The sequence below is a fragment of the Streptomyces sp. CG 926 genome, from assembly GCF_003148825.1.
Lineage (GTDB): Bacteria > Actinomycetota > Actinomycetes > Streptomycetales > Streptomycetaceae > Streptomyces.
In genome coordinates, this window is sequence record NZ_QGGZ01000011.1 from 1 (window position 1) to 56,022 (window position 56,022).

Annotated in this window: 53 protein-coding genes and 1 riboswitch (1 of these 54 only partly in view); of the genes, 31 read left to right on the plus strand and 22 right to left on the minus strand. The window is 72.1% G+C overall.

What is annotated here, in order from left to right; genetic code table 11:
* Window positions 1-273 precede the first annotated feature (273 nt).
* Window positions 274-555: an Lrp/AsnC family transcriptional regulator gene (locus BCL76_RS27060; RefSeq protein WP_030013053.1), complete on the minus strand. Its 282-nt coding sequence runs from the start codon at window positions 553-555 to the stop codon at window positions 274-276.
* A complete protein-coding gene (locus BCL76_RS27065) occupies window positions 552-1,274 on the minus strand; it encodes a rhomboid family intramembrane serine protease (protein WP_375137969.1) in 723 nt (240 codons plus the stop codon). The genes BCL76_RS27060 and BCL76_RS27065 overlap by 4 nt, the downstream gene beginning before the upstream one ends.
* A gap of 136 nt (window positions 1,275-1,410) precedes the next feature.
* On the opposite strand from BCL76_RS27065, the gene BCL76_RS27070 reads away from it, so the two are divergent.
* The 7 genes from BCL76_RS27070 to BCL76_RS27100 all read left to right on the plus strand — a co-directional run bounded on the left by BCL76_RS27070 (window position 1,411) and on the right by BCL76_RS27100 (window position 9,796).
* Complete coding sequence (locus tag BCL76_RS27070) at window positions 1,411-1,650, plus strand: hypothetical protein (protein WP_008738811.1); 240 nt, start codon at window positions 1,411-1,413, stop codon at window positions 1,648-1,650.
* A gap of 40 nt (window positions 1,651-1,690) precedes the next feature.
* Window positions 1,691-3,055: an NYN domain-containing protein gene (locus tag BCL76_RS27075; protein ID WP_109782026.1), complete on the plus strand. Its 1,365-nt coding sequence runs from the start codon at window positions 1,691-1,693 to the stop codon at window positions 3,053-3,055.
* 253 nt (window positions 3,056-3,308) lie between these two features.
* Window positions 3,309-4,337: a C40 family peptidase gene (locus tag BCL76_RS27080; protein WP_109782027.1), complete on the plus strand. Its 1,029-nt coding sequence runs from the start codon at window positions 3,309-3,311 to the stop codon at window positions 4,335-4,337.
* 245 nt (window positions 4,338-4,582) lie between these two features.
* The gene (locus BCL76_RS27085) at window positions 4,583-5,638 is read left to right on the plus strand and encodes a C40 family peptidase (RefSeq protein WP_109782028.1); all 1,056 of its coding nucleotides are present in this window, start codon (window positions 4,583-4,585) and stop codon (window positions 5,636-5,638) included.
* Between the two features lie 25 nt (window positions 5,639-5,663).
* Window positions 5,664-6,779, plus strand: coding sequence for a hypothetical protein (locus BCL76_RS27090; RefSeq protein WP_109782029.1), 1,116 nt, complete (start codon window positions 5,664-5,666; stop codon window positions 6,777-6,779).
* A gap of 23 nt (window positions 6,780-6,802) precedes the next feature.
* On the plus strand, window positions 6,803-7,945 hold the full coding sequence (locus BCL76_RS27095) for a glycosyltransferase family 4 protein (RefSeq protein WP_109782030.1): 1,143 nt from the start codon (window positions 6,803-6,805) through the stop codon (window positions 7,943-7,945).
* A gap of 234 nt (window positions 7,946-8,179) precedes the next feature.
* Window positions 8,180-9,796 (plus strand): GMC oxidoreductase, encoded by a 1,617-nt coding sequence (locus BCL76_RS27100; protein ID WP_109782031.1) that lies wholly within the window; start codon window positions 8,180-8,182, stop codon window positions 9,794-9,796.
* 51 nt (window positions 9,797-9,847) lie between these two features.
* Here the strand turns inward: BCL76_RS27100 and BCL76_RS27105 are convergent, their stop codons facing one another.
* Window positions 9,848-11,644 carry an AMP-dependent synthetase/ligase gene (locus tag BCL76_RS27105; RefSeq protein WP_109782032.1) on the minus strand — a complete coding sequence of 599 codons (1,797 nt, stop codon included), beginning with the start codon at window positions 11,642-11,644 and terminating at the stop codon, window positions 9,848-9,850.
* A 370-nt stretch (window positions 11,645-12,014) separates the two neighbouring features.
* On the opposite strand from BCL76_RS27105, the gene BCL76_RS27110 reads away from it, so the two are divergent.
* The 6 genes from BCL76_RS27110 to BCL76_RS27135 all read left to right on the plus strand — a co-directional run bounded on the left by BCL76_RS27110 (window position 12,015) and on the right by BCL76_RS27135 (window position 17,063).
* Entirely contained in the window at window positions 12,015-12,764 is a 750-nt protein-coding gene (locus BCL76_RS27110; protein WP_109782033.1) for a metallophosphoesterase family protein, read from the plus strand.
* Window positions 12,765-12,938: 174 nt separating this feature from the next.
* Entirely contained in the window at window positions 12,939-13,379 is a 441-nt protein-coding gene (locus tag BCL76_RS27115; protein WP_030773594.1) for an SRPBCC family protein, read from the plus strand.
* A gap of 152 nt (window positions 13,380-13,531) precedes the next feature.
* Window positions 13,532-14,689, plus strand: coding sequence for an ArsA family ATPase (locus tag BCL76_RS27120; RefSeq protein WP_109782034.1), 1,158 nt, complete (start codon window positions 13,532-13,534; stop codon window positions 14,687-14,689).
* A gap of 78 nt (window positions 14,690-14,767) precedes the next feature.
* Entirely contained in the window at window positions 14,768-15,232 is a 465-nt protein-coding gene (locus BCL76_RS27125) for a DUF5304 domain-containing protein (RefSeq protein ID WP_109782035.1), read from the plus strand.
* A gap of 61 nt (window positions 15,233-15,293) precedes the next feature.
* Window positions 15,294-16,235, plus strand: a complete 942-nt coding sequence (locus BCL76_RS27130) for an ROK family glucokinase (protein WP_030773585.1) — start codon at window positions 15,294-15,296, stop codon at window positions 16,233-16,235.
* A 78-nt stretch (window positions 16,236-16,313) separates the two neighbouring features.
* A complete protein-coding gene (locus BCL76_RS27135; RefSeq protein WP_109782036.1) occupies window positions 16,314-17,063 on the plus strand; it encodes an endonuclease/exonuclease/phosphatase family protein in 750 nt (249 codons plus the stop codon).
* Between the two features lie 193 nt (window positions 17,064-17,256).
* Here BCL76_RS27135 and BCL76_RS27140 read toward each other — a convergent pair whose 3' ends face one another.
* Both BCL76_RS27140 and BCL76_RS27145 read right to left on the minus strand, forming a co-directional pair.
* On the minus strand, window positions 17,257-17,850 hold the full coding sequence (locus tag BCL76_RS27140) for a hypothetical protein (protein WP_109782037.1): 594 nt from the start codon (window positions 17,848-17,850) through the stop codon (window positions 17,257-17,259).
* The gene (locus tag BCL76_RS27145) at window positions 17,843-18,622 is read right to left on the minus strand and encodes an alpha/beta hydrolase (RefSeq protein WP_030731208.1); all 780 of its coding nucleotides are present in this window, start codon (window positions 18,620-18,622) and stop codon (window positions 17,843-17,845) included. The genes BCL76_RS27140 and BCL76_RS27145 overlap by 8 nt, the downstream gene beginning before the upstream one ends.
* Window positions 18,623-18,792: 170 nt before the next feature.
* Here BCL76_RS27145 and BCL76_RS27150 point away from each other — a divergent pair, with 170 nt between their 5' ends.
* From BCL76_RS27150 to BCL76_RS27175, 6 genes are all read left to right on the plus strand, one after another.
* A complete protein-coding gene (locus tag BCL76_RS27150; protein ID WP_181382771.1) occupies window positions 18,793-19,542 on the plus strand; it encodes a lysophospholipid acyltransferase family protein in 750 nt (249 codons plus the stop codon).
* 38 nt (window positions 19,543-19,580) lie between these two features.
* Window positions 19,581-20,798, plus strand: a complete 1,218-nt coding sequence (macS, locus tag BCL76_RS27155; protein ID WP_181382754.1) for a MacS family sensor histidine kinase — start codon at window positions 19,581-19,583, stop codon at window positions 20,796-20,798.
* Window positions 20,795-21,502, plus strand: a complete 708-nt coding sequence (locus tag BCL76_RS27160; RefSeq protein WP_109782040.1) for a response regulator — start codon at window positions 20,795-20,797, stop codon at window positions 21,500-21,502. Before macS ends, BCL76_RS27160 begins: the two co-directional genes overlap by 4 nt.
* A 166-nt stretch (window positions 21,503-21,668) precedes the next feature.
* Complete coding sequence (locus BCL76_RS27165; RefSeq protein ID WP_109782041.1) at window positions 21,669-22,697, plus strand: 6-phosphofructokinase; 1,029 nt, start codon at window positions 21,669-21,671, stop codon at window positions 22,695-22,697.
* Window positions 22,698-22,763: 66 nt separating this feature from the next.
* Window positions 22,764-23,768, plus strand: a complete 1,005-nt coding sequence (locus tag BCL76_RS27170) for a 2-hydroxyacid dehydrogenase (RefSeq protein WP_109782042.1) — start codon at window positions 22,764-22,766, stop codon at window positions 23,766-23,768.
* 70 nt (window positions 23,769-23,838) lie between these two features.
* Window positions 23,839-24,132 (plus strand): hypothetical protein, encoded by a 294-nt coding sequence (locus tag BCL76_RS27175; RefSeq protein ID WP_146228434.1) that lies wholly within the window; start codon window positions 23,839-23,841, stop codon window positions 24,130-24,132.
* 71 nt (window positions 24,133-24,203) lie between these two features.
* Here the strand turns inward: BCL76_RS27175 and BCL76_RS27180 are convergent, their stop codons facing one another.
* On the minus strand, window positions 24,204-26,102 hold the full coding sequence (locus BCL76_RS27180) for an anthranilate synthase family protein (protein WP_109782044.1): 1,899 nt from the start codon (window positions 26,100-26,102) through the stop codon (window positions 24,204-24,206).
* 340 nt (window positions 26,103-26,442) lie between these two features.
* On the opposite strand from BCL76_RS27180, the gene BCL76_RS27185 reads away from it, so the two are divergent.
* Both BCL76_RS27185 and BCL76_RS27190 read left to right on the plus strand, forming a co-directional pair.
* A complete protein-coding gene (locus BCL76_RS27185) occupies window positions 26,443-27,798 on the plus strand; it encodes a class II 3-deoxy-7-phosphoheptulonate synthase (protein WP_030731231.1) in 1,356 nt (451 codons plus the stop codon).
* A 174-nt stretch (window positions 27,799-27,972) separates the two neighbouring features.
* On the plus strand, window positions 27,973-28,230 hold the full coding sequence (locus BCL76_RS27190; RefSeq protein WP_037864914.1) for a (2Fe-2S)-binding protein: 258 nt from the start codon (window positions 27,973-27,975) through the stop codon (window positions 28,228-28,230).
* Window positions 28,231-28,237: 7 nt separating this feature from the next.
* Here the strand turns inward: BCL76_RS27190 and bfr are convergent, their stop codons facing one another.
* Window positions 28,238-28,714, minus strand: a complete 477-nt coding sequence (bfr, locus tag BCL76_RS27195) for a bacterioferritin (RefSeq protein ID WP_030010525.1) — start codon at window positions 28,712-28,714, stop codon at window positions 28,238-28,240.
* 173 nt (window positions 28,715-28,887) lie between these two features.
* Between bfr and BCL76_RS27200 the strand changes: the two genes are divergently transcribed.
* Entirely contained in the window at window positions 28,888-29,520 is a 633-nt protein-coding gene (locus tag BCL76_RS27200; protein WP_030010526.1) for a sulfite oxidase-like oxidoreductase, read from the plus strand.
* Window positions 29,521-29,556: 36 nt separating this feature from the next.
* Here BCL76_RS27200 and BCL76_RS27205 read toward each other — a convergent pair whose 3' ends face one another.
* From BCL76_RS27205 to thiO, 6 genes are all read right to left on the minus strand, one after another.
* Entirely contained in the window at window positions 29,557-30,171 is a 615-nt protein-coding gene (locus tag BCL76_RS27205) for a DUF4396 domain-containing protein (protein WP_109782045.1), read from the minus strand.
* A gap of 91 nt (window positions 30,172-30,262) precedes the next feature.
* The gene (locus BCL76_RS27210; protein WP_109782046.1) at window positions 30,263-31,120 is read right to left on the minus strand and encodes a deoxyribonuclease IV; all 858 of its coding nucleotides are present in this window, start codon (window positions 31,118-31,120) and stop codon (window positions 30,263-30,265) included.
* A gap of 9 nt (window positions 31,121-31,129) precedes the next feature.
* Complete coding sequence (gene pknB / locus BCL76_RS27215) at window positions 31,130-33,049, minus strand: Stk1 family PASTA domain-containing Ser/Thr kinase (RefSeq protein WP_109782047.1); 1,920 nt, start codon at window positions 33,047-33,049, stop codon at window positions 31,130-31,132.
* Window positions 33,050-34,731: 1,682 nt separating this feature from the next.
* Window positions 34,732-35,526 (minus strand): thiazole synthase, encoded by a 795-nt coding sequence (locus BCL76_RS27225; RefSeq protein WP_109782048.1) that lies wholly within the window; start codon window positions 35,524-35,526, stop codon window positions 34,732-34,734.
* Between the two features lie 5 nt (window positions 35,527-35,531).
* Window positions 35,532-35,732, minus strand: a complete 201-nt coding sequence (gene thiS, locus BCL76_RS27230; protein ID WP_109782049.1) for a sulfur carrier protein ThiS — start codon at window positions 35,730-35,732, stop codon at window positions 35,532-35,534.
* Window positions 35,729-36,910, minus strand: coding sequence for a glycine oxidase ThiO (thiO, locus tag BCL76_RS27235; protein ID WP_109782291.1), 1,182 nt, complete (start codon window positions 36,908-36,910; stop codon window positions 35,729-35,731). Before thiO ends, thiS begins: the two co-directional genes overlap by 4 nt.
* A riboswitch (TPP riboswitch) is annotated at window positions 36,908-37,019 on the minus strand. (Overlaps the previous gene by 3 nt.)
* Before the next feature lie 81 nt (window positions 37,020-37,100).
* Here thiO and BCL76_RS27240 point away from each other — a divergent pair.
* The 5 genes from BCL76_RS27240 to BCL76_RS27260 all read left to right on the plus strand — a co-directional run bounded on the left by BCL76_RS27240 (window position 37,101) and on the right by BCL76_RS27260 (window position 41,557).
* A complete protein-coding gene (locus BCL76_RS27240) occupies window positions 37,101-38,321 on the plus strand; it encodes an NAD(P)/FAD-dependent oxidoreductase (RefSeq protein WP_109782050.1) in 1,221 nt (406 codons plus the stop codon).
* Between the two features lie 150 nt (window positions 38,322-38,471).
* The gene (locus tag BCL76_RS27245) at window positions 38,472-38,837 is read left to right on the plus strand and encodes an Rv2175c family DNA-binding protein (RefSeq protein ID WP_030724382.1); all 366 of its coding nucleotides are present in this window, start codon (window positions 38,472-38,474) and stop codon (window positions 38,835-38,837) included.
* A gap of 84 nt (window positions 38,838-38,921) precedes the next feature.
* Window positions 38,922-39,557, plus strand: coding sequence for a thiamine phosphate synthase (gene thiE, locus BCL76_RS27250; RefSeq protein WP_109782051.1), 636 nt, complete (start codon window positions 38,922-38,924; stop codon window positions 39,555-39,557).
* A gap of 142 nt (window positions 39,558-39,699) precedes the next feature.
* Window positions 39,700-40,614 (plus strand): methylenetetrahydrofolate reductase [NAD(P)H], encoded by a 915-nt coding sequence (gene metF, locus BCL76_RS27255; protein WP_109782052.1) that lies wholly within the window; start codon window positions 39,700-39,702, stop codon window positions 40,612-40,614.
* A 49-nt stretch (window positions 40,615-40,663) separates the two neighbouring features.
* Window positions 40,664-41,557, plus strand: coding sequence for a hypothetical protein (locus BCL76_RS27260; protein ID WP_181382755.1), 894 nt, complete (start codon window positions 40,664-40,666; stop codon window positions 41,555-41,557).
* Between the two features lie 23 nt (window positions 41,558-41,580).
* Here the strand turns inward: BCL76_RS27260 and BCL76_RS27265 are convergent, their stop codons facing one another.
* The 5 genes from BCL76_RS27265 to BCL76_RS27285 form a co-directional block, all read right to left on the minus strand.
* A complete protein-coding gene (locus BCL76_RS27265; protein ID WP_181382756.1) occupies window positions 41,581-42,999 on the minus strand; it encodes a phytoene desaturase family protein in 1,419 nt (472 codons plus the stop codon).
* 37 nt (window positions 43,000-43,036) lie between these two features.
* Window positions 43,037-43,663: a DUF4126 domain-containing protein gene (locus BCL76_RS27270; protein WP_109782055.1), complete on the minus strand. Its 627-nt coding sequence runs from the start codon at window positions 43,661-43,663 to the stop codon at window positions 43,037-43,039.
* An 82-nt stretch (window positions 43,664-43,745) separates the two neighbouring features.
* Window positions 43,746-44,147: a DUF3040 domain-containing protein gene (locus BCL76_RS27275; RefSeq protein WP_109782056.1), complete on the minus strand. Its 402-nt coding sequence runs from the start codon at window positions 44,145-44,147 to the stop codon at window positions 43,746-43,748.
* A 293-nt stretch (window positions 44,148-44,440) separates the two neighbouring features.
* Window positions 44,441-45,199 carry a methyltransferase gene (locus tag BCL76_RS27280; protein WP_109782057.1) on the minus strand — a complete coding sequence of 253 codons (759 nt, stop codon included), beginning with the start codon at window positions 45,197-45,199 and terminating at the stop codon, window positions 44,441-44,443.
* 73 nt (window positions 45,200-45,272) lie between these two features.
* Window positions 45,273-45,767: an SAV_6107 family HEPN domain-containing protein gene (locus BCL76_RS27285; protein ID WP_109782058.1), complete on the minus strand. Its 495-nt coding sequence runs from the start codon at window positions 45,765-45,767 to the stop codon at window positions 45,273-45,275.
* A gap of 170 nt (window positions 45,768-45,937) precedes the next feature.
* On the opposite strand from BCL76_RS27285, the gene BCL76_RS27290 reads away from it, so the two are divergent.
* The 3 genes from BCL76_RS27290 to BCL76_RS27300 are packed head-to-tail and all read left to right on the plus strand — an operon-like array spanning window position 45,938 to window position 49,564.
* The gene (locus BCL76_RS27290; protein WP_109782059.1) at window positions 45,938-46,834 is read left to right on the plus strand and encodes an ATP-binding cassette domain-containing protein; all 897 of its coding nucleotides are present in this window, start codon (window positions 45,938-45,940) and stop codon (window positions 46,832-46,834) included.
* Entirely contained in the window at window positions 46,806-48,902 is a 2,097-nt protein-coding gene (locus BCL76_RS27295; protein ID WP_109782060.1) for a YhgE/Pip family protein, read from the plus strand. The genes BCL76_RS27290 and BCL76_RS27295 overlap by 29 nt, the downstream gene beginning before the upstream one ends.
* 29 nt (window positions 48,903-48,931) lie before the next feature.
* Entirely contained in the window at window positions 48,932-49,564 is a 633-nt protein-coding gene (locus tag BCL76_RS27300; RefSeq protein ID WP_030016832.1) for a TetR/AcrR family transcriptional regulator, read from the plus strand.
* A gap of 414 nt (window positions 49,565-49,978) precedes the next feature.
* On the opposite strand, the gene BCL76_RS27305 is transcribed toward BCL76_RS27300, so the two are convergent.
* The 4 genes from BCL76_RS27305 to BCL76_RS27320 form a co-directional block, all read right to left on the minus strand.
* Window positions 49,979-52,399 carry a transglutaminase family protein gene (locus BCL76_RS27305; protein WP_109782061.1) on the minus strand — a complete coding sequence of 807 codons (2,421 nt, stop codon included), beginning with the start codon at window positions 52,397-52,399 and terminating at the stop codon, window positions 49,979-49,981.
* Window positions 52,396-53,772 (minus strand): DUF58 domain-containing protein, encoded by a 1,377-nt coding sequence (locus BCL76_RS27310; protein ID WP_109782062.1) that lies wholly within the window; start codon window positions 53,770-53,772, stop codon window positions 52,396-52,398. The genes BCL76_RS27305 and BCL76_RS27310 overlap by 4 nt, the downstream gene beginning before the upstream one ends.
* Window positions 53,772-54,782, minus strand: a complete 1,011-nt coding sequence (locus BCL76_RS27315) for an AAA family ATPase (RefSeq protein ID WP_030772904.1) — start codon at window positions 54,780-54,782, stop codon at window positions 53,772-53,774. Before BCL76_RS27315 ends, BCL76_RS27310 begins: the two co-directional genes overlap by 1 nt.
* Window positions 54,783-54,918: 136 nt before the next feature.
* Complete coding sequence (locus tag BCL76_RS27320; protein WP_109782063.1) at window positions 54,919-55,533, minus strand: beta-class carbonic anhydrase; 615 nt, start codon at window positions 55,531-55,533, stop codon at window positions 54,919-54,921.
* Window positions 55,534-55,896: 363 nt separating this feature from the next.
* On the opposite strand from BCL76_RS27320, the gene rsmH reads away from it, so the two are divergent.
* Window positions 55,897-56,022, plus strand: the beginning of a protein-coding gene (gene rsmH, locus BCL76_RS27325) for a 16S rRNA (cytosine(1402)-N(4))-methyltransferase RsmH (RefSeq protein WP_030772910.1). Its footprint extends 804 nt past the window's final position; only the first 126 of its 930 coding nucleotides appear in the window; its start codon is at window positions 55,897-55,899; the stop codon falls past the right edge of the window.

A 56,022-nucleotide genomic window follows, 5' to 3' on the forward strand; every position in this document is an offset into this window, starting at 1 on the left:
CCGCAGGACGAGCGCACAACCCCGCCCCACAGCCGAGACAAACCAGTAAGGCGCGAGCCGAGGAGACACCCCACCCCGGCCCCCCGCCCCGACCCCCCACCGACACCGAGTCACGGACCCGCCAAATCCAGCCCCGCCGGCGATTGAGGCGCAGGGCCCGGCGCAGCCCGAGCCGCACCGCACAGGCACAGGCCCGCCATATTCAGCCCCGCCGGCGTTTGAGGCGCGGGGTCCGGGGCGGAGCCCCGGGGGACGGGTCGGCCAGAGCTAGCGCTACGCGTCCAGGCCGATCGCGAAGGCCGCTTCCAGGTCGTGCTGCGAGTACGTGCGGAAGGCCACGTGCGTGTCCGTCGCCTCGACGCCCGGGATCTTGCTGATGCGGCCGGGGATGATGTCCGCCAGGTTCTCGTGGCGGGCCACCCGGACCAGCGCGATCAGGTCGTACGTCCCCGTGACGGAGTAGACCTCGCTGACGTTCTCGAGGGCGGCGATGGACTCGGCGATCTCGGGGATCCGGTCCACGCTGGTCTTGATGAGCACGATCGCGGTGATCACGGCTGGCTGTCTCCCTCGGTGGCCGTCGCTGGTCCGCTCACTCTAGTCGTACCCCGATAACGGGCCCACGCGTAGAGGAAGCCGAGCGAGAAGCCCACCAGATGGGCCAGGTAGGCGACTCCCGGCCCGCTGCCGGCCCGCTGCGCCGCCACCCATTGGAGGGCGAACCAGAACAGCAGCACGATCCACGCCGGGAACCGCAGCGGCAGGAAGAAGAGGAACGGGAACAGGCTCGTCACCCTCGCCCGCGGGAGCAGGAAGAGGAACGCGCCCAGCACGGCCGAGATGGCTCCGGAGGCCCCGACCAGGGTTTGCGGGGAGCCCGCGTTGGCCGCCGCGTACGCCGCCATCGCCAGGTAGCCCGTACAGAGGTAGAAGCCGAGGAACGCCGGGCGCCCCATCCGCTCCTCCGCCATCGCACCGAAGACGTGCAGGAACAGCATGTTCCCGAGCAGGTGCAGCCAGCTGCCGTGGACGAACAACGCCGTCAGCGGGGTCAGCCAGGCCCGGGGGGTGCCCGTGAACAGCTCGTCGGGGACGACGCCCCAGCGCCGGAAGTAGGCCGTCCCGGCGGACAGCAGCTCATCGCCCGTCCCGTAGGCCGGGTTGAGCCCCGAGGCCGGGCCGAGTACGAACACCACGGCGCAGCCCGCGATCAGCGCGTGGGTGACCACCGGTCCCCGGGCGGCCTCGCGAACGGCCCGCCACTTTACGATCATGTGACAGAGCATGACGTAAGGGGACCCACCTGAAGCGGTGGCAGGCCGTAGGGTTACGAGCTGCGGTCCGCAGGACGACGCATACGGCGGCGCGGGCGGCTTTAATTGAATCAGCTACGAAGGAGAGAGCGGCCTGATGACGGTTCCCCTGCCGACCGACACCACCCGGTGGCGCTGCACCCTGTGCGGCAACCTCACGCGCTTCGACGTGACCCGTTCGTCGAAGGTCGTCGAGTACGTCCACCTGGACCTCGCCGGGGAGCCCAAGGTCGAGGAACGCGAGGTGGTCAATGAGACCATCGAGTCGGTCCGCTGCCGCTGGTGCAACGCGGTGGACCAGATCGAACTCGTGGACAGGCCGGGCGCGGACTCCTGACGGAGGCGCACCCACAGGAAGATCACGGTAGGGGTGACGGATTGTGGAGCCAGCAAGCGGCGCTGAGCCGGCCGACGCGGCCGGCGACGCCGCCGAGGCGCTCGACCACCCGCTGCCGGAAGGCGTGCGGCGCCGGGTCGTCGCGCTCGTCTCGGACGCCTTCGGCGGACTGACGGTCGCGGACCTCCCGGCGCAGCTGCGTCAGTACGCCCGTTTCACCCCGACCCGGCGCGCCAAGTTCGCGGGCAACGCCATGGCTGCGGCGGTCGAGACCGACCCCGTGTTCCGCGGCAGGGTCGCGGAGAAGCTGCGCGAGGGGCAGGCCGACCTGGCCGCCGCGCTGGAGGCCGGAGCGCCCCCGGCCGCCGCGGATCCCCTCGACGTGGCGGCCGCCGCTTTCGTCCTGCGGCCCGCGGGTTGGGTCAAGCTGGTCGCCGCCGCGGGCGAGGAGGCGCAACGCGCCGACGCCGAGCGGGTCGGCGAGGAGACCCGGCGCGAGCTGGAGCGGCTGCGCGAGGAGCTGGCCCACGTACGGGAACTGCAGCGCACGGGCGGCGAGCAGGTCCGGGTCGAACTGGACGCGGCCCGCAAGGAAGCGGAATCGCTTCAGCGCAAGCTGCGCAGCGCCCTCAGCGACGTCAAGCGGGGCGACGCGGCCCTGCGCAAGGTGAATGCGGAGATCGACGGGATCCGCGGCGACGCGGCCGCCCGGGTGGCCGCCGCCGAGAGCGAGTCCCGGCGGCTCAAGTCCCGTCTCGCGGAGGTGGAGACGGCGCTGGAGACCTCGCGCCGGGCCACCCGTGAGGGGCGCAGCATCGAGGACATGCGGCTGCGGCTGCTGCTGGACACGGTGCTGGACGCGGCGCAGGGGCTGCGCCGCGAGCTGGCGCTGCCGCCGGTGAACACCCGCCCGGCCGACACCGTGGACGCGGTGGAGCCGGGTCGGATGACGCCGAAGGACATCGCGGCCCGGGCCCTGTCGGAGACCGATCCGGCGCTGCTGGACCAGTTGTTGGCGCTGCCCCAGGCCCATCTGGTGGTCGACGGGTACAACGTGACCAAGACGGGCTATCCGACGATGCCGCTGGAGAAGCAGCGGCTGCGGCTGCTGGGCGGGCTGTCGATGCTGGCCGCGCAGACGGGCGCGGAGATGACCTGTGTCTTCGACGGGGCGGAGCTGGCGGCCCCGGTGCTGCTCGCGCCGCCGCGCGGGGTGCGGGTGCTGTTCTCCAAGGCCGGGGTGACGGCGGACGAGCTGATCCGCCAGTTGGTGCGCGCGGAGCCGCCCGGCCGGCCGGTGGTCGTGGTCTCCACGGACCGGGAGGTCGCCGACGGGGTGGCCAAGGCGGGCGCGCGGCCCGTGACGTCCGCTTTGTTGCTGAAGCGGCTTTCGCGCGTTTCGTAACTCCTCGCCCTGATGCCCGAATTGGTGGGACTCGCGGAGGACACACCGTCAAGTGCCCTGCACAGAGCGTGCGCTGTAGGTAAAGAACCTGGTGGGGGACCGAATTTTTTCCCGGCAGGATTTGAACTGATCACAGATGGGTCACTAGGGTCTGGTCAAACCTTCGTGCGGTAGATCACTCATTCGGGGTGGCGGCGAAGGTGCTGCCGAGTTGCGTTATTCGGCGGCTCCCAGGAAGAAGGAGCTCGCCTTCGTGGCGTCCCACCGTCGACCCAAGCAGCCGAACCGCGCTCGTGTGACCGTACTCACCTCGGTCGCGGCCGCGGCCGTCGCCCTCACCGCGCAGAGCGCCTCCGCCGCGCCCGCGAAGCCGAGCAAGGACGAGGTCAAGAGCCAGGTCGACGCGCTCTACGAAGAGGCGGAGCAGGCCACCGAGAAGTTCAACGGGGCCAAGGAGCGCCAGGACAAGCTGGAGAAGGAGATCGGCCAGCTCCAGGACCAGGTCGCCCGCGGCCAGGGCGAGCTCAACGACCTGCGCAGCACGCTCGGTTCGATGGCCAGCGCCCAGTACCGCAGCGGCGGCATCGACCCCTCCCTCGCGCTCCTGCTCTCCGAGGACCCCGACAGCTACCTCGACAAGGCCTCCTCCCTGGAGCACCTGAGCGCCAAGCAGGTCGAGGGCGTCCAGCGGATCCAGGACAAGCAGCGCACCCTCGCGCAGCAGCGCCAGGAGGCCGCCGGCAAGCTCGCCGACCTCGACGCCACCCGCAAGGAACTCGGCGAGAAGAAGAAGGTCTCCACCGAGAAGCTCGCCGCGGCCCAGGCCCTCCTCAACACCCTGACCGCGCAGGAGCGCGCGGCCATCAAGGACGAGGACACGCGCGCCAGCCGCGCCGACAGCCAGCGCGTGGACCTCGGCAACGTCAAGGGCTCCGGCCGCGCCGCGATCGCCCTCGAAGCCGCCAAGACGAAGCTGGGCTTCACCTACCAGTCCGGCGGCACCGGCCCCAACGTCTACGACTGCTCCGGGCTGACGCAGTGGGCCTACAAGCAGGCCAACGTCAGCATCAGCCGCACCACCTTCACCCAGATCAACGACGGCACCCGCATCAGCCGCAGCCAGCTCCAGCCCGGTGACCTCGTCTTCTTCTACGGCGACCTGCACCACGTCGGCCTCTACGCCGGCAACAACATGACGCTGCACGCCTCGAACCCGCGCAGCGGCATCAAGTACGAGTCGATGGACAACATGCCCTTCCAGTTCGGCGTCCGCGTCGGCTGATCCGCTCCACCCCCGGCTCCGGGACGCGCCGCACACCGCCCATCCGGGCGAATTCCCGGGCCCGAGTCTGACCGCACGCCCCGCCGGTGACCTGCGTCTCCGGCGGGGCGTCGGCATGTGCGCCCGCCGACGGTCGTTGGTCGGGGTGTGTTCACGCCGCTACTGTCTGCCAGCGCGGAACCCGGCACACGACCGTCCACGGGGGGCGGACCCGGGCCCCGCACAGCGGAAGGGAGCGGTTTCACGTGGCGTCCCATCGCCGGGCCGGGCTCGGCAGCCTCGACCGGAACACGAAGGTCACCGTCCTCACCGCCGCCGCGGCCACGGCCGCGGTCGCCATGACGGGCGTACCCGCGAGCGCGGCCCCCGGCCTCCCGTACGAACCCGGCGGCGGGGCGAGAACCGGCATCAGCGCCCAGGTCGACCGCCTCTTCGAGGAGGCCGAGCAGGCCACCGAACGCTTCAACGAGGCGGGCGAGAAGGCCGACCGGCTCCGCATCGAGGTCAACCGGGCCCAGGACGCGGTGGCCCGCGGCCAGGAGCGCATCAACACCATGCGGGGCGTCCTCGGCACCTACGCCGGAGCCCAGTACCGGGGCGGCGGCATCGACCCCGCCGTCGGGTTGATGCTCTCCGAGGACCCCGACGCGTACCTGGAACGGGCCGCCGCGCTCGACCGGCTGACCGGCCGCCAGGCCCGGCAGCTCGAGGAACTCCGCGAGGAACAGCGCGAACTCGGCCAGGAGCGCCAGGAAGCCTCCCGCAAGCTCGCCGAACTCGACGCGCTGCGCTCCGACGTGGCCCGGCACAAGCGGTCCGTCACCGCGAAGCTCGCGGCCGCCCGACGGCTGCTCAACGCCATGCCCTCCGGGGAGCGGGCCGACTACGAACGCTCCTCGCGCTCCGGGGGCCGCCCCGAGGGGCTGCCCGACCTCTCCTCCCTCGGCGCCTCCTCGGGACGCGCCGCGACCGCCGTGATGGCGGCCCGGGCCGCGGTCGGCCGGCCGTACGTGTGGGGCTCCACCGGCCCCTCCGGCTTCGACTGCTCCGGGCTGATGGTCTGGTCGTACCGGCAGGCCGGGGTCTCGCTGCCGCGCACGTCGCAGGCCCAGCGGCACGCCGGCCGGCAGGTGCCGCTGTCGCAGGCCCGCCCCGGCGACCTGGTGACGTACCGCTCGGACGCCAGCCACGTCGGCATGTACGTCGGCAACGGCCAGGTGGTGCACGCCCCGTACCCCGGGGCCCGGGTCCGCTACGACCCCGTCGGGATGATGCCCGTCTCCTCGGTGACCCGCCCCTGATCGCACCCGTGCGTACGATCGTCGGATGTCCCCCGTCCGTCGGCCCCTCGTACGCGTGCTGCCGCTCCTGCTGAGCGTGCTGCTCGCCGGGTGCGGCGCGCCCGCCCCGCGGGACGCCGCCGAGCGGGACATCCGGGAGGCCGTCGCCGACTGGGCGCGGACACCGCCCGAGCGGCTCGCCGGGATCCCGCTGGAGGGCTGGGCCTACGAGGTCTCCGAGGTCCGGCGGGACGGCGGGCAGGCCACCGTCCGGGCGGACCTGCGCTACCGGCTCGGCGGCTACGACGCGGCCGCGGCCGGCTCGGCGCGCGAGGTGCGCGTCGCCCGGGAGAACGGCCGGTGGACGGTCACCGGGGACCGGGCGGCGCCGGGCGCCCTGCCGCAGCTGTGGGACCAAGGCCCGGTGGCGGTGGTCCGCGGGACGCACTCGCTGGTCCTGGGCGTCGGGCAGGAGGCGGGGACGCTGTCCGCGATCGCGGCGGAGGCCGACCGGGCGGTGCCCGCGGCGAGCGCCGCCTGGCCGGGGCCCTGGCCGGGCCGGACCGTGGTGCTGGTCCCCGGGTCCGTGGACGGGATGGCGGAGCTGCTGGGCCGCCCGGCCGCCGAGTACCGGGGCATGGGGGCGATCACCACGGGCCGGGTGGGCGCGGGGGCCGCCCCCGCCGACCGGGTCGTCGTGAACCCGCAGGGGTGGGCGGAGCTCAGCTCGATGGGCCGCGGGGTCGTCCTGACCCACGAGGTCACCCATGTGGCCACCCGGACGGCGACCACCGCCACCACCCCGCTGTGGCTCTCCGAGGGCTTCGCGGACCGGGCGGCCTACCGCGGCTCCCCGGCCACCCCGGAGCAGGCCGCCCCGGCCCTGGCCAGGGCGGTACGCCGGGGCGAGGTCCCGGGCGGCCTGCCCCGGGCGGAGGACTTCGCCTTCGGCGGTGATCCGGAGGCGTTGGCCCGGGCGTACGAGGGCGCCTGGCTGGCCTGCCGGCTGATCGCGGACAGATGGGGCGAGGCGGCGCTCGTGGACCTGTACGGGAGGGCCGGGCGCGAGCCGTGGCCGGTGGCCGTGCGCGGGGCCCTCGGAGTGGACCCGGAGGCGCTGACGAAGGACTGGCAGGAGGCCCTGCGGGCGGAGTTCCGCTGAGGGTGTCCGGTACGTTGGCAGCGATGCACAAGACGCTGATCGTGACCAACGACTTCCCGCCGCGCCCGGGCGGTATCCAGGCCTTCCTGCACAACATGGCGCTACGGCTGGATCCCGACCGGATCGTCGTCTACGCCTCCACCTGGAAGCACAGCGCGGAGGGCCGCGAGGCCACCGCGGCCTTCGACGCGGAGCAGCCGTTCCAGGTGATCCGCGACCGTACGACGATGCTGCTGCCGACCCCGCGCGTGACGCGGCGGGCAGTCGGCCTGCTGCGCGAACACGGCTGCGAGTCTGTGTGGTTCGGGGCGGCGGCCCCGCTCGGGCTGATGGGCCCGGCGCTGCGGCGGGCGGGGGCGCGGCGGATCGTGGCGACCACCCACGGGCACGAGGCGGGCTGGGCCCAGCTGCCGGCCGCGCGGCAGCTGCTGCGCCGGATCGGCGAGGGCACGGACACGCTGACCTACCTGGGGGAGTACACGCGCTCGCGGATCGCCTCGGCGGTGACGGACCGGGCGGCGGCCCGGATGGTGCAACTGCCGCCAGGGGTGGACGAGAAGACCTTCCACCCGGGATCGGGCGGGGCCGAGGTCCGGGCCCGGCTCGGCCTGACGGACCGGCCGGTGGTCGTCTGCGTCTCGCGGCTGGTGCCGCGCAAGGGGCAGGACACACTGATCGAGTCGATGCCGCGGATCCTGGCGGCGGTCCCGGACGCGGTGCTGCTGATCGTGGGCGGCGGGCCGTACGAGGCGGACCTGCGGGAGCTGGCCGTCTCCACCGGGGTCTCGGACTCCGTGGTGTTCACCGGAGCCGTCCCGTGGTCGGAGCTCGCGGCCCACTACGGCGCGGGTGACGTCTTCGCCATGCCGTGCCGGACCCGGCGGGGTGGGCTGGACGTGGAGGGGCTCGGCATCGTCTACCTGGAGGCCTCGGCGACGGGCCTGCCGGTGATCGCGGGCGACTCGGGCGGGGCGCCGGACGCGGTGCTGGACGGCGAGACCGGCTGGGTCGTGCGGGGCGGGTCCCCCGAGGAGGCGGCGGACCGGATCGTCACCCTGTTGAAGGACCCCGAGCTGCGGGCGCGGATGGGCGCCGCCGGTCGCGCGTGGGTCGAGGAGAAGTGGCGCTGGGACCTCCTGGCGGAACGTCTGCGCGAGCTGCTGTAGCCGCTCCCGGGGACTCCGCCCCCGGACCCCCGCGCCTCAAACGCCGGCGAGGCTGAATTTTGCCGGTTCCGGCTGACGATTTCAGCCCCGCCGGCGTTTGAGGCGCGGGGTTCGGGGCGGAGCCTCGACAGCGGAGCCGCCGGAAACCCGCTGCGCAGCCACGTCTGACTGTCCCTCAGATATCTGTCAACACCGCGTATGGGCGGAAGGTTGGATTCCGCCCATGATGCGGCCATGACATCCAACCTGACGCGCCGTCAACTATTGGGACTCGGCGCCCTCTCGACCGCCGCGGCGCTCGGCTTCACCCGGATCTCGGCGGCTTCCGCCGCGGCCGTGGAGCCCGCCGCCGCCTCGTACGCCCCCGCCATCGTCGTCGGCTCCGGCTACGGCTCCGCCGTCGCCGCCCTGCGGCTCGGGCAGGCGGGCGTACGGACCGTCGTGCTGGAGATGGGCCGGCTCTGGGACACCCCCGGGGCCGACGGCAAGGTCTTCCCGTCCACCTCCGCACCCGACCAGCGCTCGATGTGGTTCCGCAACCGCACCGAGGCCCCGCTCGCCCAGTTCCTCTGGCTCGACGTGGTCAACCGCGACATCAGCCCCTACCCCGGCGTCCTCGACCGCGTGAACTACGGCGACATGTCCGTGTACGTCGGCCGCGGGGTCGGCGGCGGATCGCTCGTCAACGGCGGTATGGCCCCCACGCCCCGTCGCTCGTACTTCACCGAGGTGCTGCCCCAGGTCGACGCCGACGAGATGTACGGCACCTACTACCCCCGCGCCCGCGCCATGCTCGGGGTGAACGACATCGACCCGGCCTGGTTCGAATCCACCGAGTGGTACCGCTTCGCCCGGATCTCCCGCAAGCACGCCCAGAACACCGGACTGAAGACCGTCTTCGTCCCCAACGTCTACGACTTCGCGTACATGCAGCGCGAGGCGGCCGGTACCGCCACCCGCTCGGCCCTGGCCGGCGAGGTCATCTACGGCAACAACCACGGCAAGAAGAGCGTCGACAAGACCTACCTCGCCGCCGCCGTCGGCACCGGCAACGTCACCATCGAGACCATGCAGCGCGTGGTCGGCGTACGGCCCGACCCGGCCGGGGGATACGTCCTGACGGTCCGGACCAGCGATGTCACCGGACGGGTCACCCAGGTCCGCGAACTCGGCTGCAAACAGCTCTTCCTCGGGGCCGGGAGCCTGGGGACCACCGAGATCCTGCTGCGGGCCCGCGAGACCGGGACCCTGCCCGCGCTGAGCGACAAGGTCGGGCTCGGCTGGGGCCACAACGGCAACGTCATGACCGCCCGCGCCAATCACCTGTGGGACACGGTCGGCTGCAACCAGGCCACCATGCCCGCGATGGGCATCGACGACTGGGACAACGCCTCGAACCCGGTCTTCGCCGAGATCGCCCCGCTCCCCATGGGCATCGAGCACTGGATATCGATGTACCTGGCCATCACCAAGAACCGGGAGCGCGGGCACTTCACCTACGACGCGGCCACCGACTCGGCCCGGCTCAACTGGCGGCGGGACCAGAACACGCCCTCGGTCAACGCGGCGAAGAACCTCTTCGACCGCATCAACTGGCGGAACTTCACGATGTACCGGTACGACCTCTTCGGCGACAACAGGGCCTTCGCCGACAACTTCACCTACCACCCGCTCGGCGGCTGCGTCCTCGGGGACGCCACCGACGTGTACGGGCGGGCCAAGGGCTACCAGGGGCTGTACGTGGTCGACAGCTCCCTGATCCCCGGATCGCTCGGCGTGAACCCCTTCGTGACCATCACCGCCCTCGCGGAGCGGAACATGGCCAGGATCCTCGCCGAGGACCCCCGCTAGGTCCCGACCGGCCGCGGACGAGCCGCGGACCAGCCATGGACCGACTGCGGACTAGCCGCGGTACAGCGCCTCGATCTCGTCCGCGAAGTCCTTCGCCACCACATTGCGCTTCAGCTTCAGCGACGGCGTGATGTGACCCGACTCCTCCGTGAACTGGGAGGGCAGAATGCGGAATTTCCGCACCGATTCCGCCTTGGAAACCGCCGCGTTGCCGTCATCGACGGCCTTCTGGACGGCGGCGATGAGGTCCGCGTCCTCGCGCAGCTCCGCCGCCGTCACTCCGGCCGGCTTGCCGTTCTCCGTGGCCCACCGGCCGAGGAACTCCTCGTCGATGGTGACCAGCGCCGCCACGAAGGGCCGCGCGTCGCCGACCACCATGCACTCCGCGACGAGCGCGTGCGCCCGGATCCGGTCCTCGATCACCGCGGGGGCGACGTTCTTGCCGCCCGCCGTGACGATGAGCTCCTTCTTGCGGCCGGTGATCGTGAGGTAGCCGTCCTCGTCGAGGGTGCCGACGTCGCCGGTGTGGAACCAGCCGTCGGTCAGCGCCTCGGCGGTCGCCGTCTCGTTCTTCCAGTAGCCCGTGAAGATCTGCTCGCCGTGCAGCAGCACCTCGCCGTCGTCCGCGATGCGCACCACGGAGCCCGGCATGGGCTGGCCGACCGTACCGATCTTCTGCTTGTCCCACGGGTTGAAGGTGGTCGCCGCACAGGACTCGGTCAGGCCGTAGCCCTCCAGGACCGTGAAGCCGATGCCGCGGAAGAAGTGGCCGAGCCGCTCACCCAGCGGGGCGCCGCCGGAGATCGCGTACTCGCCGCGGCCACCGAGGACCGCGTGCAGCTTGCTGTAGACCAGCTTCGAGAAGAGCTTGTGCTTGAGCTTGAGTCCGAACGACGGACCGCGCGGGGTGTCCAGCGCACGGCTGTAGGCGATGGCCGTGTCGGCCGCCGCGTCGAAGATCTTGCCCTTGCCCTCGGCCTGCGCCTTGGCGCGCGCCGAGTTGTAGACCTTCTCGAACACCCGGGGGACGCCGAGGATCAGCGTGGGGCGGAAGGACTGCAGCTCGTCGGTGAGGTTCTTGATGTCCGGTACGCAGCCCAGGCGGATCGGCGCCAGTACGGCCGCCACCTCCACCAGACGTCCGAAGACGTGCGCGGCCGGCAGGAACAGCAGCACCGAGCACTCGCCGGTCTTGAACAGCGGGCTCAGGCGCTCCACCGCGTTGCCGCACTCCGCGAAGAAGTTGCGGTGGCTCAGCACGCAGCCCTTGGGGCGGCCGGTGGTGCCCGAGGTGTAGACGATGGTGGCCGGGTCGTCGGCGTTGGCCAGGCTGCTGCGCTCCTCGACCTCGGCGTCGGAGATCTCCGCGCCGGCGGTCTTCAGCGTCTGCAGCGCACCCTGCTCGATCTCCCAGACCTCGCGCAGCTCCGGCAGTCGGTCGCGCAGCGAGGCCACGGCCGCGCTGTGCGCCGGGCTCTCCACGATGACGGCGACGGCGCCGGAGTCGCCGAGGATCCACTGGACCTGCTCGGCGGAGCTGGTCTCGTACACGGGGACGGTGACGCCGCCCGCGCTCCAGATCGCGAAGTCGAACAGCACCCACTCGTAGCGGGTGCGGGAGATGAGGGCGACCCGGTCGCCGGGCCGGATGCCGGCCGCCATGAGGCCCTTGGCCGCGGCGCGGACCTCGGCGAGAAATTCCGTCGCGGTCACGTCCTGCCACCGGCCGTCGACCTTGCGGCTCATGACGGCGGTGTCTGGATGCTGAGCGGCGTTGCGGCGGATGAGATCCGTCAGGTTCCCGTCCGACGGGACCTCGTACAGGGCCGGAAGGCTGAACTCGCGCAAGACTGCTGCTCCTCTGGGCGCCATCGCCACCATGTGGACCGACCGGACGTTACCCACCGGTAGTGGGTTCCCGATAGGGGGAACCGGCCAGATGTTCCGTGCGTCACATTCTGCACTTACCCTGCCTCACCACTTACGTGCAGACAGTAGTCGACCCCCTTTGCAACTCGGAAGTAACCGCAGGTCCGACCGCCCTTCCCGCCCCCTCTACCCGCCGTCACCAGGCAGCCCTAGGGTTGTCCGCATGGCTGGCAGCATGCGGGGACGGCAGTTCGGTACGGGCGGATCGAGCCGGGGACCAGGCCCTGGGCCGGGCCGCGACGCGGGTCGCGACGCGGGCCCCGGTCCGGGCCGCACCCGGGTCCACGTCGTGAGCGACGTGCACGGCAATGCCGAGGACCTCGCCCGCGCGGGCGACGGGGCCGACGCCCTCATCTGCCTCGGCGACCTCGTGCTCTTCCTCGACTACGCCGACCACTCGCGCGGGATCTTCCCCGACCTGTTCGGCGTCGAGAACGCCGACCACATCGTCGAGCTGCGCACCGCGCGCCGCTTCGAGGAGGCCCAGGCCTTCGGCCGGCAGCTCTGGGCCGGCCTGGACCGGGACACCCTCATCGAGGGCGCCGTCCGCCGTCAGTACGCACAGATGTTCGCCGCCTTCCCCACTCCCACGTACGCCACCTACGGCAACGTCGACGTCCCGGGCCTGTGGCCCGAGTACGCCGACCGCGACGGCATCACCGTGCTCGACGGCCAGCGGGTCGAGATCGGCGGCCGCGTCTTCGGCTTCGTCGGCGGCGGACTGCCCTCCCCGATGCGCACCCCCTACGAGGTGGACGAGGAGGAGTACGCCGCCAAGGTCGAGGCCCTCGGCGAGGTGGACGTGCTCTGCTCGCACATCCCGCCCGAGGTGCCCGAGCTCTGCTACGACACGGTCGCCCGCCGCTTCGAACGCGGCAGCGAGGCCCTGCTCGCCGCGATCCGCCGCACCCGCCCCCGCTACGCCCTCTTCGGACACGTCCACCAGCCGCTCGCCCGGCGGATGCGCATCGGGAACACCGAGTGCGTGAACGTGGGCCACTTCGCGTCCACCGGCCGGCCCTGGGTCCTCGAATGGTGAAGATCGAGCCGCTTTCCGGCGGCCTCCCACGGGGTGCGGGAGCCGGGCGGGAGGCACTGGAGTGGCGACGTCCACACGCGCGGTAGCCTTCACGCGGCGGCCCCAGGCCGCACACATCCTCGAACCACCCCAGCTGCCGCTGGGAGGTAACCCCAGCCCGGAGGAGCCACCGCGATGGCGGAACACACCAGCTCAAGCATCACGATCGAGGCTGCGCCCACCGACGTGATGGCCGTGATCGCCGACTTCGCCCGTTACCCCGAGTGGACCGGCGAGGTGAAGGAGGCCGAGGTACTGGCCACCGACGCCGAAGGGCGCGCCCAGAAGGTCCGTCTCCTGCTCGACGCGGGCGCCATCAAGGACGACCACACCCTCGCCTACACCTGGAAGGGCACCGACGAGGTCAGCTGGACCCTGGACAAGTCCCAGATGCTGCGCCAGCTGGACGGCTCCTACCGACTGGCCGCCGTCGACGGCGGCAAGCGCACCGAGGTCACCTACCAGCTGACCGTCGACGTCAAGATCCCCATGCTCGGCATGATCAAGCGCAAGGCCGAGAAGGTCATCATCGACCGCGCGCTCGCGGGCCTGAAGAAGCGCGTCGAAACCGTCTGATCCCGCTCCCTGCTCCCTGCTCCCTGCATTTCGCCTTCCGCTTCCCGCTTCCCGCGCACCGGACGGGCCGAGGAACGCGCCGCGCGCCCCATCGGGCCCACCGCCCGCAGGCGCGCGGCCCACGGACCACCACCGACCCGGAGCACCTGCACATGCACACCTTGCTGATCACCGGCCCCGGCGGGGCCGGGCGGACCACCGTGGCGGCGGCCACCGCCCTCGCCGCGGCCCGCCACGGGCAGCGGGTGCTGCTGCTCTCCGGCGACATCGGGGACCCGCTCACCGCCCTGGTCGGCGACCCGGCCGCCCCCGGGCTGCGGGTGGCCCGAGTCGACTCCGGTGAGGAGTTCCGCGAGGAACTCGTCGCCCTCCAGCAGCGCGGATCCGCCCTGCTCGGCATGGTCGGAGCCCGGCCGCTGGGCGCCGAGGAGATCACCGAACTCCCCGGCGCCGAGCAGTTCGCCCTGCTCCGCGCCCTGCGACGGGCCGCCGCCACGCCCGACACCGACCTCGTCGTCGTCGACATGCCACCACTCCACCAGAGCGTGGCCACCCTCGCCCTCCCCGCCCAGCTGCGCCGCTACCTCGCCCGGCTGCTGCCCGCCGAACGGCAGGCCGCCCGCGCCCTGCGACCCGTACTGGCCCAGCTGGCCGGCGTACCCATGCCCGCGCAGTGGCTGTACGAGACCGCCGCCCGCTGGGACGAGGAGCTGGCCGCCGTCCAGGCCGTCGTCGAGGCCGACACCACCGAGCTGCGGTTGGTCGCCGAGCCCGGCCCGGCCGCCGCCGACGCGCTGCGCCTCGGCAGGCTCGGACTCGCCCTCCAGCAACTGCCCGTCTCCGCCGTCGTCGCCAACCGCATGCTTCCCCAGGACTCCACCGACACCTGGCTCGCCGGGCTCGCCGCCCAGCAGGAGAAGTACGCCGCCGAGTGGGCCGCCGAACTCCCCGTGGTGCCCCTCGCCCACCTAGGCCGGGACCCGCGCGGCCCGCAGGACCTGGAGCGGCTCGCCGCCGTCGACGCGCTCGTTCCGCAGGCGCCCGCACCCCGCCGGGCCTGGGCCGTCGAAGACCGGCTCGCCGAGGACGGAGTGCTCGTCTGGGTGGTACCGCTGCCCGGCGCGCACAAGCGCGACCTCGACCTCGTCCGCCGCGGCGACGAACTGCTGCTCACCGCTGGCCCCCACCGCAGGATCGTTCCGCTCCCCGGGGCGCTGCGCCGCTGCACCGTCTCCGGCGCCGCCCTCGCCGAGGGGGAGCTCCGTGTCCGCTTCACCCCCGACCCGGGGCTGTGGCCCCGCGCGCAATGAACCGTGTACCCCCGTTCGGGTACCGTCGAAGGTAGTCCGTACCGCACGCCCAGCAGCATCCGCAGGAGAGAGTCCGCCATGAGCGAGGCCACCGACCGTCCCGCCGACGACGACGCCTGGGCCGGCGCCTGTGCCGAGGATCTCGCCGCCGAGCAGGCCCGCCGCCGCGCACAGGAACAGGCGGAGGCCGGTGGCACCGGCACCGCCGCCGAAGAGCTCTTCAAGCTCTTCGAAGCCGTCGCCGACAAGGTGTCCGGGCTGAACAACCCGCTGTTCGGCGGGGCCGCACAAGGGGCGGTGCGCCAGATCGTCGACCAGGCCAAGACCGCCGCCAAGCCCGTCATCGAGCGCAATCCGGAAGTCTTCGACCACCTCGCGGCCGCCGGTTCCGAACTGCTCGCCGCCTACCGCTCCGCCGTCGAGGGCCACGAGCGCCGCTGGACGCGGGGCGAGCCCCCGGCCCCGCGGCAGGCAGCCCACGACCGCGACCCGCGGGACGAAGGCCCCGACGACGGCCCCACCGAGCGGATCGATCTCGACTGATCCTCCGGAAGCCTCGGGTACGGTTGGCCGTGGCGGGGTTTGACCGGAAACCGAGGGACTAATGGGACTCACCATCGGCGTCGACATCGGCGGCACGAAGATCGCGGCCGGCGTGGTCGACGAAGAGGGCACGATCCTTGAGACGTACAAGGTGCCCACCCCGCCGACCGCGGACGGAGTGACGGAGGCGATCTGCGCCGCCGTTTCCGAGGTCAGCAGCAACCACACCATCGAGGCCGTCGGCATCGGCGCCGCCGGATACGTGGACGACAAGCGCGCGACCGTACTCTTCGCGCCCAACATCAACTGGCGGCACGAGCCGCTGAAGGACAAGGTCGAGCAGCGCATCGGCCTGCCCGTCGTCGTCGAGAACGACGCGAACTGCGCGGCCTGGGGCGAGTACCGCTTCGGCGCCGGCCAAGGCCACGACGACGTCATCTGCATCACCCTCGGCACCGGCCTGGGCGGCGGCATCATCATCGGCAACAAGCTGAGGCGCGGACGCTTCGGCGTCGCCGCCGAGTTCGGGCACATCCGGGTCGTCCCGGACGGCCTGCTGTGCGGCTGCGGCAGCCAGGGCTGCTGGGAGCAGTACGCCTCCGGGCGCGCGCTCGTCCGGTACGCGAAGCAGCGCGCCAACGCCACCCCCGAGAACGCGGCGATCCTGCTCGCGCTCGGCGACGGCACTGCCGAAGGCATCGAGGGCAAGCACATCAGCGAGGCCGCCCGGCAGGGTGACCTGGTGGCCATAGACGCCTTCCGCGAGCTGGCCCGCTGGGCCGGCGCCGGACTGGCCGACCTGGCGTCGCTGTTCGACCCGTCCGCCTTCATCGTCGGCGGCGGCGTCTCGGACGAGGGCGACCTGGTGCTCGACCCGATCCGCAAGTCCTTCAAGCGCTGGCTGGTCGGCGGAGCCTGGCGCCCGCACGCCCAGGTCCTCGCCGCGCAGCTGGGCGGCAAGGCCGGGCTCGTCGGCGCGGCCGACCTGGCCCGCCAGGGCTGATCGTTTCCCCTTCTTTCCAGGTATACCGCCCGTCGCGCCCCTTGGGGGAGCGGCGGGCGGCTGCGTATCTTGCGGGGCATGGACCAGCTGCCGAAGTCCCGTACGGAGCCCGACGGTTCTGCCGTGATCCGGGTGCTCAGCTACAACATCCGCTCCCTGCGCGACGACGAGGAGGCGCTGGCCCGGGTCATCCGGGCGTGCGAGCCCGACCTCGTCCTCGTCCAGGAGGCCCCCCGGTTCTTCCGGTGGCGCAAACACGCGGCCCGGCTGGCCGCCAAGTGCGACCTGGTGGTGCTGGGCGGGGGAGCGACGGCGGCCGGGCCGCTGCTGCTGTGCTCGCTGCGGGTCTTCGTGGAGCGCACGCAGGACGTGCTGCTGCCGCGCACCCCCGGCCTGCACCGCAGGGGCTTCGCCACGGCGGTGATCCGGATCGGGGGCGTGCGGCTGGGACTGGCCTCCCTGCACCTGTCGCTGCAGGCGGCGGAGCGCCTGGCCCACGCGGAGCTGCTGCTGGAGCGGCTGGCCGGCATGGACGTGCCGTACGCGATCGCCGCGGGCGACCTGAACGAGGGCCCGGAGGGGCCGGCGTACGGGCGGCTGGCCACCGAGCTCCAGGACTGCCGGGAGGTGGCCCCATGGGGCGGCGGACCGACCTTCCCGGCGGTGGCGCCGGACCGCCGGATCGACGCCGTGTTCGCCACGAAGGGGGTGGAGGTGCTGGCCTGCGGTGTCCCCGAGGGGCTGCCGGGCCTGTCCACCGAGGACCTGCGGTCGGCGACGGACCACCTGCCGGTGCTGGCGGCCCTGCGGCTCGCGGCCGCGCCGTAGCGCGGCGGCGGTCCGGGGCGCGGGTGCGGCGCGGTTTTCCGGGGGCGCCGCCCCCGGACCCCCGCGCCTCGAACGCCGGCGAGGCTGAAAGAGCGCCTCGAACGCCGGCGGGCCCGAAAAGAGCAGAGCGACCGGCGTCAGCCGAAATCAGCCCCGCCGGCGATTGAGGCGCGGGGCCCCGCGAAGGGGTGGTTCACACGACCGCGCCGCGGCCCGGGTCGTCGTCGTCCTCGTCGTCGTGCTGCATGCGTGCGATCAGCGTCGCGAAGCCGCCCAGGAAGCCGCCGATGCCCAGCGTCGTCAGCCACCAGGTCATCTCCCACTGCAGGAGCACCGCGAGCAGCAGCAGCACCGGGCCGCCGACGACCGCCAGCCACGCGAACTTCGACGTCGTGTCCGCCGGCGGGAGCTCAGGCTCCGGGGGGACGAAGTGGCCCTCCTCCGCCGGACTCAAGTCATCGTCCTTCGGCTCCGCCGGCGAGTGGTCCCGGGGGCCCGCCATGCCCACGCCCGGGGCGAAGACCACGGAGCTGCCCAGCGCCACCGCGGGCCCCGGGTCCGCGTCCGGCTTCGGGTCGGCCTCGGGGTCGCCCTTCGGGTCCGGTCCGGACTCCGGCGGCAGCGGCTTGACGTCCTCCTCCGGCAGGAGAAGGTTCTCGATGGGTCTGAACGGCCGAGCCCCCGGCGGGTCCGGCGGTTCCTGCCCGTACCCGGCGACGATCGCCGCCCACGCCGCTTCCTCGTCCAGCGGCGGAACCCCGCCCGACTGCTCCTCGTGCTCAGCCACCGGCCTCCGCCCCCTCCCTGCCCACGCTCTCCGCCAGTCGGCCGATGAACGCATAGCTGTCCGCGAAGATCCGCTCCGCGTCATGGTCCAACGTCGCCACGTGGTAACTCTGTTCCAGCAGGGTCTCGGTGACATCCGTGGAGGACACCCGGGCCAGTACCCGCGCGGAGTCCACGGGCGGTACGACATGGTCCTGCGGGCTGTGCAGCAGCAGCAACGGCTGCGTCACCTGCGGCAGCTCGGCGTCCACGAGCCGCAGGAACTTCTTCAGCGAGTGCGCGGCATGGGTCGGGACCCGGTCGTACCCGACCTCCTCCGAGCCCGGCTTCGCGATGTCACTGGCGATGCCCGGCGTCGACCGGATCAGGTGCTTGGTCACCGGCAGGGTCACGGCCAGCGGGTCGTGCACCTTGTTGGCCGGGTTGACGAGCACCAGGCCGCTGATCGCGTCCCCGTGCTTGGCCGCCAGCCGCAGGGACAGCGCCCCGCCCATCGACAGCCCGAAGACGAACACCTGCTCGCACCGGTCCAGCAGTTCCCGCAGCGCGCGATCCACCTCGGCGTACCAGTCCTGCCAGCCCGTGAGCTGCATGTCCTGCCAACGCGTCCCGTGCCCGGGGAGCAACGGCAGCGACACCGTGAGGCCCCGCCCGGCGAGGTACTCGGCCCAGGGGCGCAGAGACTGCGGGGAGCCGGTGAAGCCGTGGCAGAGGAGGACGCCGACCTCTCCGCCCTCGTGGCGGAACGGCTCGGCTCCAGGGAGGACGGGCACCAGGGTCTCCTTGATCACGATGTACGTCGGATGGGTGCGTTGCTCTGTGTGACTTCACCGTACGCGACGGGGGTGGCACCGGCCAGGGTCGTCGGGCCCCTGCCGGTGTAGGCACGGGATATGGTCTGTTCGACAGACACAGGAAGGCTTTCGAGTTGATCTACGGCGCAATGAAGTTCTCCATCGGCGGTTCACTGAAGCTCGCTTTCAGGCCGTGGGTGGAGGGCCTCGAGAACATTCCCGCGGAGGGGCCGGCGATCCTCGCGAGCAACCACCTGTCCTTCTCCGACTCCTTCTTCCTGCCGGCGGTGCTGGACCGGAAGGTCACCTTCATCGCGAAGGCGGAGTACTTCACCTCCCCGGGGGTCAAGGGCAAGCTGACGGCCGCCTTCTTCAAGGGCGTCGGCCAGCTCCCGGTGGACCGCTCCGGCGCCCGCGGGGCCGGCGAGGCCGCGATCCAGAGCGGCATCGACGTCATCGAACGCGGAGAGCTGTTCGGTATTTACCCCGAGGGCACGCGTTCACCCGACGGACGCCTCTACCGCGGCAAGCCCGGCGGCCTGGCCCGGGTGGCCCTGGCCACCGGTGCGCCCGTGATCCCCGTGGCGATGATCGACACGGAGAAGATCCAGCCGCCCGGCAAGGTGGTCCCCAAGCTGATGCGTCCGGGGATCCGGATCGGCAAGCCGCTGGACTTCAGCCGCTACCACGGCATGGACAACGACCGCTTCATCCTCCGCTCGGTGACCGACGAGGTCATGTACGAGATCATGAAGCTCTCCGGTCAGGAGTACGTCGACATCTACGCGACGGCGGCCAAGCGCCAGATCGCCGACGCCGAGAAGGCCGAGAAGGCTGCCAAGGCCGAGAAGGCTGCCAAGGCGGACAAGGGCGAGAAGGCCGACGGCACGTCGGAGTAGCTGCGCGTGGGCGGTACCGCCCGCGAGGGGTGGGGGAGATGGCGAAACGCGAACGCGTCGTACGCATGTCGGTCGAGCAGCCGCTCTGGCGTGCCCTGACCGGGTACCGACTGCTGACCATGGTCTACGCGGCGCTGCTGTTCGCGGCCGCGTACAAGGAGTTCCCGCGGCCGGGGGTCGCGGTCGGCTACCTCGCGTTCCTCGCGGTCTGGACCCTCGCCACCTCCCGCAAGGTGGCGAACGCGGCCAGCTGCACCAAGGGTTTCCTCGTCGCCGACCTCACCGTCGCGATCGTCGGGATCGTGCTCACGCCGGTCGCCGACACCCAGGCGCGGATCCACGCGGGCGGCTCCACCCTCCCGACCATCTGGACGGCGGGCGCGGTCCTCGGCTTCGCCATCAAGGGCGGCTGGCGTTGGGCCTGCTTCGCCTCCACCTTCGTGGCGGCCGCCAACCTCGCCATCCACACCGGCAAGCCCACCGAGGACACCCTGCACAACGTCCTGCTCGTCTGGGTCGCCTCCGTGGCCATCGGCTACGTGGTCGAGGTCGCCCGGGCCAGCGAGAACACCCTCGCCCGGGCCCTGGAGATCGAGGCCGCCACCCGCGAGCGCGAGCGCCTCGCCCGCGACATCCACGACGGGGTCCTCCAGGTCCTCGCCATGGTCCAGCGGCGCGGCAGCGAGCTCGGCGGCGAGGCCGAGGAGCTCGGCCGGATGGCGGGGGAGCAGGAGGTGGCGCTGCGCACGCTGGTCTCCAGCGGGCTGGTACGACCCTCCCGGGTCTCCAGCGACGAGTCGCGCGGCGCGCTGGTGGACACCTACGAGGTGGACGAGCCGGGCACCGACGACGGCGAGCTGGACCTGCGCACGCTCCTCGCCCCGCACGCCGGATCCCGCGTGAGTTTCGCCGAGCCGGGCACCCCGGTGCCGCTGCCGGTGCCCGCCGCGAAGGAGCTGGCCGCGGCGGTCGGCGCCGCCCTGGACAACGTGCGCAAGCACGCCGGTGACGGCGCGCGGGCCTGGATCCTCGTCGAGGACTGGGGCGACGAGGTGATCGTGACCGTTCGCGACGACGGCCCCGGCATCCCGGCGGGCCGGCTCGACCAGGCGGCGGGCGAGGGTCGGATGGGAGTGGCCCTGTCCATCCGCGGCCGGCTGCGCGATCTCGGCGGCAGCGCCGATCTGGTGTCCGTCCCCGGGCAGGGCACCGAAGTGGAACTGAAGGTACCCAGGGGGAGGACGGACAAGAGATGAGCGAGCGCACCGACGTGAACGACCCGAACCGGCCGAACGAGCTGCACGAGATCCGGGTGATGGTCGTCGACGACCACCCGATGTGGCGGGACGCGGTCGCCCGCGACCTGGCCGCGGCGGGCTTCGACGTCGTCGCCACCGCCGGCGACGGCCCCGAGGCGGTCCGCCGGGCCCACGCCGTCACGCCCGACGTGCTGGTCCTCGACCTCAACCTGCCCGGCATGCCGGGCGTGCAGGTCTGCAAGGAACTGGTCGGCGCCAACCCGGCCCTGCGGGTCCTGGTCCTGTCGGCCAGCGGTGAGCACGCGGACGTCCTGGAAGCGGTGAAGTCCGGCGCGACCGGCTACCTGCTGAAGTCCGCCGGCGCCCAGGAGCTGATCGACGCCGTCCGCCGCACCGCGGCCGGCGACCCGGTCTTCACCCCGGGCCTGGCCGGGCTGGTGCTCGGCGAGTACCGGCGCCTGGCCACCGACCCGCTGCCCGCCGCCTCGGACGAGCCGAAGGCCCCGCAACTGACCGACCGCGAGACCGAGGTGCTGCGGCTCGTGGCCAAGGGGCTGTCGTACAAGCAGATCGCCGAGCGACTCGTCATCTCCCACCGCACCGTGCAGAACCACGTCCAGAACACCCTGGGCAAGCTGCAGTTGCACAACCGCGTGGAACTCGTCCGGTACGCCATAGAACGCGGACTCGACGACGCGTAGTACCCGCACGAGGGACGTCCACACCGTCCGTCGATCGTACTTACGAACTCGTACGAGTGAACGGGCGTACGCAACGCCTCACGATTCCACCGGAATTGCCCTCTCCAGGGCCCTTGCTGTGACCTGGGTCACCACTAGCGTGACCGTCATGGCGATTGGAGATTCCATGAAGGTCGGAGTGCTGACCGGCGGCGGCGACTGCCCCGGGCTCAACGCGGTGATCAGGGCCGTCGTCCGCAAGGGCGACCAGGAGTACGGCTGCGGGTTCGTCGGGTTCAAGGACGGCTGGCGGGGTGCGATCGAGGGGCGGACCGTCCCCCTCGACATCCCCGCCGTCCGCGGCATCCTGCCCCGCGGTGGCACCATCCTCGGCTCCTCGCGCACCAATCCGTTCAAGACGGAGAACGGTGTGCGGGACATCAAGGAGAACCTCGCGAAGTACGAGGTGGACGCGCTCATCGCGATCGGCGGGGAGGACACCCTCGGGGTCGCCGCCCGGCTGTACGAGGAGTACGGCATCCCCTGCGTCGGCGTGCCCAAGACCATCGACAACGACCTGTCGGCCACCGACTACACCTTCGGCTTCGACACCGCCGTCGGCATCGCGACCGAGGCCATCGACCGGCTGCACACCACGGCCGAATCGCACATGCGCGTCCTGGTCGTCGAGGTCATGGGCCGGCACGCCGGCTGGATCGCCCTGCACTCGGGGCTCGCGGGCGGCGCCAACGTCATCCTCATCCCGGAGCAGCGCTTCGACGTGGACCAGGTCTGCGCCTGGGTGACCTCCCGGTTCCGGGCGAGCTACGCGCCGATCGTGGTCGTCGCGGAGGGCGCGATGCCCAAGGACGGGGAGATGGTCCTGAAGGACGGCACCCTGGACTCCTTCGGCCATGTCCGACTCTCGGGCGTCGGCGAGTGGCTGGCCAAGGAGATCGAGACGCGCACCGGCAAGGAAGCCCGTACGACGGTGCTCGGGCACGTCCAGCGCGGTGGCACGCCGAGCGCCTTCGACCGGTGGCTCGCGACCCGGTTCGGGCTGCACGCGATCGAGGCCGTGCACGACAGGGACTTCGGCAAGATGGTCGCGCTCAAGGGGACGGACATCGTCCGGGTGCCGATCGCGGAGGCCACGTCGAAGCTGAAGACGGTCGATCCCGCGCTCTACCAGGAGGCCGGAGTCTTCTTCGGCTGAGCGGCGACCCGCCACCATGGGCCGTATGGTGACAAACGGCCCATGGTTCGAGGTGCGGGAGCAAGCGTGGAGATCCTGGCGTTCGGTGTGACCGCCGACGAGAAGCCGCTCCTGGAGCAGGCCTTCGCGGGGCAGCACGAGATCCGCTGCCTGGACGTCTTCCTCGACGAGGACACCGCGCCGATCGCCGCCGGGTACGAGATCGTCTCCTCCAGCGTGAACGCCGACCTGAACGGCCGGGTGCTACGGGTCCTGGCGGCGGGCGGGACGAAGCTGATCGCCCAGCGGTCCACCGGCTTCAACAACATCGACCTGGACGAGGCCCGCCGCCTCGGCATGACGATCAGCCGGGTCTCCTCCTACTCGCCCCACTCGGTGGCCGAGTTCGCCTGGGCCCTCGCCATGGCCGTCAACCGACGGATCGTCCGGGCCTCGATCCGGACCCGGGACTTCGACTTCCGCCTGAACGGGCTGATGGGCCGGGACTTCCACGGACGCACCGTCGGCGTGCTCGGCACCGGAAAGATCGGTGAGGCGTTCACCCGGATCGCGGGCGGCTTCGGCATGCGCCTGTTGGGCTGGGACGTGGTGCAGAACCCGGCCTGCCTGGAACTCGGCATGACGTACGTGGACAAGGACGAGCTGCTCGCCTCCTCGGACCTGATCAGCCTGCACGTACCGCTGCTGGAGTCCACCCGCCGCATCCTCGACGCGGCGGCGCTGAGCCGGATGCGGGACGACGCGATCCTGATCAACTCCAGCCGCGGCGGACTGATCGACACCGAGGCGCTGGTCGACGAGCTCCGGGCGGGCCGCTTCACGGGCGTCGGCCTGGACGTGTACGAGGCGGAGGCCGGCGTCTTCTTCCTGGACAAGTCGCTGGAGGCCGTCGAGGACGACACCCTGGCCCGCCTCGTCACCTTCCCGAACGTCGTGGTGACCTCCCACCAGGCCTACTACACGTCGGACGCGGTGGGTCAGATCATCGCCACCACCGTCGCCAACGTGGCCGACCACCTGGCCGGTCGCCGCTCCGAGAACACCCTCGTCCCGCCCGAACAGGCTCCATGACCCGGGAGTTCACCCGGACTTCGGCATCCGGCCATACCGTCGGGCCGGGGTGGGGCCTAGATTCGGCCACGTGGACGTCCCTACCGTGTTCCGCTGGATCCTCTCGGCCTTCGCCGCCATCCAGCTCTTCTACGCCCTGCGGGCCCTGCGGCCCGCCCTCCGCGCCGAGTCGGGCCGCCGGGTCGACCCGTGGCTCACCTTCGCCGATCACGCCGTCGGCGCCGCCGTGTCGGTGGCGCTGGCGGCCGGCAACCTCACCGCCGTCCTGTACGGGTCGGCCGTGCTGGGACCGATCCTGACCTGCCAGCTGGTGCGCCACCTCCGGCCCGGCGGGCCCCGGGGCGTCGAGAGCCGGACGGGCTGACGGCCCAGGGGTGCCGTCCGGCCCGCAGGCAGCCGGCCCGTTCGGCATCGGCCCGTCCGGGTCTCGACGCCTCAGGCCGGGGACACCGCCCGGATTCCCGTCAGCAGCTCGCGCAGCAGCTCCGCGCCCCGCAGGGTGAGCACCGACTCCGGATGGAACTGCACGCCCGCGAAGCCCCCGGCCGGGGACCGCAGGGCGTGCACCTCGCCCGTGGCCGGATCGCGGGCCACCTCCACCCCCCGGGCCGCCAGCCGGCCCGCCAGGGCGTCGTCGCAGCGCGCGGTGTACGTGTTGTAGAAGCCGACCACCTCCTCGGCCCCGAACAGATCGATCCGGGTCTGCGCCCCCTGGGCCGGCTCCGCCTTGCGGACCAGCGGGAGCCCCAGCTCGGCCGCCAGCAGCTCATGGCCCAGGCAGACCCCGACCAAGCCGTGGCGGTGCCCGTCCAGCAGATCGGCCGTCAGCGCGCGCAGCATCCGCATCTTGGGGTCCGCCGCATCCGCCGGATTCCCCGGACCGGGGCCCAGGACGACCGGACCCTCCCAGGCCAGGGCCGCCGCCCGCAGCCCCGGATCGTCGTAGCGGCGTACGGTCACCTCCTGCCCGGCCACCCGCAGCACGTGGGCCAGCATCGCAGTGAAGGTGTCCTCGCCGTCCACCACCAGCGTGTGCCCGGCCGGAGCCGCCGGCCGCTCCTGCATCCGGAGCCAGAACGGCGCCAGGTCCAGGCGGCGAGCCGCGAGGGCCGCCCGCACCCGCGGGTCGTCGCCCGGCCGGGCCCCCTCGAAGGTCGGGCGCGGCGCCGCCGGCCGCACCCCGAGCGCCGCCAGCACCCCGGCCGCCTTCGCATGGGTCTCCGCCACCTCGCCCGCCGGATCCGAGTGCCGGACCAGCGTCGCGCCCACCGGCACCCGCAGCGCGCCGTCCGCCGCGATGTCGGCGGTGCGGATCAGGATGGGGGAGTCGAGGGTCTGCGCCCCCGCGGCGTCCTGGCCCAGCAGGGCCAGCGCGCCCGCGTAGTAGCCGCGCCCGCCCGTCTCGTACCGCTCGATGACGCGGCAGGCGTTCTGTACGGGGGACCCGGTGACCGTCGCCGCGAACATGGTCTCGCGCAGCACCTCCCGCACGTCCAGCGAGGACCGGCCGCGCAGCTCGTACTCGGTGTGCGCGAGGTGGGACATCTCCTTCAGCCGCGGTCCGACGACGACCCCGCCCATGTCGCCGACGGTGCACATCATCTTCAGTTCCTCGTCGACCACCATCGACAACTCCTCGGTCTCCTTGCGGTCGCCGAGGAATGCCAGGAGGGAGTCGACCGTCGGCCCCCCGGCCGGATAGCGGTACGTACCGCTGATCGGGTTCATCACGACCGTCCGGCCGGACATCCGCACGTGCACCTCGGGGCTCGCCCCGACGAGGGTCCGCTCCCCGGTGTGCACCACGTACGTCCAGTACGCGCCCCGCTCGCCCTCCAGCAGCCGCCGGAACAGCGCGAGCGCGTCGGCCCGGCCGAATCCGTCGATGTGGCCCTCGTAGGTGCGCCGGATGACGAAGTTCGCGCCCTCGCCGCGGCCGATCTCGTCCTCCACGACCCGCCGGACGGTGGCCGCGTACTCCTCGTCGGGGACGTCGAAACGGCCGCCGTCGACCCGCACCGGGTGGTCGGGCAGCGCCGCCAGCGCCTCGGCGAGCGGGATCTCGTACGCCTCCTCGGCGACCAGCACGCTCAGCGGCGTGCCGTCGTCACGGACGTCGAAGCCGCGCTCCCGGATCTGCCGGAAGGGGACGAGGGCCAGGGAGGGCAGCTCCCCGACGGGCAGGTCGGCGAGCCGCTTGACCTCGCCGACCTGCCCGATCAGCACCTCGACGGTGTCGTGGTCACGGCCGGGCGTCCGCCGGCGCAGCAGGGCGAAGGGCGGACAGGAGGGGTCGAGCAGTCGGCTCAAGCGGTCGGGTCGGCTGGGGTTCATGGGGCGGAGCGTCCTTCCGGTGGGAGGAGCGGCCCCTGGCATCCGACAACGTGGTCGAAAACGCGGAAGGCCGCCCCTCGGGGCGGCCTTCGCGTCGTGCGTGTCTTCAGGTACGCGCGAGAAGTGGGCCGCCGGGAGCGGGCCACCACCAGTTCTGGTTCGAGTGCGCGTACATGGCGGTCACCTTAGCCCAGACCGCCCCCGCGGGGCAGGATCTGTCTCGCGACGTGAGCTGAACCATGGATTCCGTTCCGTCGGACGCCCGTGACCTTTGAGCTGGTTCGTCTCACGTTGTGGGCGGGGGGCCGAACGCGGCGTGTGACGCCGTAATGTGTACGAGGTGACCGTGAACGCTGAAACCCAAGCCCCCGCCGCCAAGGCGACCTGGCGAGACCTTCCCGCGGCGCAGCAGCCTTCGTACCCCGATGCCGAGGCTCTGCGCGCTGTCGTCGCGGACCTCGAGTCGTATCCGCCCCTCGTCTTCGCGGGTGAGTGCGACCAGCTGCGTGCCCGTCTGGGAGCCGTCGCCAAGGGCGAGGCGTTCCTGCTGCAGGGCGGCGACTGCGCCGAGGCCTTCGACGGCGTCTCCGCCGACCACATCCGAGCCAAGCTGAAGACGCTGCTCCAGATGAGCGCCGTCCTGACGTACGCCGCCTCCGTGCCCGTCGTCAAGGTCGGCCGCATCGCGGGCCAGTACTCCAAGCCGCGCTCCAAGGACACCGAGACCCGCGACGGCGTCACCCTGCCGACCTACCGCGGCGACTCCGTCAACGGCTTCGCCTTCACCGAAGAGGCCCGGATCCCGGACCCCGAGCGGCTGAAGCGCATGTACAACGCCTCCGCCTCGACGCTCAACCTGGTGCGCGCCTTCACCACCGGTGGTTACGCCGACCTGCGCCAGGTGCACGCCTGGAACCAGGACTTCGTGAAGTCCAGCCCGTCCGGGCAGCGCTACGAGCAGCTCGCGCGGGAGATCGACAACGCGCTGAACTTCATGAAGGCCTGTGGCACCGACCCGGCCGAGTTCAAGGCCGTCGAGTTCTACGCCTCCCACGAGGCGCTGCTGCTCGACTACGAAGGCGCGCTGACCCGCACCGACTCGCGTACCGGCAAGCTGTACGACACCTCCGGCCACATGGTCTGGATCGGTGAGCGCACCCGCCAGCTGGACCACGCGCACATCGAGTTCTGCGCGCAGATCGCCAACCCGATCGGCATCAAGCTCGGCCCCACCACCACGGTGGACGAGGCGCTGACGTACATCGACCGCCTGGACCCCGAGCGCGAGCCGGGCCGGCTGACCTTCGTCGTCCGCATGGGCGCCGACAAGGTCCGCGACAAGCTCCCCGAGCTGGTCGAGAAGGTCACCGCCTCCGGTGCGACCGTCGCCTGGGTCACCGACCCGATGCACGGCAACACCTTCGAGGCGGCTTCCGGCCACAAGACGCGCCGTTTCGACGACGTGCTCGACGAGGTCAAGGGCTTCTTCGAGGTCCACAAGGCGCTGGGCACCCACCCGGGCGGCATCCACGTCGAGCTCACCGGTGACGACGTCACCGAGTGCGTGGGCGGCGGCGACGAGATCTTCGTCGACGACCTGCACCAGCGCTACGAGACGGCCTGCGACCCGCGGCTCAACCGCAGCCAGTCCCTGGACCTGGCGTTCCTGGTCGCCGAGATGTACCGCGACCAGTAAGGATCAATCAGTACCTTCGTACGACGATGGGGCGCGGATCGATGTGATCCGCGCCCCATCGTCGTACAGGGGGCTTTTAGGCCACCCTAACTTTGGGTACGGTTAGGTAAGCCTCACCGAATTGGGGATGGCTCGCTGAACCGCAGAACCATTCCGCCCAGGGAGGTGAACCGCGTGTACGTCTGCTCTTGCTTCGGTGTCACCGACAAGCAGGTCAAGGAGCACGCGGCTGCCGGGGCCTGCACCCCGCGCCAGATCGCCTCGGCCACCAAGGCCGGCACCGACTGCGGATCCTGCGTGCGCACCATCCAGGGCATCCTCGGCCGTGGGGCGTGCCCCCGCCGGGAGCTGCTGGAGAAGGGCCAGACGGCGGCCGTGCTCGCCGCGGAGCCGGGTACGGCCCGTTCGGCGGAGCTGGCGGAAGCGGCCTAGAGCCGGATCAGCTCGGCTGCTCGATCAGCTGCGCGATGTAGAGCGGCTCGCCCAAGGACTCGATGAGCTCCAGCTGGGTGTCGAGGTAGTCGATGTGGTGCTCCTCGTCCTCCAGGATCTCCTCGAAGAGCCGCGCCGAGGTGATGTCGCCCTTGCCGCGCATGACCTCGATACCCCGCTTGAGTCGGTCGATGGCCTCGACCTCGACCTGGCGGTCCGCCTGGAACATCTCCGTGAGCGTCTGCCCGACGCGCACGTGGAAGAGACGCTGATAGTTCGGCAGGCCATCGAGCATCAGGATGCGCTCGGTGATCTTGTCCGCGTGCTTCATCTCGTCGATGGACTCTTCACGCGTGTACTTGGCGAGCTTGGTCCAGCCCTTGTTGTCCTGGATGCGGTAGTGCAGCCAGTACTGGTTGATGGCCGTCAGCTCGCCGGTCAGCTGCTCGTTCAGAAACTCAAGGACCTCGGGGTCGCCCTGCATCGCAGAGGCTCCTTCCAGGCAATGTCAGCTATGTGACGGGGCAGTTGCGCGCATCCTTGCACCGCCACCCGGGAGCGTCCAGTAAGTGCCTCCTTAGTGGGAGTTACCGCGACTTGCCCGAATCGGCCCAGACCTGGTCATGACCACCCTGCCCAGTCTGTCACCATGGAGTCATGGGTCAGCCGGAAAGCCGGGAATCTCCGGGAGCAGAGCAGCTGGAGCTTCCACCGGGGCAGCGGCTGCAGAGGGGCTGGCCGGTCACCCACTACGGGCCCGTACCCAAGTTCAAGCCCGACCGCTGGGAGTTCCGCGTCTTCGGCGCGACGGCCGACGGGGACAAGCACTGCTGGAACCACGAGGAGTTCACGGCCCTGCCGTTCGACTCCGTCGTGGCCGATCTGCACTGCGTCACGAAGTTCAGCATGCAGGGCGCCGAATGGGGCGGTGTGCTCGCCCGCGAGGTCCTCGCCCTGGCGCCCCCCGCACCGCAGGTCACGCACGTGATGGTGTGGGCCGAGTACGGCTTCAGCTCCAACCTGCGGCTGGCCGACTTCGCCTCCGACCGCACCGTCTTCGCCACCCACGAGGGCGGTGAACTGCTCACCGCCGAGCACGGGTTCCCCGTACGGCTGGTGGTCCCGCACCTGTACGCCTGGAAGGGCCCCAAGTGGGTCCGCGGCATCGAGTACATGACCGCCGACCGCCGCGGCTTCTGGGAGGAGCGCGGCTACCACAACATCGGCGACCCGTGGCGCGAGCAGCGCTACTCCTACCAGGAGGAGCCCGGGGAGGGCCCCGAACTGTAGGGGCGGAGCGGCGCCCCCGCGTCCGGCGGCGCTCGCTCAGTGGTGGTAGCGGTGCACGACCGCGTGACCCTTGCCGCGGCCGATCATCCACTTGTTGACCGGGGTCGTGATCACGAAGGCGGCCACCAGGGCGATCGCCAGGACGATCCAGAACAGCGGCTCCGACAGGTGCGCCTCCATCGCGCCGGGCCACAGGGCGATCACCCCGTTGTCGATCAGCTCCATGACGGCGATCGAAAGAGTGTCCGCGGCCAGCGCCACCCGGATGGCCGTACGGAGGTCGACGCCGGCGGCGAGGATCCCGCGCAGGGTGAGGGCGTAGCCGAAGAAGAACGCGAGCACGATCGCCAGGATCATCGTGGCGAGGTTCCCCCAGCCGAGCGCGGTGCCGATGATCATGCCGAGCACCTCGCCGATGGCGCATCCGGTCAGGCAGTGCAGGGTGGCCCGGGCGGCCATGCCCCAGCTGACGGAGCCACCGGCGCCGTGCGCGTGCTGCTCGTCGTGCGCGTGCTGCTCGTCGTGCGCTTGCTGCTCGTCGTGCGCGAGCTGCTCGTCCTGCTCGTGGGCATGGTGGCCTTCGTGGCCGTCACGGCCCTGATGCCCTTCGTGGCCTTCGTGCCCTTGGTGGCCCTCGTGCATGTGCTCCATGACAACCCCCTCATGGGTACGCCGGGTAGCGGTCCCGTCGATATGCCGGAACCGTATACCCCCCTGGGGTATTCCTCAAGGGATCGGTGGATCACCGCGAGCCGCGCAGCTCCTTCAGCAACGCCACGTCCGCCGCATGCCCTTCCTTGCCGCCGGGCGTCTCGATGATCAGCGGGACCCCGTCCATCGCGGGATGCGTGATCAGCTCCGCGAAGGCATCCCGACCGATGTGCCCCTGGCCGATGTTGGCGTGCCGGTCCTTGTGGGCACCGACGCCCTCCTTGGAGTCGTTCGCGTGGACCAGCTTCAGCCGGCCCTCACCCACCGTGTCCACGAGCAGGTCCAACATCACCTTCGACCCGCCCGGCTCCGCCAGATCGTGTCCGGCCGCGAAGATGTGGCAGGTGTCCAGGCAGATCCCCAGCTTCGGGTGGTGGTCGAGCGCCTCGAAATACGGGCCGAAATCCTCGGCGAGCGAGCACAACGAGAAGCCCTGCCCGGCCGTGGACTCCAGCAGCAGGAACGGGTCGTCGTCGTGCGTCAGTTCGTCCAACAGCGGCAGCATGCGCTCCCTGACCTGCGCGTACGCCACCTCACGCGGGCGGCCCCCGGTCGCCGACCCGGTGTGCACGACCACCCCGAGCGCGCCGATCTCCCGGCCGCGGCGCAGCGAGTGCCGCAGCGACTCCACCGACTTCTCCACGGTCGCCTCGGTGTGCGAGCCGAAGTTGATCAAATACGGGGCGTGCACGTACGCCGGGATCGCCTCGGCCGCGCACTCCGCGCGGAACCGCTCGTCCTGCGCCGGATTGCCGACCGGCGTGGCCCAGCCGCGCGGATTGGCGACGAAGACCTGGACGGCCTCCGCCCCCATCTCCCGGGCATAGGTCAGGCCGACCGAGGCGAGCCCCCCGGCAACGGGGACGTGCCCGCCCACTGGATTGCGCATCACTACGGCTTACAGCCCCTTGGTCTTGATCGTGATCGTGCTGCCCTCGGGAGCGTTCTGCCCGCCCGGCACCGACTGGCTGTCGATCGTGTTGCTGAAGGAGAACAACGGCCGGTCCACCTTCACCTTGAACCCGGCGGCCTCCAGCGCCTTGCGGGCCGCGTCCATGTCCTGGCCGGTCACGTTCGGGACCGGGACCTGCCGGGGACCCTGGGACACGGTCAGCGTGACCGTGTCCCCGGCCGCGGCCTGCGCGCCGGCGCCGATCGACTGGTTGGCGACCGTACCGGCCGGGAAGGGGGCGTTGACCTGCTCGGGAGCCGTCGCGACCTTGAGACCCAGGGCTTCCAGAGCCGCCTTCGCCTGGTCGACGGGCACCCCGGTCACGCTCGGGACCGCCACCGGGCGACCCTTGCTGACGAGGAGCGAGACCGCCGTGTCGGGCGCCCGCTTCTCGCCGCCCGTCGGGTTCGTGCTGATCACCGAGCCCTGGGCGATGTCCTGGCTGAAGGCCTGCGTCACCATGCCGGGCGCCAGCCCGGACTGCGTCAGCTCGGCCTTCGCCTCCTCCAGTGGGCGACCCTTCAGGTTCGGCACGGCCACGACCTCGGGGCCGCGGGAGATGGTGATGGTCACCGCGCCGTTGCCACGGATCCGCCGGCCGCCGGGCGGATCGGTGTTCATCACCGTCCCGCGGTCGAAGGCGTCGCTGAACTTCCGGTCCACCCCCTTCACCCCGAGCCCGGCCGCGGACAGCTGCGAGCGGGCCTGCGCCTCGGTCTTGCCGAGCAGGTTGGGGACCTTGGTGAACTGCCCGGAGTTGATGTACCAGACGCCGACCCCGAGCCCGAGCGCGAGCAGCACGCCCGCGACGACGAGCAGCACCCCGCGCCGGGGCCCCCGCCCCGTGGCCCCGGCGGGCCGGTGCGTGGGCGGGGCGGGCGGGGCGGCCGGCATCTCCAGGCGCGAGGTGTGCTGCACGGGCTGCTGCGCGGCCACCGGGCGCGGGATCACACCCGTACGGTCCTCGGCGGACGAGCGCTCCTCGGCGTGCGCCTGCGGCGGCACGGCGTCCAGCTCGGCGTCGCTGAGCTGCGCGCGGGCCTCACGGGTGAGGCCGAGCAGGGCGGCCGCGTCGTAGGGACGCAGGTCGGGATTGCGGGCGGCGGCCTGCGCGACCAGCTCGTCGAGCCCGACGGCGAGGCCGGGCACCACGGCCGACGGGGGCGGAACGTCCTCGTGCAGGTGCTGGTAGAGGACCTGCGCGGCGGATCCGCCGAGGTGGGGCTTGGAGCCGGTGAGCATCTCGTAGAGCACGACACCGCAGGCGTAGACGTCCACGCGGGTGTCGGTGACGCCGTTCTCGATCTGCTCGGGAGCCAGGTAGGAGACCGTCCCGAGGACGGAGCCCGTGGTGTTGGTCACCGAGTCGACCGACCGGACCAGCCCGAAGTCGGCCACCTTCACCCGGCCGTCGTCCCCGATCAGGACGTTCTCGGGCTTCATGTCGCGGTGGACGAAGCCGGCCCGGTGGGCGGCGCCGAGCGCGGCGAGCACGGGTTCCAGGATGTCGAGGGCGGCCCGGGGCCGGAGCGCGCCGCGCTGGCGGAGCACGTCACGCAGGGTGCAGCCGGAGACGTACTCCATGGCCAGGTACACGTACGGCCCGTCCGTGCCCTGATCGAAGACGGCGACCACGTTCGGGTGCGCGAGCCGGGCGACGGACTTCGCCTCGCGGATGAACCGGTCGACGAAGGCGGCGTCGGCGGCGAGGGCCGGGTGCATCACCTTCAGGGCGAGCACCCGGTCGAGGCGGGTGTCGACGGCCCGGTAGACCGTGGCCATGCCGCCGGCCGCGATGCGGGCGTCGATGCGGTAGCGGCCGTCGAGCACGCGCCCGACGAGAGGGTCATCCAGGGTCGTATCCACCCGGCGATTCTACGAGCCGCCACGCGGCCCCCGTCCTGGGCGGGTCGCGTTGCAGCGCAGCTGTGACGTGTACGGGTCCAGGGGAGCGGGGCCTTCACCCCCGCGACCCCCCGCCCCGGCCCAGTGGCTGCCCACCCACCCCCTCGGCGCCGGGGGACATCGGAGCGCCCTGCCGGGCGGGGGCCGAAACGGCGTGGACGGCGCGGCGGCGGCGTGCTGCCGGGCGGGGGCTTGGGGTGGCGGTGTCCACTCGGGCGGCATCAGGGAGGGTATGGGGGTTTCCCGTCAGTCCCATCGTCCCTCCGGGTCGAGCCGGTCCCTCAAGGGCGCTCCTCCTTCGTCGTCGCGTCGCTACGCGATGTCGCTGCGCTCCACCCTTGACCGACCGTCCCGCCCCGGAGAAACGAAAGACTGCCGAGAAGCCCCCAAAAGAACGAGCCGGTCCAAGGTCACAGGGATGGGACGGTCGGAGATGTGCTGCCCTGTCGGGCGTGAGGGACGAGTGAGAGACGGCCTCGCCCGGACCCGGACCCAGGTCGGGGGGCGCGCCCGATCGCTACGCCCTCCCGGTCTCTCGGCGTCCGGCGCCCGTCCTGGGCTGGACATAAGCCGCCCATGACCTCACGTGCTCCTCGCCGACGGCGACCGTCGACCGTCCGTGGCCGGGCATAAGCCGCCGCGACCTCACGTGCTCCTCCCGGAACGCGTCTGTCGCCCGTCCTGGGCTGGACATAAGCCGCCCACGACCCACGGGGCTTCCCATGCGAGGCGGCTGGAGGTTGTCCGGGGTGAATGGGCTTCGAAGCGCGGCCATTTCGTCGTGAGTGCGAGTCAGCGCGCGCGGGTGGCCCCGAAGGTCGAAGGTTCGCCCCATTTGCCCCGTTTCGGGGTCGGGTTGGTGGTGTCGTGTTCGTGCTGACCCCGATCCACCACGGATCGGCCGAGCTGTCAGCCGTTCGCCCCTCTCGTCAGCCCTCATCAACCCCTGCCTGCCTGCCGGCTGTCGCGGTCAGGGAGAGGCACGTAGCGATCCGCTGCCTCTACGGCTGGCCCAGGACGGTCGTCGGACGCGTGACGGGAGAAGGGCGAGCGAGCAGTGGGCGGCCTATGCCCAGCCCGGGACGGTCGTCGGACGCGTGACGGGGAAAGGGAAGCGAGTGGTGGGCGGCTTATGTCCAGCCCGGGACGGTCGTCGGACGCCGAGAGACGGGGAGTGTGTAGCGATCGGGTGCGCCCCGACGCCCCCGGCACGCCCGTCCCATGGGCCCCGTCTCGGGATCGCCCCACCGGGACCGGGGTCGGGTATCTCCGACCGCCCCGTCCCTGTGACCTTGGACCGGCTCGTTCTTTTGGGGGCTTCTCGGCAGTCTTTCGTTTCTCCGGGGCGGGACGGTCGGTCAAGGGTGGAGCGCAGCGACATCGCGTAGCGACGCGACGAAGGAGCGCCCTTGAGGGACCGGCCCGACACGGAGGGACGATGGGACTGACGGGAAACCCCCATACCCTCCCTGATGCCGCCCGACAGGCTCCCGCTCCCCGAAGTCCCCGCCCGGCAGCACGGCGCCGCCGCGCCGTCCGCGCCGTTTCGGCCCCCGCCCTGCAGGGCGCTCCCGATGCCCCCGGCGCCGAGGGGGGCGGGGGGGTCGCGGGGGTGAAGGCCCCACCCCCTGGACCCGTACCCCTCAGAACGCCGGGCGTTCCGGGTCCAGCGTGGCCCGGCCCTCCGTGGGGGAGGACGCTTCCGCGAAGCGGCGTTGGGGGATGCGGCCCGCGCGGAAGGCGAGGCGGCCCGCCGAGACGGCGTCCCGCATGGCGGACGCCATGAGGACCGGTTCCTGCGCGCGGGTCACCGCCGAGGCCAGCATCACCGCCGCGCAGCCCAGTTCCATCGCCAGGGCCGCGTCGGACGCCGTGCCCGCGCCCGCGTCCAGGATGACCGGGACCGAGGCGCGTTCGGTGATCAGCTCGAAGTTGTGCGGGTTGCGGATGCCCATGCCGGATCCGATGGGGGATCCGAGCGGCATGATCGCCGCGCAGCCCACGTCCTCCAGCTTCCGTGCCAGCACCGGATCGTCGTTGGTGTACGGGAGGACCGTGAAGCCCTCGTCCACCAGGATCTCGGCGGCGTCCAGCAGTTCGACGCCGTCGGGCAGGAGGGTCCGTTCGTCCGCGACCACCTCCAGCTTGATCCAGTCCGTGCCGAGCGCCTCCCGGGCCAGCCGGGCGGTGAGGACGGCCTCGCCCGCCGTGAAGCAGCCCGCCGTGTTGGGCAGGACCGAGATGCCGAGCTTGGTCAGCACGGACAGGACGGAGCCCTGGACCGTGGGGTCCAGCCGCCGCATCGCCACCGTGGTGAGTTCGGTGCCGGACGCGACGAGGGAGCGTTCCAGGACGTCCAGGCTCGGGGCCCCGCCCGTGCCCATGATCAGGCGGGAGGTGAAGGTCCGGCCGCCGAGGGTGAAGAGGTCGTCCGCCATGTCGGTCAGCCTCCCTGCACCGCGGTCAGGATCTCGACCCGGTCGCCGTCGCCGACGACGGTGGCCGGCCACTGCCCGCGCGGGATGACGGTCTCGTTGAGTGCGGCGGCGACGCCGGCGGGGGCGGTGGTCAGGGTGGCGACCACCGTGTCGAGCGTGGCGCCGGCCGCGACCTCGCGCGGCTCGCCGTTGACGGAGATGGTCATGCGTACGACTCCTGACGTTCGGCGGAGAACCGGCGGGGGGTGAAGGGGCGCGCGATCTCCGGCAGTTCGCCGGTGGCCAGCAGCTCGGCGAGGACCTCACCGGTGAGCGGGGTCAGCAGCACCCCGTTGCGGTAGTGGCCGGTGGCCAGGTGCAGCCCCGGCAGGTCGGTCGGGCCGAGCAGCGGGGCGTTGTCGGGGGATCCGGGGCGCAGTCCCGCCCGGGTCTCGGTGAGGGGGAGTTCGGTGATGCCGGGGACCAGTTCGTGGGCGTCGCGCAGGAGTTCGTAGACCCCGCCCGCGGTGACGGTGGTGTCCCAGCCGAGTTCCTCGCTGGTGGCGCCGACGACGAGTTCGCCGTTCTCGCGGGGCACCAGGTAGACGTGGCTGCCGCGGACGACGGCCCGTACGGTCCGCGACAGGAACGGCGCGTACGCGGCAGGCACCGTGAGCCGCAGGACCTGGCCCTTGACCGGCCGTACGGGGGCCACGACCTCCGGCGGTACGCCTGCCAGCCGGCCGGTGTACGAGCCCGCGGCGAGGACCACCTGGTCGGCGAGCAGCTCCGTACCGTCGTCGAGGAGGGCTCCGGTCGCCCGGTCGGCGGTGGTGAGCAGCCGCTGCGCGGCCGACCGGTGGAGGGTGACGCCGGCGCGTTCGCAGGCGGCCAGCAGGGCGGCGGCGAGTCGGCGGGGGTCGACCTGGTGGTCGCCGTCGACGCGCAGGCCGCCGCGTACGCCCGGGGCGAGCATGGGCTCCAGGCGGCGGCACTCGCGGCCGGTGAGCCACTCGGACTCCAGGCCGCAGCGGCGTTGCAGGGCGTGCAGTTCGCGCAGGTGGAGGCGGTCGTCGGAGTCGAGGGCGACGGCGAGGGTGCCGCAGGCGCGGTAGCCGATGTCCAGGCCGCCGCTCGCCTCGGCGAGTTCGGCGGCGAACTGCGGATAGCGCGCGGCGGAGGCGAGGCCGAGGCCGAGGAGGGCTTCCTCGCCGTAGTGCAGTTCGGTGACGGGGGCGAGCATGCCGGCCGCGACCTGGGCGGCGCCGCCGCCGGGCGCGGGGTCGGCGAGTACGGTGCGTAGTCCGCGCGCGGCGGCCCGCCAGGCGGTGACCAGGCCGATGATTCCGCCCCCGATGACGAGGACGTCGGATCCCGTGGCGGAACCCTTCCGAGATGAGTGCATGGGCGTCCAGCCCCTCCCTTCGCCGGCATGACCCGGATCAGGTTCGTACGGTCGGAGGCCGGCCAGCCTCCCTCTCAGCCCGGTGCGCCGGACTCCCGCGATAGGTACGGTGGCCAGACTAACCCGGCCGTGGATGGCGGGTAAGGCGGCACCTATTCCTGACGGAGCGTCAGATGATTAGGGTGGCGACGTGAGCGAGCAGACGGAACAGAATCAGCGCGGCGTCGTGATCGTCGGCGCCGGAATGGCCGGGGTGCAGACCGCCGTGGCCCTGCGCGAACAGGGCTTCACCGGCCCCGTGACCCTGCTGGGAGCCGAACCCCACCAGCCCTACGACCGGCCCCCGCTGTCCAAGGCGGTACTCCTCGGCAAGGCCGAGGACTCCGCCTTCGACGTGGACTTCGAGGGCCTCGACATCGACCTCAGGCTCGGCACCGAGGTCACCGGACTGCGCGCGGACGTCCACGAGCTGGACACCGAGACGGGACCGGTCCCGTACGGGACCCTCGTGCTGGCGACCGGCGCGCAGCCGCTTACCCTCCCCGGCACGGAGGGCGTCCCGGGCGTGCACCTGCTGCGCACGCTGGACGACGCCGCCCGGCTGCGCCCGGTGCTGGCCGCCGCCCCCCGGACCGTGGTCGTCGGGGCCGGCTGGATCGGCGCCGAGTTCGCCACCGCCGCCCGGGAGGCGGGCTGCGAGGTCACCGTCGTCGAGGCGGCGGACCGAGTGCTGGCGGGGGCGTTGCCCGCCGAGGTCACCGAGCCGATGGCGCGCTGGTACCAGGAGGCGGGCGCGGAGCTGATCACCGGCGCGAAGGTCGCCGGGATCGAGGAGGGGCGGGTCCTGCTGGCGGACGGGCGTGCCCTGCCCGCCGGTGCGGTGGTGGTGGGCATCGGCGCGCGCCCCGCCACCGGATGGCTGGACGGGACCGGCGTGGAGCGCGGCCCCGACGGATCGATCACCGCGGACGCGTACCTGCGGACCTCGCTGCCCGGGGTGTACGCGGTCGGCGACTGCGCCTCCTTCCCCTCCGGGCGGTACGGGACGCGGCTGCTCGTGCACCACTGGGACAACGCCCTGCAGGGGCCCCGGGCGGTCGCGGCGAACATCCTGGCCGGGGAGCCCGCCCAGGTCTACGACCCGGTGCCGTACTTCTGGTCGGAGCAGTTCGGCCGCTTCGTCCAGTACGCGGGCCACCACGGCGGGGCCGACACCCTGCTCCTGCGCGGAGACCCGGCCGACCCCACCTGGTCGGCGTGCTGGCTGCGCGAGGGCGCGCTGGTCGCCGTCCTGGTCGTGGGGCGTCCGCGCGACCTGGCGCAGGGCCGCCGCCTGATCGAGACGGCGGCTGCGCTGGACCCGGCCAAGGTCTCCGACCCCGGGACCCCGCTGAAGTCGGCCACCGCCTGACGGGCCGGCCCGTCCCTCCGTTCCCGGGCTCCGCCCGAACCGGCGCCCGGGCGCCGGCGAGGCCGGAAGGCCGGGCCCCGGTACCGGCCCGCGACCCGGACGGGGCTGCTCAGGTACCGGCGGCGGAGCCGAGATGGCAGGCTTGTGCCTGTGACCGAGATTGACGCAAAGATCGATGCCCTTGTCCCCTCATGGCTGTACCTCCCCGACATCGCGGAGATGCTGAACATCGAGGTGACCCGGGTCCGCCAGATGGTCAAGGAAGGGCAGCTCATCGCCGTCCGCCGGGGCGAGAACCGCTCCCTGCAGGTGCCGGCCCCCTTCATCGACGGCGACAAGGTCGTCAAGGGCCTCGTCGGTCTGCTGACCGTGCTGCGCGACGACCGCTTCACCGAGGAGGAGATCCTGGAATGGCTCTTCACCGAGGATCCGACCCTGCCCGGCACCCCCGTGCAGGCGCTGAGCGAGAATCGCGGCACGGAGGTGAAGCGCCGCGCTCAGGCGCTCGCCCTCTGACCTGATCGCCTTCGCTCCACAGCGGTGTACGGGCCGGGCCGCGGCCCGGCCCGTACACCGCATCCACCACGGGGGGTACCACCCATGCAGCTGTCCGACGCCCGGCTCTACCTCTGCACGGACGCCCGCAAGCGCCAGGGTGACCTCCCCGAGTTCCTCGACGCCGTGCTCTCCTCGGGCGTGGACATCGTCCAGCTCCGTGACAAGGGCATGGAGGCGGGCGAAGAGCTCGAACACCTCCAGGTCTTCGCCGAGGCCGCCCGTCGCCACGGCAAGCTCCTCGCCGTGAACGACCGCGCCGACGTCGCCCACGCCATCGGCTCCGACGTCCTGCACCTCGGCCAGGGCGACATCCCCGTCCCCGCGGCCCGCGCCATCCTCGACGAGCGGGTGCTGATCGGTCGGTCCTGCCACGCCGAGGACGAGGTCGACGCGGCCGTCGCCGAAGCCGGCGTGGACTACTTCTGCACCGGCCCCTGCTGGCCCACCCCCACCAAGCCCGGCCGCCACGCCCCCGGCCTGGACCTCGTCCGGTACGCGGCCTCCCTGGAGACGGACCGCCCCTGGTTCGCCATCGGCGGCATCGACGGATCGAACCTGGACGAGGTACTGGACGCCGGCGCCACCCGCATCGTGGTCGTCCGCGCCCTCACCGAGGCCACCGACCCCGGCGCGGCCGCGGCCGAGCTCGCCAAGCGGGTCCGGGCCCGCCTCGGCTGACGCCCGTCCGCCCGGACGACGGGCGCTCGCGTTACCCCGTACGGACGCCTTCAGGCCAGCGGGGGCCCGGCAAGTGTCCAAAACCGTGTCCAAAAGGCGGACAAGGCTTCGGTGTCCGCCGGGCCACGTCTAACCTGCCCACATGGCCTCTGGTACCGCTTCCACCTGGTCGGACCGTGCACACACCGTCCGCGACCTCCTCGCGTCCGGGCGCTCGTACTCCTTCGAGTTCTGGGCCCCGAAGACCGAGAAGGGCGAACGCAACCTCTGGAACGCCCTGCGCCGGGTCGAGGCGGTATCCCCGAGCTTCGTCTCCGTGACCTACGGAGCCGGCGGCTCCACCCGTGGCGGCACCGTGAAGGCCACCCAGGAGATCGCCGCGGACACCACCCTCACGCCCGTCGCGCACCTCACCGCCGTGGACCACTCCATCGCCGAGCTGCGCCACGTCATCGGCCAGTTCGCCGACGCCGGGATCCGCAACATGCTCGCCCTGCGCGGAGACCCGCCGGGCGACCCGATGGCCGACTGGGTGGCCCACCCCGACGGCGTGCACTACGCCGCCGACCTGGTGCGGCTGCTCAAGGAGTCCGGAGACTTCTGCGTCGGCGTCGCGGCCTTCCCCGAGATGCACCCGCGATCGACCGACTGGGATACGGACATCCGGCACTTCGTGGACAAGTGCCGTGCGGGCGCCGACTATGCGATCACCCAGATGTTCTTCGATCCCGAGAATTATCTGCGGCTGCGCGACAGCGTCGAGAAGGCGGGCTGCGACACCCCGATCATCCCCGAGGTCATGCCTGTTGTGGGTATCAAGCAGCTCGACCGACTGCCCCAACTCAGCACCGCGGTCTTCCCCGCGGACGTGAAAGAGCGCATGCTCGCCGTCAAGGACGACCCGGCCGCTGTACGCTCCATTGGCATCGAGTTCGCCACGGAGTTCTGCGCGCGGCTGCTGTCCGAGGGTGTCCCGGGGCTGCACTTCATCACGCTCAACAATTCCACGGCGACTCTCGAAATCTACGAGAACCTGGGCCTGCACCAGCGGGCCTGAGCGGCCGTCCCCGTTCCCGCGCCGGCGGCCGTACCGAGAGGGGCCATGCATGGGAATGACGGTCCTCTACATCGCGTTCGGTTTCGTCGCGCTGTGGCTGCTTGCCGAGGTCCTGATGCAGTACAAGGCCCGGCTCCGCTGGCGCCTGCTCGCCTTCGCCGGCTTCCTCGGCGTGGTCGCCGGCGTGATACTGCCGTCGGTGCCGGTCATCGGCGCCGGCGCGTTGGCGTTCGCCGTGGGCCAGACCCTGGTGACGCTGTCCTTCCGCAAGGGCTTCGTGGCCGGCTGGGCGCTGCGCCGCGGCGGTGAGCCCGTACGCCAGACGCGTCGCCGTCGGGGTTCGGGCGCCTCGGGCACGAAGTCGGAGCCGGCCCTCCAGGTCACCGCGCTGGAGTACGAGGACACGGACCGGTCCGGAGCCGAGGCTCGGGACGGGGCCGGCGAGGAGCGGTCGTTCCGGGACGCGCCCCCGGTGGTCTACGACACGGAGCCGGTTCCCGAGGACACCGGGTCCTACGGCATACAGAGTTTCGCGCCCCCCGCCGTCGACCGGACCGCGGCCTTCGCCTCGCCCTTCACCACGGCCGAGCAGGACGCCCACCAGTACGCGGCGTACTACGACCAGCAGAACCAGGGCGGCTACGACTACTCCGGCGGCTACCCGACGGGCGACCAGCAGCAGGTCTACGCCGCCTACTCGGACCCGTACATCGGCACCGGCGGCGGCGTCGTCCCGCCCCAGCCGTACGACTACACCCCGTACGCCGACTACGGGCAGCAGCAGTACTCCACGGACACCCCGCCCGGCGGGGTCTGGGTCCCGCAGCAGCGGTCCACCGACGGGGCCGGCCAGTCCTACCCGATGGAGGACCAGGGCGAGCAGCCGCAGCAGTACCCGTACCCGTACCCCCAGCAGGGCGGGTACGAGCAGTACCGCTACTGACGATCACCGTCGCCGGTCGCCGGTCACTGGGAGCCGCGGAATTCCGCGCCCTCCACGATCAGTCCGGCGACCAGGGCTCCGGTCATCCCGGCGTGCGCCAGCCCGCCGCCGGGGTGGGCCCAGCCGCCCGCCAGGTACAGCCCGGGCACGGCCGTGGTGTTGGCCGGCTGGAGCAGCCGGCCCCCGGCCCCCGCGAGGGCGGGCGGGGGCACCGCGCCGCCCAGCGCGCCGGTCGCCTCCTCGATGTCGGCCGCGGTACGCACCTCGTGCCACAACAGCCGCTCCCGTAGGCCCTGTACGGCCTTCTCCGCGAGGTTCAGCAGCTCGCCGGGCTCCGAGGTACCGGGGCCGGGTACGGCGCTCACGGTGACCGCCTCGTGCTCCTCGTCGGGCCGGGTGGTCGGATCGTCCGGGCGCATGACGGTGACCTGGGTCCCGGGAGCGTGGACGACCGTCCGGTGCACGGCGGTGGCCGGGCGCGCGCCGCGCAGCGCGAGCAGCAGGGTGATCCGCCCCGGTACGCCGTCCCCACGGGCGGGAACCGCGTCCGACGGCCACGGCAGCGAACCGGCCGGCAGCTGCCGGGGGTCGATCCCGCACACCACGGTGTCGGCGGCCGCCTCATCGCCGTCGGCCAGCCGCACACCGGCCGCCCGGCCGTCCGCGACCAGGACCTCCCGGACCTCCGCCCCGAAGACGAAGGCGACCTTGCGCTCCAGGCAGCGCTCGTACACGGCGGTGGCCAGGGCCCGCATCCCGCCGCGCACGTACCAGCTGCCGAAGGTCTGCTCCATGTACGGGAGCACGGCCGCCGAGGCGGGCGCGGTGGCGGGGTCGATCCCGTACCCGCGCACCAGGCCGGTCAGCAGCTCCGCGAGGGGGCCGCCCAGCTCCCGGTCGGCCACCTCGGCGAGGGTCGGCGGGCGGCGGCGCAGCAGGCCGCTCCCGCGCAGCGCCGGATACGGGTCGTCGCCCAGGCTCCGGCGGGCGCCGGGTCGCAGGGGCTCCTCCAGCAGCGGGCGCCGGGTGGCGTCCCAGGCGTCGCGGGCGCGGCCCAGGACGGCGTTCCAGCGCTCGCCCGCACCCGGGCCGAAGGCGGATTCCAGCGCGGCGGCGACACCGCCGTGGGAGGCGCCGGGGAGGGTGACGTCGATGCCGCGGTGGGGGAGGACGTGTCGGACGGCCGGGTTCGCCTGGGCCATGTCGACGTAGGTCTCCAGCGGCTGCTTACCGGTCTTCACGAAGAGATCGCGGTAGACGGCCGGCAGGTGCAGCAGCCCGGGGCCGGTGTCGAAGGTGAAGCCCTCGCGCTCGTACCGGCCCACGGATCCGCCGTAGGTGGCCCCGCGTTCGTACACCGTCACCTGGTGCCCCGCCACGGCCAGCCGGGCCGCCGTCGCCATCGCGCCCATGCCGGCGCCGATCACCGCAATTCGTGCCATGCGGCCGAGCCTATCGACCCAGGTGGGGGCCCTCGCGTCAGCGGGGTGGGGCTCCGGTGGTCTCACGGACCTCGGCGGCCAGCCGCTTCTCCTCACGGCGCTGGGCACGGCGCCGCAGGAAGCGGCGGATCCGGCTCCAGAGGAAGAACAGTATGGCCAGTCCGATGGCCAGCAGCACGGCGGCGATGATCGCCGCGGCCTCGGGATTGAACATCGCGAAGGTGACGAGCCCGGCCACCCCGAGGTCCTCGGCGATGCTCATCCCCACGTTGGTGAAGGGCTCGGGCGAGGTGTTGATCGCCATCCGGGTGCCGGCTTTGACGAAATGGCTGGCCAGCGCTGTGGAGCCGCCGACCGCGGCGGCGGTGATCTCGGGGAGCGAACCGGTCTGCCCGGCCAGCAGCGCACCGATCACCGCACCGGACACGGGGCGGATCACCGTGTGGACGGTGTCCCATATCGAGTCCATGTACGGGACCTTGTCGGCGATCGCCTCGCACAGGAACAGCACCGCCGCCACGATCAGCACGTCCGTGCGCTGCAGGGAGGCGGGGACGTCGTCGGTCAGGCCGGTGCGGCCGAAGATGCCGAGCAGGAGGACCACGGCGTAAGCGTTGATCCCACTGGCCCAGCCGCTGGTGAAGACCAGGGGGAGCACACTCATCGGATCATCATGCCGTACGGGAACGCAGAAAAGTGAGGGGACGGCCGCACGGCGGCCATCCCCTCACCCACGTTGTCGGGGGCTACTGCCCCTGCTCGTCACGGCGGCGCTGCCACCGTTCCTCGATACGGGTCATCATCGACCGACGCTGCCGGCTCCGGCCATGGGCCGGACCGCCGGTACTTCCGGAGACGGGCTGCTCGCCAGGCTTGGGTGCCTTGCGCCAACCGGTGACCACCAGGACCGTACATCCCAGCATGACGAGGAAACCCACCACGCTGATCCAGAGCACGTTCGGAATGATCACACCGGTCATGAGGAGCGCGATACCCACCACAATGCCTGCGACTGCCTGGTAGACCCGTCGCCGGGTGTACGTACGCAGTCCGCTTCCCTCAAGCGCTGTCGCGAACTTGGGATCTTCGGCGTACAGCGCTCGCTCCATCTGCTCGAGCATTCGCTGCTCGTGCTCCGAGAGCGGCACGGGAGTCCTCCTCATCCGTCGGTCGCGGGGGTGGCGACCAGGGGTCCCCTTCAGGATAGGCGGGGAATCGCCCCCGTGACACCCGCCCTCTGCGCAGTGTTCCAAAAGGACACAACCCAGAAATGACGCAGCCGGTGAAAGCGCTGCGTGAAAACCGTACCGCCGCGGGGGCGGTCACTGAGGCCCTTATTCCCCAATGGTCCGTCCACCATGCCGGTCTTGCACCTGATCATACGGGGCCGACCGGCGGATCGGAGGGTGTGTGGCCGACTCCGCCCGCGGAAGGTCGCAGTTCAGGCCCGCTTCTCGCCCAGGACGTGCAGCTGGGTGGCGACCGCGTGGAAGGCGGGCAGCTCGGCCGCGGCCTCCTCCAGACGCAGCAGCGCCTCCACGGCGCCGGGCTCGGTGTCCACCAGGACCCCGGGCACGAGGTCGGCGAAGATCCGCACGCCGTGCACCGCGCCGACCTCGAGGCCGGCCCCGCCGACCAGCTCGGAGAGCTGCTCGGCGGTGAAGCGGCGCGGTACCGGGTCGCCGGAGCCCCAGCGGCCGGCCGGGTCCGTCAGGGCGGTACGGGCCTCCGTGAAGTGCCCGGCCAGCGCGCGGGCCAGCACGGCCCCACCGAGGCCGGCGGCCAGCAGGCTGAGCGTGCCGTCGGTGCGCAGCGCGGCCACCGTGTTGGCCACGCCCTCCGCGGGGTCGTCCACGTACTCCAGCACGCCGTGGCAGAGCACCACGTCGTAGGCGTCCCGCTCGACGACGTCCAACAGGCCCTGGGCGTCGCCCTGGACTCCGCGCACGAGATCGGCGACACCGGCCTCGGCCACTCGGCGCTCCAGCCCGAACAGTGCGTTCGGGCTGGGGTCGACCACGGTGACCCGGTGGCCCAGGCGGGCCACCGGCACGGCGAACTTGCCGGTGCCGCCACCGGTGTCGAGCACGTCCAGCACATCCCGCCCGGTCGCCTTCACCCGGCGGTCGAGTGCCTCCTTGAGGACCTCCCACACCACGGCGGTGCGGAGGGAGGCACGGGGGCGGGAAGTGTCCGACACGGCTGATGGCTCCTCGGCGCGGTAAAGGGTGAGCGGTCCTGGCCCACCCTATTGCCTTCCGCCGCCGGGCAGCTCATCCCGCGTCCGGATGCTCCGGACGTGGTGCGGGCAGGGTCTGTCCGAGGGGTTGGGGTGGTGTCCGGACGGTGAGCATCCGTTCCACCAGGCGAAGGAACATCGAGGCCGCCCGCACCAGATCGTCCGCGTCCCGGGGGCTCGCCGCGTCCGCTATCCCCGCCTCGGCCCTGGCCCGGCGGGCGGCTCCGGAGGCGAAGAGCGCGCTCCACTCGGTCAGCTCCGGGGCCATCTCCGGCAGCACCTCCCACGCGCTGCGGATCCGGGGCCGCCGCCGCGGGCTCACCGGCTCGGGCCGGGCACGCGCGGCGAGCACGGCCGCGGCGGTGCGCAGTGCGGCGAGGTGGGCGGTGGCGTAGCGCTCGTTGGGGCGGGTCAGCCGGGCGGCCTCGGCCAGGCCGCTGTGGGCCTTGGCCAGCAGGTCGAGGGCGGCCGGTGGAGCCGTCGACCTGCGCAGGACGGGGTGGACAGGGGACGGGGACGGTGTGGCCATGACGAACCTCCTGTCGATGCGTTGCCCCCATCGTGACGGGCCCCACTGACAATTGCGCTGACCTGGGCTTTTACGGTCACGAACCGGGCAACTGCCCCCTCCTGCGCACCTGGTGCGAAGAAGGATGCTAGTTTTTGAACTGACCGGTCAGTTCAAAGAAGGGGGACGGCGTGGACAGCCCGCACGGCGCGGCCGTCAAGGCCGAGGACTTCGGACTCGAGGGCCCGCGCGGCTGGGCCTTCCGGGGAGTCGGCATCGACGCGGCCCCAGGCTCGCTCATCGCGGTCGAAGGCCCCTCCGGCAGTGGCCGTACCTGCCTGCTCCTTGCCCTCACCGGGCGGATGAAACCCACCCAGGGGCACGCCGAGGTCGGCGGCCACCGGCTGCCGAAGCGGATGACGGCGGTTCGCCGGATTGCCGCACTCGGCCCCGTCTCCGGGGTCAACGAACTCGACCAGGCCCTCACCGTCGCGGAACAGCTGCGCGAGGGCGCCCTGCTCCAGCGCCACTACGGCGCCCCGGTCCGCGCCATGTTCCGGCCCCGCGCCGAGCGTCGCGCCGCCGCCGAGGCGCGGATCGCCTCCGCCCTGGAGGCCGCCGGCCTGGACCTCGCCGCGCTGCCCAAGGGCGGCCGGACCTCCGTACGGGACCTGGAACGCCTGGAGTCCGTACGGCTGTCCGTCGCCATCGCGCTGCTGGGCTCCCCGGGACTGCTGGCCCTCGACGACCTCGACCTGAAGCTGTCGGACACCGAACGCGCCGAGGCCTGGGACCTGCTCCGCTCGGTCGCCGCCCGCGGGATCACCGTCCTCGCGGTGTGCAGCGAGGCCCCCGCCGACGCGGTCGTCCTGCGGACCTCCCCCAAGGAGCCGGACGCGGCGGACGGCTCCGGGAACGACACGAAGACCGACTCCGAGACCGACTCCGAAACCGACACGGCGACCGACTCCGAGACCGACTCCGAAACCGACTCGGCGGCCGACACGGCGACCGACTCCGAGACCGACTCCGAGAACGACGACACGAAGGGGGCGGACGATGCGCTCGCCGAAGCTGGCCGCGCTTGAGCTCAAGCGGTTCGGGCGGGGGAAGCTGCCCCGGGCCGCTCTCGTCGCGCTGCTCCTGCTGCCGCTGCTCTACGGAGCCCTGTACCTGTGGTCCTTCTGGGACCCGTACAGCCGCCTCGACAAGGTGCCCGTCGCCATCGTCAACGCCGACAAGGGCGCGACCGTCGGCGGTGAGCACTTCGACGCCGGCGCCGAGATAGCCAAGAAGCTGCACAGCAGCAAGAAGTCCTTCGAGTGGCACGACGCGAGCGCGAAGGAGGCGGCCGAGGGCCTGGAGAACGGTACCTACTACCTGACCCTGACCATGCCCGCCGACTTCAGCGCGAAGATCGCCTCCAGCTCGGGGGAGGACCCCACCACCGGGGCCCTCCAGGTCCGCACGAACGACGCCAACAACTACATCGTCGGCTCGATCTCGCGTTCCGTCTTCGCCGAGGTCCGCTCCGCGGCGTCCACCAACGCCTCCCGGAAGTTCCTCGACAAGATCTTCGTCAACTTCTCCGACCTGCACGACAAGACCGCCGAGGCGGCCGACGGCGCCGACCAGCTCAAGGACGGCGCGGGCAAGGCCCAGGAAGGCGCCAAGGAACTCGCCGACGGCCTCGACACGGCACAGGAGAAGTCCGGCGAGCTCAACAGCGGTCTGCAGAAGCTGAACACGGCCGCGGGCAAGCTGGAGACCGGCTCCAAGGACGTCGCGGACGGTACCCAGGCGCTGGCCGACAAGGTCAACGGGGCCGCGGACAAGGCCCGCCCCTTCGTCAAGGACCCCAAGAACCTGGCGGACACCGCCGAGCTCGTCGCCGACAGCGCGAAGGTGGTCAACAACCACCTCGGCACCTTCGCCGAGAAGGCCCCGGCCGCGGCCGCCGCCGCCAAGAAGGCCTCGGCCGGCGCGGACGCCTACTACACCAAGCACTGCGTCACCCCCGGCGGCGAACCGCACCTGGCCTCCTGCCCCGACCTGAAGAAGGTCAAGGACAGCGCGGCCGAGGCCGCCGAGCTCAGCGGGGACGTCAGCGTCCTGGTCAAGAACGCGAACGGGGACGTCGCCACGCTCCGCACCCAGCTCACCGACCTGGAGAAGAAGGCCCGCGAGCTCGTCGTCAAGGCGCCCCAGCTCGCGGGTGACCTCGACGCGGCCGTCGCCAAGGTCAACGCCCTCAACAGCGGAGCCCACAAGGTGTCCGCCGGCATGGCCCAGCTGCACACCGGCCTCGGTACCGTCACCACCGGCTCCGGCGCCCTCACCGAAGGCGTCGGCAAGCTCGGCGACGGCGCCCACCGCCTCGACGGCGGCATGTACAAGCTCGTCGACGGCACCGGCGAACTCGCCGGCGGCCTGCACGACGGCGCCGGCAAGATCCCCGACTACGACCAGCAGCAGCGCGACGCGCGCACCCAGGTCATGGCCGACCCGGTCCAGCTCGCCAACCAGTCCCTGCACAAGGCGCCCAACTACGGCACCGGCTTCGCCCCCTACTTCATCCCGCTCTCCCTCTGGGTCGGCGCGATGGTCGCCTACATGCTGATCGCCCCGCTGAACCGGCGGGCCCTGGCCGCGGGCGCCTCACCCTGGCGGGTCGCCCTCGCCGGCTGGCTGCCCGTGGCGGGCCTCGGCACGGCACAGGTGGCCCTGCTGATGTCCGTACTGCACTGGGCGCCCGGCCTCGGCCTGAAAATGGCCCACCCGGCCCTGACCATCGCCTTCCTGATGCTGGTCACCTGCTGCTTCGCGGCGATCGTCCAGTGGCTCAACGCCAAGTTCGGCGCCGCCGGCCGCATCCTGGTGCTGGCCGTCCTGATGCTCCAACTGACCTCGGCGGGCGGCACCTACCCCGTCCAGACCAGCCCGGACTTCTTCAACTGGATCCACCCGTACCTGCCGATGTCGTACATCGTCGAGAGCCTGCGCCGCCTCATCACCGGCGGCGACCTCGGCCCGGTCTGGCACGGAAGCGTGGTCCTGCTGGCCTTCACCGCGGGCGCCTTGGCCCTCACCGCGCTCGCCGCCCGCGGCAAGCAGGTGTGGACCATGGACCGACTGCACCCGGAACTGAGCCTGTAGGGACGTGTTGACCTGTGACAATCAGCGCCATGGAAAGCAGCAGCACCGGTACGGGTACCGGCGGGGGCCGTCGTGCGATCACCCGGCAGAAGCTCTACGAGGCGGCCGTCACCCTGATCGCCGAGCAGGGCTTCTCCGCGACCACGGTCGATGAGATCGCCGAGCGGGCGGGCGTCGCGAAGGGCACCGTCTACTACAACTTCGCGAGCAAGAACGAGCTCTTCGAGGAGCTGCTGCGGCACGGCGTCGGCCTGCTGACGGTCTCCCTGCGGACGGCGGCCGAGGAGACGGAGGCCCGCGGCGGCAGCCGGGTCGAGGCGCTCGACGCGATGATCCGGGCGGGGCTCGTCTTCATCGACCGGTACCCGGCCTTCACCCAGCTGTACGTCGCCGAGCTGTGGCGCACCAACCGCGCGTGGCAGTCCACGCTCATGGTGGTCCGGCAGGAAGCGGTGGCCGTCGTGGAGAAGGTGCTGCGCGAGGGCGTGGAACGCGGTGAGCTGAGCGCCGAGATCGATGTGCCGCTCACGGCGGCCGCGATGGTCGGGATGGTGCTGGTGGCTGCGCTGGACTGGCAGTCCTTCCAGAGCGAGCGGTCCCTGGACGACGTGCACTCGGCGCTGTCGCTGCTGCTGCGGGGTCGGGTCAGCGGCAACCGCTGAACCCCCCGGTCGGCGGTGCCGCGCGGGCGCGCCGGCCCGTAGAACTGGTGGCACCGGCCGCGGCGGCTGAGTATCCGTACCTAGGCGCGGATATGAGTACGTGCGCGGATGGGCTCCCACCTGCGCGAACGCCAGACTGGGAGCAACGGACAGGAGACCCGGTCCGCACCGCCGACACGGGGCTGCGGAGCGGACCGGGTGCCTCCTGCCGTGACCGGGGCGGGGGAACGACGGGGGATCGGCGACCCGGTGCAGCGGTACGTGGAACGGCGGGGCTCGGGGGGATCGAGCCTCGCCGTTTCGCGTCCGCGGGTTCGGCGGTTCCTCGTGGTGGCCCGCGCCGCCGTTGCCGGGGCTCCGCCCCGGACCCCGCGCCTCGAACGCCGGCGGGGCTGGGGGAGGCGGCGGGGCGGCTCAGTCGCCGGTGGGGCCGGCTTTCAGGAGCCTCGACCGGAGGGTCGTCAGGTACGCCGAGACCGCGGTGGCCACGGCCGTACGGCGGGCCGTGAGGGCCCAGGAGACGCGGGCCGCCGAGCGGGGCAGCAGCAGGGCGCGTAGCCGGGGCAGGCGGTCCGCGGACTCCAGCAGGCCCGTGCGGGCCAGCAGTACGTCGTCCGCCAGTTCCGGATACGAGACCTCCGCGCCCGGGGGCGCGTACAGGGCCCGTTCCACCGCGCCGGCGACCCGGTGCACGGCCGCCGCGGACTCCGCGTCCAGGCGGCCCAGATCCACGATCCGGCTCGCCGCCCGGCGTGGGGACAGCGCCTCGTCCGGGAGCACACCCGCGTCCCAGGCAGTGTCGCCCAGTTCCCGCCAGGCCGTCAGAACCTCTCCGGTCGCCAGGCGCCGGGCCCGCAGGCGGGTCCGCCACAGCAGCGGGAGCAGGGGCAGGCCCAGTACCGCCACCGCGAGCGCCGCCCAGCCCAGGAACGTCGTCACCGACGGCCCGCCACCGCCGCCCGTGTCCGGCGCGGCCGCGGCCGTGCCGCACTCGCCGATCTTCTTCAGGTTCGGCGGGCACTCGGGGGTCGCCGTGGGCCCCGTCGAGGGCTGCGCCGCGCTCTGCGAGGGCAGCGGCGCCGGAGCGGACGGCTGGGCGGCCGGGGTCTGTGCCCGGGAGTACTCCGGGATGTTGATGCCGGAGCGCGGCGTCGGCTCGAAGCGGGTCCAGCCCACGCCCTCGAAGTAGAGCTCGGGCCAGGCGTGCGCGTCGCGCATCGACACGTTCACATTGCCGTCCGACTGCTTCTCGCCGGGCGTGAAGCCCACCGCGACCCGGGCCGGGATGCCCAGGGAGCGGGACATCGCCGCCATCGAGAAGGCGAAGTGGACGCAGAAGCCCTCCTTGTCGGCGAGGAACCGGGCGACCGCTTGCGGACCCGTGCCCGAGGCGGTCTTCGTGTTGTAGCGGAACCCGCCGTTCACGGCGAAGTAGTCCTGCAGCTTCACGGCCCGCGTGTAGTCGTCCTTCGACCCCTGCGTCACCTGGCGGGCCGTCTCGGCGACCACGGCCGGCAGGTTGTCGGGGAGCTTGGTGTACTCCTGCTGGACCGCCGGGTCGGGCTCCGGGGCGTTCTGCAGCTGCTGGGCCGTCGGCTTCAGCAGCAGGCTGCGCACCGTGTACTCGGCGCCTTGGACGTTCTGGAACTTGTCCCGGCCCAGCTGGTCGCCGACCAGGGTCCGGCCCGCCGGCTCGAACCGCCACTTGCCACCGATGTCCACCGACGTCGCCGGGTACGGCATGGGGAGGTAGCGCTGGGTGTAGTAGTCCGCCGCCGAGACGCTGGTGGTGACCTCGACCGCGGAACGGCTGACGGGGGCACGGAGACCCGGCGGGTCCGGCAGCTTCTCCGGCACGTCCACCAGGGCCCGCCCGGAGGCCTCCCACTTGACGCCGTTGAACTCGTCCAGGGCCAGGATCCGCAGGTACTGCTCGGCCTGCTGCGGGCTGTTCGTCCGGTACTTCAGGATCACGCGGTTGTCCTGCGCGTTGAGGTTGCTCTGCAGGGAGACCAGCGGGTTGACCGCCGAGATCGTCCCGCCCACGCCGCCGCCGCTCTCGTCGGAGTCCTGCGTGCCGCCCAGCAGACCGCCGCCGAGCGACGGGAGCACGGCCGGCACCACCAGCGCCAGGCCCAGGGTCACCGCGCCGATCCGCCGCCCGAACTTCACGGGAGCCGTCGCCTGACCGCCCGCCCCGTTGGCGAGGCCGGAGTCGGCGGCGCCCCGGCGCGGGGCCGCGCCGAAGACCCGGCCCCACTGGGCGAGCCGGTCGCGCCCCTCGGACAGCAGCAGCATCAGGTAGCCGCAGCCCGCGAGCAGGAAGGAGAACCAGGAGGCGCCCCCGCCGCCCGCCAGACCCGAGGCCACCGAGTACAGCGCCAGCAGCGGCAGCCCGGCCGCGGCGGCCGTGCGCAGGGTCACCGCCAGCGTGTCCACCAGCAGCCCGATCAGCAGCACGCCGGACACCAGCAGCAGCTTGATGCCGTCCGTCAGCGGAGCCGGGATGGCGAACTCGCCCACGTCCCGCAGGCCCTGCCCGAACAGCGCGCCGAAGTCCGTCACCAGGTACGCCAGCGGCCCGTCCCCGTGGGACTCGCCCTTGCCGGCGTAGAGGAACGCGAGCAGCAAGAGCGACACCAGCGCCTGCGCGGCCACGGTCAGCGCCCGGGCCAGCGGCACCCGCCGCGCCCCGGCGCCCACCGCGCTCTGCACGGCGAGCAGCAGCGCAGCCTGGAGCAGCCAGGCCTGCGAGTCCACCAGTGCGTTCAGCGACCACGAGGTGAGCAGTGTCGCCAGTGCCGCGAACAGCGTCAGTTTCGCCCGCCCGCTCATTCCCGACCTCCGGAGGTTCCCGTACCGACGCGCGCGGTCCCGGCCTGGCGCCACAGTTCGCCGAAGGCCACCCCGGGCGGGACGGCCAGTGCCGTCCAGCCCGCGTCGCGCAGCCGGCGCAGCCGCTCCTCCAGCGGGGGCACGGCATGTCCCGGAGCGGGCTCTCCGCCCCAGCTCGCGCAGTCCAGCACGAAGGCGACCGCACCGGAGGTGCGCTGGCGCATCCGGGCGGCCAGTTCTGTCTGTACGTCGTCCAGGTCGCCGAAGAAGGCGATGAGGAGCCCGTCACCGCCGGCTCCGCCGAAACCACCGCTGCCGCCGGCGCGCACCGCGTCGTAGGCGCGCGAGAGCCCGGCGCCGTCGGAGTGCCCGACGACCGCGAGGGTGTCCATCATCAGCCCGGCGGCCTCCGCGGACTCCTGCCCGCCGGAGGAGAAACCGCCGCCGCCCTCACCGGGCACCGAGCTGCCGGTGTCGGTGAGCAGTCGTGCGGAGAAGCCCTGTTCCAGGACGTGCACCAGGCTGGAGGCGGCCGCCGAGACGGCCCACTCGAAGGCCGAGTCAGGGCCGGCGCCGTCGAAGGCCAGGCGCCGGGTGTCCAGCAGGACGGTGGCCCTGCTGCGCTGCGGCTGCTCCTCGCGGCGGACCATCAGCTCGCCGTAGCGGGCGGTGGAGCGCCAGTGCACGCGGCGCAGGTCGTCGCCGCGCCGGTAGCCGCGGGGGATCACGTCGTCGTCGCCGGCCAGGGCCAGGGAGCGGCGGCTGCCGTCGCCGTAGCCGTTGGACTGGCCGGTCAGGTGGACCACCGGGAGGGGCTCGGTGCGCGGGATGACGGTGAGGGTGTCGTAGGCGCTGAAGGAGCGGGTCAGCTCGACCAGCCCGAAGGGGTCGGTCAGGCGCAGTTCGAGCGGGCCGAGCGGATAGCGGCCGCGCAGGTCGGAGCGGACCCGGTAGGACACCTCGCGGCGGCCGCCGGGCTCGACCCGGTCCAGTACGAAGCGCGGGCGCGGGCCCAGTACGTAGGGCACCCGGTCCTGGAGCATCAGCAGGCCGGTGGGCAGCCGGGAGACGTTGTCCATGCGCAGCTGTACGCGGGCCTCGCTGCCCGCGGGGACCCGCCCGGGGCTGAGCCGGCGGCTGCCGGAGACCCGGAAGCGGGTGCGGTGGAGGGCGTAGACGCAGATCAGCGGCAGGAGGGCGAGGAGCAGGCCGACGCGCAGCAGTTCGCCCTGTCCCAGCACGTACGCGCAGGCCGCGGCGGCTATCCCGGCGGCCAGGAACGAGCGGCCGCGGGTGGTCAGTCCGGACAGCGACGCGCGCAGTCCGCCGCCGTCCCCCGGGCCACCGGCGCCGCGCGGGGCACCGGCGCTCATCAGAAGCCCCGGATGCCCGCGCCGGGCGGCATCTCGCCGCGGGCGTGCGCGGCCGGGACGGGGGTGCGCTGCAGGATCTCGCCGACGACCTGCTCGGCGGTGCGGCGGTTGAGCTGGGCCTGGGCGGTGGGCAGCAGCCGGTGTGCGAGGACCGGGGCGGCCAAGGCTTGGACGTCGTCGGGCAGGACGTAGTCCCGGCCGGAGAGCGCGGCGGAGGCCTTCACGGCGCGCAGCAGGTGCAAGGTGGCGCGGGGCGAGGCGCCGAGCCGCAGGTCGGGGTGGGTGCGGGTGGCGGAGACCAGGTCGACGACGTAGCGCCGGACCGGCTCGGCCACGTAGACCTCGCGGACCGCCTCGATGAGCTTGACGATCTCGTGGGAGTGCGCGACGGAGGTGAGGTCGTCGAGCGGGGAGACGCCGCCGTGCACGTCGAGCATCTGGAGCTCGGCCTCGGGGCTGGGGTAGCCGACGGAGACGCGGGCCATGAAGCGGTCGCGCTGGGCCTCGGGCAGCGGGTACGTGCCCTCCATCTCCACCGGGTTCTGGGTGGCGACGACCATGAAGGGGCTGGGCAGCGTGTAGGTCGTGCCGTCGATGGTGACCTGGCGCTCCTCCATCGACTCCAGCAGCGCGGACTGGGTCTTCGGCGAGGCGCGGTTGATCTCGTCACCGATGACGATCTGCGCGAAGATCGCGCCCGGCTTGAACTCGAACTCGCGGCGCTGCTGGTCGTAGATGCTGACACCGGTGATGTCGGAGGGCAGCAGGTCCGGGGTGAACTGGATGCGCTGGACCGAGCAGTCGATGGACTTGGCGAGCGTCTTGGCGAGCATCGTCTTGCCGACGCCGGGGACGTCCTCGATGAGGAGGTGGCCCTCGGCGAGCAGCACGGTGAGCGCGAGGCGGACGACCTCGGGCTTGCCCTCGATCACGCTCTCGACCGACTGGCGCACCCGCTCCACCGTGCTGGTCAGATCCGCGAGGCTCGCTCGGTCGTCGTACGTCGTCACCTGGTTCTCCTCGGCCCTTTCCCAGGGCCGACGCCCTTGGCGCATGAACCGGCCCACCCCGAAACACGGACACCGACCCGGGGGATCCCGGGTGGTGCCACCCCGCATTCTTGACGGCGTTAAGGCCTCGTGTCACTCAAGAGCTGGGATCGATCTCCCGCAGGAGCCCGGTGTGCACATCGAAGACGAAGCCTCGCACATCGTCCTTGTGCGGCAGGAAGGGGTTCGTGCGGACCCGCTGCATGGACTGGCGGACGTCCTGGTCGACGTCCCGGAAGGCCTCGACGGCCCAGGCGGGACGCTGGCCGACCTCGTCCTCCAGCTCGTGCCGGAAGTCCTCGGTCAGGTTTTCGAGACCGCAGCCGGTGTGATGGATGAGTATCACCGCGCGGGTGCCCAGGGCCCGCTGGCTGATGGTGAGCGAGCGGATCGTGTCGTCGGTGACCACACCGCCCGCGTTGCGGATCGTGTGACAGTCGCCGAGCTCCAGGCCGAGGGCCTTGTGCAGATCGAGGCGGGCGTCCATACAGGCCACCACGGCGACCTGGAGGACGGGGCGGGCGTCCATGCCGGGATCGGTGAACTGTGCGGCGTAACGCTGATTCGCCTCGACCAGCCGGTCGGTGACGGATCCGCCGACGGATGCCACGGACGCGGACTCGGCAGGCAGGGATGCGGAAGTCGTCATGGGTACGACGTTAGTGGTCACGGCGGGTTGTGGCCTCGCGTGAGAGCGGACAAAGAACGTCAACGAGGCTTGTTGTGAGCTAACCCACAGGGGTGGGGGTGAGGCGGCCGTCCGGGTGATTCGCGGCTTTTGCCGGTTCGGTCCGAGAGCCGCGCACGGCGCGCGAGGCGGTTCGTTGACCGCGGCGACCGTTGCACTAAAGTGACGCGAACCGGCCGGAGCCCGGCCCTGACCGGCCGCCCGGCCCCCGATGAACACTCCGCGTGCGCGGCGCGTACGTACGGCCCGGCCCTCTCCCGCTCACCGGCCGGCCGGCGCCACCTTCCCCGGCGCCGGTCGCGGATGCGGGAACCAGGTGGTACGTACGCCTGCCGCGCCGTTATCTGAGAGGGCGCTTTGACTAGCGAGTCCCGACATGTCCCGGTGATGCTCCAGCGGTGCCTGGACCTGTTGGCCCCGGCGCTGGAGAGGCCCGGGGCCGTCGTCGTCGACTGCACCCTCGGCCTCGGCGGCCACAGCGAGGCCCTGCTGACCCGGTTCCCCGAGGCCCAC

What these genes read in the sequence shown, in the direction of transcription:
- BCL76_RS27125 (WP_109782035.1), top strand. Translation starts at nt 14,768, where the DNA reads ATGAGCGAGGCCACCGACCGTCCCGCCGACGACGACGCCTGGGCCGGC.
- BCL76_RS27135 (WP_109782036.1), top strand. Translation starts at nt 16,314, where the DNA reads ATGGACCAGCTGCCGAAGTCCCGTACGGAGCCCGACGGTTCTGCCGTG.
- BCL76_RS27210 (WP_109782046.1), bottom strand. Translation starts at nt 31,120, where the DNA reads ATGCGCAATCCAGTGGGCGGGCACGTCCCCGTTGCCGGGGGGCTCGCC.
- bfr (WP_030010525.1), bottom strand. Translation starts at nt 28,714, where the DNA reads ATGCAGGGCGACCCCGAGGTCCTTGAGTTTCTGAACGAGCAGCTGACC.
- BCL76_RS27200 (WP_030010526.1), top strand. Translation starts at nt 28,888, where the DNA reads ATGGGTCAGCCGGAAAGCCGGGAATCTCCGGGAGCAGAGCAGCTGGAG.
- BCL76_RS27065 (WP_375137969.1), bottom strand. Translation starts at nt 1,274, where the DNA reads ATGATCGTAAAGTGGCGGGCCGTTCGCGAGGCCGCCCGGGGACCGGTG.
- BCL76_RS27225 (WP_109782048.1), bottom strand. Translation starts at nt 35,526, where the DNA reads ATGGCGGACGACCTCTTCACCCTCGGCGGCCGGACCTTCACCTCCCGC.
- BCL76_RS27150 (WP_181382771.1), top strand. Translation starts at nt 18,793, where the DNA reads ATGAAGTTCTCCATCGGCGGTTCACTGAAGCTCGCTTTCAGGCCGTGG.
- BCL76_RS27295 (WP_109782060.1), top strand. Translation starts at nt 46,806, where the DNA reads ATGCGCTCGCCGAAGCTGGCCGCGCTTGAGCTCAAGCGGTTCGGGCGG.
- BCL76_RS27115 (WP_030773594.1), top strand. Translation starts at nt 12,939, where the DNA reads ATGGCGGAACACACCAGCTCAAGCATCACGATCGAGGCTGCGCCCACC.
- BCL76_RS27285 (WP_109782058.1), bottom strand. Translation starts at nt 45,767, where the DNA reads ATGGCCACACCGTCCCCGTCCCCTGTCCACCCCGTCCTGCGCAGGTCG.
- metF (WP_109782052.1), top strand. Translation starts at nt 39,700, where the DNA reads ATGGCCTCTGGTACCGCTTCCACCTGGTCGGACCGTGCACACACCGTC.
- BCL76_RS27310 (WP_109782062.1), bottom strand. Translation starts at nt 53,772, where the DNA reads ATGAGCGCCGGTGCCCCGCGCGGCGCCGGTGGCCCGGGGGACGGCGGC.
- BCL76_RS27270 (WP_109782055.1), bottom strand. Translation starts at nt 43,663, where the DNA reads ATGAGTGTGCTCCCCCTGGTCTTCACCAGCGGCTGGGCCAGTGGGATC.
- thiE (WP_109782051.1), top strand. Translation starts at nt 38,922, where the DNA reads ATGCAGCTGTCCGACGCCCGGCTCTACCTCTGCACGGACGCCCGCAAG.
- BCL76_RS27095 (WP_109782030.1), top strand. Translation starts at nt 6,803, where the DNA reads ATGCACAAGACGCTGATCGTGACCAACGACTTCCCGCCGCGCCCGGGC.
- BCL76_RS27130 (WP_030773585.1), top strand. Translation starts at nt 15,294, where the DNA reads ATGGGACTCACCATCGGCGTCGACATCGGCGGCACGAAGATCGCGGCC.
- BCL76_RS27100 (WP_109782031.1), top strand. Translation starts at nt 8,180, where the DNA reads ATGACATCCAACCTGACGCGCCGTCAACTATTGGGACTCGGCGCCCTC.
- BCL76_RS27180 (WP_109782044.1), bottom strand. Translation starts at nt 26,102, where the DNA reads ATGAACCCCAGCCGACCCGACCGCTTGAGCCGACTGCTCGACCCCTCC.
- BCL76_RS27265 (WP_181382756.1), bottom strand. Translation starts at nt 42,999, where the DNA reads ATGGCACGAATTGCGGTGATCGGCGCCGGCATGGGCGCGATGGCGACG.
- BCL76_RS27205 (WP_109782045.1), bottom strand. Translation starts at nt 30,171, where the DNA reads ATGGAGCACATGCACGAGGGCCACCAAGGGCACGAAGGCCACGAAGGG.
- thiS (WP_109782049.1), bottom strand. Translation starts at nt 35,732, where the DNA reads ATGACCATCTCCGTCAACGGCGAGCCGCGCGAGGTCGCGGCCGGCGCC.
- macS (WP_181382754.1), top strand. Translation starts at nt 19,581, where the DNA reads ATGGCGAAACGCGAACGCGTCGTACGCATGTCGGTCGAGCAGCCGCTC.
- thiO (WP_109782291.1), bottom strand. Translation starts at nt 36,910, where the DNA reads ATGCACTCATCTCGGAAGGGTTCCGCCACGGGATCCGACGTCCTCGTC.
- BCL76_RS27090 (WP_109782029.1), top strand. Translation starts at nt 5,664, where the DNA reads ATGTCCCCCGTCCGTCGGCCCCTCGTACGCGTGCTGCCGCTCCTGCTG.
- BCL76_RS27070 (WP_008738811.1), top strand. Translation starts at nt 1,411, where the DNA reads ATGACGGTTCCCCTGCCGACCGACACCACCCGGTGGCGCTGCACCCTG.
- BCL76_RS27120 (WP_109782034.1), top strand. Translation starts at nt 13,532, where the DNA reads ATGCACACCTTGCTGATCACCGGCCCCGGCGGGGCCGGGCGGACCACC.
- BCL76_RS27305 (WP_109782061.1), bottom strand. Translation starts at nt 52,399, where the DNA reads ATGAGCGGGCGGGCGAAACTGACGCTGTTCGCGGCACTGGCGACACTG.
- BCL76_RS27165 (WP_109782041.1), top strand. Translation starts at nt 21,669, where the DNA reads ATGAAGGTCGGAGTGCTGACCGGCGGCGGCGACTGCCCCGGGCTCAAC.
- BCL76_RS27300 (WP_030016832.1), top strand. Translation starts at nt 48,932, where the DNA reads ATGGAAAGCAGCAGCACCGGTACGGGTACCGGCGGGGGCCGTCGTGCG.
- BCL76_RS27260 (WP_181382755.1), top strand. Translation starts at nt 40,664, where the DNA reads ATGGGAATGACGGTCCTCTACATCGCGTTCGGTTTCGTCGCGCTGTGG.
- BCL76_RS27160 (WP_109782040.1), top strand. Translation starts at nt 20,795, where the DNA reads ATGAGCGAGCGCACCGACGTGAACGACCCGAACCGGCCGAACGAGCTG.